Consider the following 56,259-nt stretch of genomic DNA (forward strand, 5'->3'; position numbering starts at 1 on the left):
GCCGATCCACAGCAGATAAACCAGGATGAACGCGGCGCCGTACTTTAAGGTGGCGAGGATCGCAACCGTCAGGCCCAACAGCGATGTCCACATCGATACACGCTGGTCGAACAGCACCACTGAAGTGAACAGGCCGAGGCGTTTCATCCCCAGGCCCAGGGCGCGGGAGTTCTGGCGCAGGTTGTTGCCGTACCAGCGGAACATCAGTTTGCGACTGGCCTTGATGAAGCTTTTTTCCGGCGGGTGTTCCACGGTGTGAATCGCAGCGTCCGGCACGTAAAACGTGTCGTAGCCCAGGCGCATCAAGCTGAACCAGCTCGACTTGTCATCACCGGTGAGGAACTTGAAGCGGCCCAGGCGCCAGTGTTGCAGCGAGTCGCTTTCCACGTCGGCGATGAAGTCCGGGTCGGTCACCACGGTGGCGCGGAATACCGACATCCGCCCGGTCATGGTCAGCACGCGTTTGGACAGGGCCATCGAGCACATGTTGATGTGGCGCTGGGCGAATCGCAGTTTGTGCCATTCACTCATGATGTAGCCGCCGCGCACTTCACAGAACTCGTTGGTGGTCAGGCCGCCGACATTACCGAACAGCTGGAACCACGGCACGGTCTTGAGCACGACGCCTTCGGCGAGCACGGTGTCGCCATCGATCACTGCAACCACTGCGCGGTCGTCCGGCAGGTGGCGGGAGATGGCGCGGAAACCGTAGGCCAGGCCATCGCGCTTGCCGGTGCCGGGAATGCGCACGAAGTCGAGCTTGACGCGAGCCGGTGGGTTCATCCGGGTCCACAGGCTTTTCACCAGCTTCTCATCGGACATTTCCACGATGGAGCAGACCATGGTGGTCGGCAGACCGCAGTCGATCGCTTCGCGAATCACCGAGGCGTAGACCTGGGCGGTGGTCAGCGCGTCGATACGAAAGCTGGTGACCATCAGGAACACATGGGACGGGTCTGCCGCTTTACCCAGCTTGCGCACTTTGCGCCGCAGGTGCGGGTAGACCACGTACAGAAACAGCATGCCGCGCAGAAAGTGCGTGGCACCCATCGAGTAGCGCCAGATACCGACGATACCGATCAGGAAGATGAAGTCCTTCGACTCGGCGTCGAACGTGGACGCAGGCAACGCCATGGCGATGCCCATCAATAAACTTAGGTAAAACAGCCAACCGGCGACCTGAAGTAGGCCGTGCTTTAGCCTGTGCATAATCTGCATCCGTCTCTATCTCGGGCGAGCCTGTGGGGTGGCCCGATGGGGTTAAGGCAGGCGAAAAAGCCGGGAGGATTTGCTGGCGATATGATCGCCGCAAACCCTCCCGATGCCGCTTGTTACCAGCAGATGCCTTCAGTCCGACCACTTGCGCTAGTGGCTTGGGACATGAAACCGACCAGGTCGATTACTTGCTTGCCGTGTGGAGCTTCCTGCGCCAGCGCGCGGAACTTCTCGTCACGGTTGCCGAGGATGATCACGTCGGAGTTGTTGATCACGTCGTCGAAATCGGCGTTGAGCAAGGACGAGACGTGAGGGATCTTCGACTCGATGTAATCCTTGTTCGCGCCGTGAACGCGGGCATATTCGACGTTGGTGTCGTAGATGCTCAGGTCGTAGCCCTTGCCGATCAGCATTTCCGCCAGATCAACCAGCGGGCTTTCGCGCAGGTCGTCAGTACCGGCCTTGAAGCTCAGACCCAGCAGGGCGACTTTGCGTTTTCCGTGGCTGGTGACGATGTCGAAGGCGTTCTGCACCTGGGACTCGTTACTGCGCATCAGCGAGTTGAGCAGCGGTGCTTCCACGTCCAGCGAACCGGCACGGTAGGTCAGGGCGCGAACGTCTTTCGGCAGGCAGGAGCCGCCGAACGCGAAGCCAGGGCGCATGTAGTACTGGGACAGGTTCAACGTCTTGTCCTGGCAAACCACTTCCATCACTTCGCGACCATCGACGCCGACAGCCTTGGCGATGTTGCCGATCTCGTTGGCGAAGGTCACCTTGGTGGCGTGCCACACGTTGCAGGTGTACTTGATCATCTCGGCCACTGCGATGTCCTTGCGGATGATCGGAGCATCGAGCTCTTCGTACAGCGATTGCAGAACGTCGCCCGAAGCCTTGTCGAACTCGCCGATGACGGTCATTGGCGGCAGGTCGTAATCGGCGATCGCGGTGCTTTCACGCAGGAACTCTGGGTTCACTGCTACGCCGAAATCGACGCCGGCTTTTTTGCCGGAGCAGTCTTCGAGGATCGGGATGACAACGTTTGCGACAGTGCCCGGCAGAACGGTGCTGCGAACCACGATAGTGTGGCGGGTGGTCTTGTCACGCAGGACAAAACCGATCTCGCGGCACACGGCTTCGATGTAGTTCAGTTCCAGATCGCCGTTCTTCTTGCTCGGCGTGCCAACGCAGATCATCGACAGATCGGTGGCGCGAATCGCCTCGGCGAAGTCGGTCGTACCGCGCAGGTGGCCCGTCTCGATGCCCTTCTGTAGAAGTTCGCCCAGACCCGGTTCAACAATCGGCGATTTGCCGGCGTTGATCATATCGATCTTGTCTTTGGCGACATCGACGCCAACGACGTCATGGCCCCGTGCAGACAGGCAACCGGCACATACTGCACCGACGTAACCCAAACCAAATATGCTGATGCGCATCGCATTTACCTCTGTATTTATCAAGCCATCACATGGCCGGAGTTAATGGTGTTCAGCGGTCATAGTGCACTCGGAAGTGCGCCTTAAAGGCGCCACAATGCCGCGTGCAGGCATATAAGTTCCGAGTGTCTAAATAAGGTCACTCAAAATGTGCGCAACTAGGCTTTTATTGTTATGGCGTGCCCTGTTATGCAGCTGATCTTCTAATCAGAAGACATTCGTGCAAAGGTCTTGCGCGCTCAATGCCAGGCCAGAAGCCCGTAAATCAAGCGGTTTGGTGCTCAGGTGAGCACGTTTATAGGGGGCGCAGCCTTGGTCTTATAGGGGATATTTATGATGCTTATCACCTGTCCTTCATGTGTTGCCCAAATCAGGGACCCGTAAGCAGAAGTTAATGTGACAACTTTGCTATGTGAATCTCTACTCTGCGTAAGTTATCTCGTACAAGCGCCGAGAGAATGGTTACCGATGGTATGAGCGACGCGTTTGGACATAGTTCCTGTCCGCCCATCGCGAATTCTGAAATTTCTTGAAATATCGAAAAAGATGGCACTGCTCTCATATTGATAGCAACGCCTGTTTAACCCTTGATACATAGGGCTATTGCTGCATTAGATAGTTATGTGCCACTACCGATAAAAAAATTCAGTGCCACTACTGAAAAAAAACATCAAAGTCGAGTGAAACTAAAGTTAGAAAACCAGGTGATTGTTTTTTTGGCGCCAGTGTAATGGCGAATTGAGCGGGGAATTGTCGGACGATCGGATGTCGGCGCACGAATCGTTAATGAGGCGTGCACCGATCGGGGTGCCTTACTCTGGGGCGTGATCGCGCAGGAACACCAGATGGTTCGGTTTAGACTGCTCGGCGCTGTAGCGATAGCCTTGCAGGTCGAACTGCTTGAGGGCTGCCGGGTCGTTGATGCGTTCTTCTATAACGAAGCGACTCATTATGCCGCGGGCCTTTTTCGCGTAGAAGCTGATGATTTTGTACTGGCCGTTCTTCAGGTCCTTGAATTCGGTATTGATGATGCGCGCGTTCAGGGCGTTGCGTTTGACCGCCGAGAAGTACTCGTTGGAGGCCAGGTTCAGCAGCACGTCATCGCCTTGATCGGCCAGGGCTTCGTTCAGCCATTCGCTGATCCGTGTGCCCCAGAAGGCGTACAAATCCTTGCCACGGGCATTCGTCAGTTTGGTCCCCATCTCCAGTCGATACGGCTGCATCAGGTCTAGCGGGCGCAGCAGGCCGTAAAGGCCGGACAACATGCGCAAGTGCTGCTGGGCGTAATCGAAATCGGCCTCGCTGAAGGTTTGAGCATTCAACCCGGTGTAGACGTCGCCCTTGAATGCGAGCAATGCCTGTTTGGCGTTGGCGGGGGAGAAAGCCGGCGTCCAGCTGCCGAAACGCGCGGCGTTGAGCCCGCCGATCTTGTCGGAGACGTGCATCAACTCGCTGATCTGCGCCGGGGTCAGTTCGCGCAATTGCAGGATCAGCTCCTGGGAATGGTCGAGGTATTGCGGCTGGGTGAAGCGCTGGGTCGCCGGCGGTGTTTCGTAATCGAGGGTCTTGGCGGGGGAAATCACCATCAGCATGAAGTCGTCTCCTTTAATCGTGGGGGCGATTCTAGGGGGTTGTTCATGCTGACTCCAGCTATCACGGTCATAGGTGATCGGCGGTTTTGCACAAACCCTGTAGGAGCGAGGCTTGCCCGCGAAGGCGGTGCCAACTGACACACCGCCTTCGCGGGCAAGCCTCGCTCCTACAGGGTTCAGTGTTGCTGCGGGAATGTGAGTGGGATCGGCTATAGTGCCGCGCGGGTTTTGTTATGGAGACATCCCATTGCGTATCGTTTTTCTAATCACGGCCTGGCTCTTGAGCTTCGGTGCCCTGGCCGGTCCGGGTGATGTGGCGACGCTTGATCGCAGCACCTGGCCCGAAAAGCTCAGCAGCCCGACCCTGTTTGACGTTGCGTCACGGGCCGAGATCCTGATGTTCGCCCGTGTTCTGCTGGCCAGCGAATCCCTCGATGAAGTGAGCCTGGCCCAGCGCCTGGGGTTGCGAACGGTCAATCTGGAGTCGATCAACAACCTGCGCCAGCGCCTGTGGCTGCGCCTGCTGGCCAACTACAACTTCGCCCAGCAGAGCTGCGATCAGGATGCCTCCTTCTGTTTCCTGGTCGAAGACATGGACACCCTGCGCCAGCAGGCCGCCAAGTTTCAGGTCAGCGATGAGAGCTACTACATAAAGTGGGCCGAGCCGAGCCGACTGTTCCATGCCCAGTACCTGGACGAGCAATTGCGCAAGGCGGCGCTGCTTCCGCAAGCCAGCAGTGAAGTTGATCGTTTTGGCGACTATGAGCGTAATGGCGACGCGATGCATGACCGGCTGTTTTTGCTGACTTTCGACAGCGCCGCCAATGCCACGCCGGACAACACGGCCTGGGCCACTGAATACCTGCGCAAGTCGAACATGAGCGGCACGTTCTTCGTCCTCGGCAAGGACATCCAGGCCCGTCTGGCTGATCGCTCGGTGGCCAGCCTGCAAGCGACTTACTCAAAGCAGTGCATTGGCGTGCAAGGCTGGGAGTTCCGCTCTCACAGCCACTGGCAGGACTGGCAGGATTCGGTGCGACGCAGTGTCGAACTGGTCAAAAGCAAACTGCCCGAGAACTACGTGCCATTGTTTCGGCCGCCCGATGGTCAGCGTCGTTCTGATGCTGAAGGCTTCTTCAGGTCCCAGGGCTTGCAGGTGGCGCTGTGGGATATCGATGCCCAGGACGGTGCCGGCAAGCTAAAGGCCAATCAGAGCGCGCAACGAGTGTTGAGTCTGATGCTGTTGTGGCGACACGGGGTGATCAACTTCAACGTGAAGCAGGATGCGCTGAAAACGGCGATGCCCTGGCTCATCACGCAAACGGCGCAAAGCGGAATCGGCTGGGAAGACTGTCAGGACGCGTTTCGCTGAAAACGGCGAAAGGCCGTAAACATTGGGCGAAGGGCGATTTTTGGTGAGGGTTCGATGCAGGCGGACTTCCGACTTTAACGGGGTGATGGCAATCCGCCTAGTGCTATTGGTCACTCTGAAAAATAAACTTCGAAAAAACGTCAAAGTACTTTTTTCTGTCACAGGTTTTGGAGTATTACGAAGACAGACCGCCGAAACCTGCAGACAGGTGGCGTCTTCCAAGACCCCATGTGTGCAGTTCACTTGCATTTCGCTTTTTGTAGGTCGTGCGGGGTGAATTCGGTGGCCACTTCGAGGCGCAGCACTGTCACGGTATTGCGTCGACTGGCTCCCACAAAGGTGACCGAGTATGGATGATCACGGACGTAGTTCTTCCTCCAACCAGCCAATCCTTTATGTACTCGATACCAACGTATTGATTCACGATCCAAACGCCCTGCTTAACTTCGAAGAACACCACGTCGCCATCCCGATGACCGTGCTTGAAGAGCTCGACAAGCTCAAGAGCGGGCATCACAGCGTGGCTGCAGAATGCCGTCAGGCCATACGCCTGATCGACAAGACCCTGGGCGACGCCAGCCCTCAAGATGTCGAGCTCGGGGTTCCGATCCAGCGTGGCAAAAGTGGACCCAAGGGCTTGCTGTCAATTCTGATGAGCAAGCGTGCCGAACCGAACATCATTCTGCCCGAGCACCTGAACGACAACATCATCATCAACCAGTTGATCGACTTGCACGCGCGCGAACCCAATCTGCCCGTGGTGCTGGTCACCAAAGACATCAACATGCGCCTCAAGGCCCGGGCTTGCGGGATCGCGGCCGAGGACTACAGCACCGACCAACTGGTCGACGACGTGTCATTGCTGCCCAACGGTTATCACAACATGACCGGCTCCTTCTGGGATCGCGTGAGGAATGTCGAAACCCGCCAGGATCACGGTCGCACCTGGCACCAGGTGCAGCTGATCGACAACCTGCCGGCGGTGCACATCAACGAGTTCATCATCGATGAACAGGGATTTGTCGGCTGGATCAAGGAAATCCAGAGCGACAAATTGCTGATTCTCGACCTGCATCAGGAACCCCTGTTGCACCAGGAAGCCTGGGGCCTGAAACCGCGTGACATTTATCAGAGCCTGGCGCTGTACGCCTTGCTTGATCCGGATATTCACCTGGTCAATCTGACCGGTGCGGCCGGTTCGGGTAAAACCATCCTCGCATTGGCGGCGGCGATCGAGCAGACCATGGTCAGCAAACGCTACCGGCGCATCATCGCGACGCGTAGCGTGCAGGGCCTGGACCAGGAGATCGGCTTCCTGCCCGGGACCGAAGCGGAAAAAATGGAGCCTTGGCTGGGCGCCATCACCGACAACCTCGAAGCCTTGCACATGGATGACGAAAACACCCATGGCAGCGTCGATTACATCCTCAGCAAAGTGCCGTTGCAGTTCAAATCCCTCAACTACATTCGAGGCCGCAGCTTCCAGCAGAGCCTGATCCTGATCGATGAATGCCAGAACCTCACGCCACACCAGATGAAAACCATCATCACCCGTGCTGGCGCCGGTTCCAAAGTGGTGTGCCTGGGCAACCTGGCACAGATCGACACGCCTTACCTGTCCGCGACCAGCTCCGGGCTGACGTACCTGACAGAGCGCTTCAAGGATTTCCCCAACGGGGTGCACATCACCCTGCAAGGGGTGCCACGTTCGATACTGGCCGAATACGCCGAAACGCATTTGTAACCTTCACCAAAAAACCGGGCGGCCTAAAAGCCGCCCGGTTTTTATCTACCGCATTTATCTAGTATTAAACTTGATTGTGCGCCTAACGTCCTTCAAGCATTCCTTGTCTATCTTTTCTGAGATGAAATTTACACATCTCCATATTTCCTTGGCCAAGGCAGTAGGATTTAGAGCGAGTTATTTCGGGTGCTATTCTATTCGTTGGAGATGCGAATTGACTCTGAAGAAAAAATATCGCGGTACTTTATGTGTAATAGCGCACCAAAAAATACTGCGCTAGCCCCAGAGACAACAAGTACGCCTCCGATTGAAACGAATGTTGATAGCCATGCTCCAAAAATTGGCCCGCTAATCATAAATATCAACATTAAACTACGGGTGGTTGCTGATACTGTTCCTAAACTAGATAAAGGACAGTATTTCTGAAGGGTTACGCCAAACCCTAAAGATGTCAGACCATATGCGTAACCTGCAATGGAAAACAGTAGTATGAGTATTGCTAGTGTTGCCAGATTACCTGGTTCAGTTAATAACCCTGCCGTCGCTACCATTATACCGAATGCAAATAGGGAGAGCGTCGAGCAGAAGAAGATTCTTTGGGGGTAAACTAATTTGAAACTCAGACCCGCAATGATTCCACCTAATGCGGTAGAGCTAACGATGACTCCAAATGCGTATGCATCGAGCCCTATGTTTTTTATATGTAGACTGAGTAGCGAATCATAGCATCCCAGTACGGCAGTTTGGATCAAAGCACAGATAAAAAATAGTTGTGTGGATGGGCCGGTGCTTAATAATACTTGCAGGGCTTTTAAACTCCCAAAGGATCGTTTCTCAGGTTCGTGTATCTTCTTCTGCCGGTTACTCATGGAAAGCAAAATCACACAAAATATCCCTAGCAGTGAAAAAAGTGCAGAAATAAAAAAGCCGTAAGCCTTGTCTGACATGCTTGCAATAACACCCGCTATTAAAGGTGAACAGACCTTAATAAATTGATCCATTACCGTGAACAGTGAAATATTACTGACCAGATCTTTATTTGTAAGCAGTTTTCTCGTCAAGATTATTTCTGCCGCACCAGAGCCAAGGTTCGACATTCCCTTAAGGCAGACTAATGTTAAGAAAATAGATTCAGAGTTCGCTCCAAATAAAAGGCAGGCAATGATAAATCTAAAGGTGAAGCTTATTAATAAAAATTTTACTGGGCTACTGTGGTCTGCTAAAGCACCGATTAATGGTCCCAAGAAAAGTGTTGGTAATCCATACAGTGCCGCTGCATATCCCAAAGTTTGTGGCGAAGCGTCATATGCAAATGTAAGTACAGTAAAAATTAAAATGAAGTCTACCCAAAGTGTTACAGAGCTACTAAATCGTACTCCACATAAATAGCCGTACCCGTTTACCTGGGGGAAACTCACTGTTCTATCCCCTTGGTGTTATACATTACGTTATCTACAACAAATGTGGATATATTATTGGTTGAGCAAAATAACTCAAGATCTGAAAGTGTGTTTATAAATCCTTTTCCTTTAAAGTTTAATGAGGTGTTACAAAGAACGCTGACCCCTGCCTGCTTTTTGAATTCCAACAATAGCTCATACATTTTAATGTTGTCTTGACGGCTGATGGTTTGAACTCTTGCTGTTCCATCAATGTGAGTAATTGCTTTGAGTCGTTTGTCAATTACATGATAAAACGACAGCATGAATTTACTTTGAGTACAGTTCTCAAAGTAAAGCTTAGCATCCTCCTCTATGCAGATAGGAGCTACTGGACGATAGTGCTCTCTTTTTTTTATGGAGTTTAGTTTTTCAGTGGTGTTCACAGAAAATGGTGCCGCTATTATTGATCTATTACCCAGGGCCCTAGGTCCTATTTCGCAATTTCCCTGAACCCAACAAATAATCTCTCCGGCAAGAAGCGCTTTGCACACGCGTTCAAGTACCAATGGACTTGACGAAAATAAGAATTTCTTTGCGTGATTGAAAATAAAAGGTTGTCCTGAATAAACGGACCATTCAAGTTTGGATTTGCCAGTTAATAAATTTTGCGCAATGGCAGACGCCCCGATACCGACACCGGTATCATTTGTGCAGGGTGGAATCTTCACATTCTCCGCGAAAGTTGTGCCGAGAGAGTGTGGTGGCTCCCTCGGCATTGGCCGAAATTAATTGACCAGTTTTGATTTCAGTTTCGCAGGCGTAATTAGAATGTTGTAAGCGTTGTTGGAAAGAGCAGTTAGTCGAGTTTGCAGATTTGCTTTGCGCATAATAAGAACCTCTTAGTTTTTTTGGGTTGAAGTCATTTGACTTCATTTGCGAAGCTATTCGCCTTGTAATTGGTAGTCAATAACGCGACTTGTAGGAGGGTTCGTGTTTGGTGGGTTTAAACGTCCTACGCCAAACTCCTACTTAAAGCAATTTTTTTAAGGTAATCAGCTTATTGCGGATATACACTTCAACCGCACTTGCTCCGATGTATTCTGAGAAGGTCTTAATTGGTAGCATTTAGTTACGTAATGGCCTCGTTGGGAGTTCAACCAATACCAGAAAAATATTGGCCAAGAAGAGGAGAAGAATCCCGATCGACGAATGCCAGAAGCTCACGCCGCACCAGACGAAAACCATCATCACCCGTGCTGGTGCCGGCTCCAAAGTGGTGTGTCTGGGCAACCTGGCACAGATCGACACGCCTTACCTGTCCGCGACCAGCTCCGGGCTGACGTACCTGACAGAGCGCTTCAAGGATTTCCCCAACGGGGTGCACATCACCCTGCAAGGGGTGCCACGTTCGATACTGGCCGAATACGCCGAAACGCATTTGTAACTTCCTCAACAGAGCCGGGCGGCCTGCGCAGGCCGCCCGGTTTTTTTATGGCCGAAATTTGACCCACAGGTTTACAATCGGGGCTCCTGATCAGGAGTATCCCTGTGCTGACTCATCTCGATTCCCAAGGTCGCGCCAATATGGTCGACGTCACTGAAAAAGCCGTAACGTTCCGTGAAGCGACGGCCCAAGCGCTGGTGCGCATGCTGCCCGAAACCCTGCAGATGATCGTCAGCGGCGGTCACCCCAAGGGTGATGTGTTCGCCGTGGCGCGTATCGCCGGTATTCAGGCGGCGAAGAAAACCAGCGATCTGATCCCTCTGTGCCATCCGCTGCTGCTCACCGGCGTCAAGGTCGAGCTCAGTGCCGAAGGCGACGACACCGTGCGCATCGTCGCGCGCTGCAAGTTGTCCGGGCAGACCGGCGTAGAGATGGAAGCCCTGACCGCCGCCAGCGTCGCGGCGCTGACTATCTATGACATGTGCAAGGCCGTGGATCGCGGCATGACCATCGAAAGCGTGCGGTTGCTGGAGAAACTCGGTGGCAAGAGCGGCCATTACCAGGCGGATCAGCCATGAACGTCACCGTGAAGTTTTTTGCCCGTTACCGTGAAGCACTCGGCGTGGACTCGGTCAAGGTTGAAGGTGATTTCGCCACGGTCGACGATGTGCGTGCACTGCTGGCCCAGCGTGACGGTGCCGAGGTGCTGAGCGAGCAGAACCTGATGTGTGCCCGCAACGAAGACTTGTGCCAGCTCGATGAGCCGGTGGGCGATGGCGATGAAGTGGCATTTTTTCCGACCGTGACCGGAGGCTGAACCATGGCGATTCGCGTGCAGTCCACGGCGTTCGATCCGGGTGCTGAAGTCAACGCCATGCACGCCGCCAATGTCGGCGTCGGTGCGGTGGTGAGTTTTGTCGGCTATGTTCGCGACTTCAATGACGGGCTCGACGTCGCCGGGATGTTCCTGGAGCACTACCCGGGCGTGACCGAAAAGGCCCTCGGCAAGATCGCCGCAGAGGCTGAGCAGCGCTGGCCACTGCTCAAACTTGAAGTGTTGCATCGCATCGGCGCGCTGGAACCGGGTGAACCGATCGTCTTCGTCGGCGCTGCCAGCGCCCATCGCCAGGCCGCGTTCGATGCCTGCGCCTTTGTCATGGATTACCTGAAAACCCGCGCACCGTTCTGGAAAAAAGAAAACACCCGTGATGGGGCACGTTGGGTTGAAGGGCGTGACAGCGATCATGCTGCGGCGGATCGCTGGAAGCAGTAAGTTCTTTTGACGCCTGCAAATACGCCTTCGCAACACCCGATCTCCTCCCGACCACCGGCCAGCACATCTCCAGTTCCCCCGATTGACGATCTGTACATAAAAGTCCAGTATGGAATTATATGTACAAAAAAGCCTTCCCCCCTTTTTAGTTTTTTCTTTTGTCTTGCCAAACCAACAACAACCCGCGAGAGAACGAACATGAAGAAACTCCCCCTCATTACCGGTCTGGCTCTGAGCCTGTTGGCGTGCAGCTCCTTGTTCGCCGCCGATAAAACCCTGCGCATCGGCATCGAAGCAGCTTATCCACCGTTCGCGTCCAAAACCGACAAAGGCGAGATTGTCGGTTTCGACTACGACATCGGCAATGCCCTGTGCGCGCAGATGAAGGTCAAGTGCGTATGGGTCGAAGGTGAGTTCGACGGTCTGATTCCTTCCCTTAAAGTGAAGAAAATCGACATGGCGCTGTCGTCCATGACCATCAACGAAGACCGTAAGAAGTCGGTAGATTTCACCCACAAGTACTACTTCACCTCATCGCGTCTGGTGATGAAGGACGGCGCGGTCGTGGATGACCAGTACGCGAGCCTCAAGGGCAAGACTGTCGGCGTGCAGCGAGCAACCACCACGGACCGTTACGCCACCGAGGTTTTTGAACCGAAGGGTATCAACGTCAAGCGTTACGGCAACAACGAAGAGATTTACATGGATCTGGCCGCCGGCCGCCTCAATGCCATTTTTGCCGACACCATTCCACTGAATGACTTCCTGACGCTGCCCCGTGGCAAAGGTTATGCGTTTGTCGGGCCGGAGCTCAAAGATCCGAAATACGTGGGCGAGGGCGCCGGGATTGCGGTGCGCAAGGGCAACATTGAATTGGTCTCCGAACTGAACACTGCCATCGATGGCATTCGTGCCAGTGGCGAATACCAGCAGATTTCAGAAAAGTACTTCAAGTCTGATATCTACGGCGACTGATCAATCGCTAGCGGGGGCTTTTTCACGAAAGTCCCCGCGCGGTTCCGATTATTGAAAAATGCTTCAAAGTTAATCCCTTCTTAACCGGCTCGTCGTCTATTCCCCTACCCAGCTGTGCGCGCCGGACTCTCAAAGGTCAGGGCCAGCGTGTAGACTTGGGGCAATCGATATTCAGAAGGGAAACGCAATGAGCGAGGAAACAATGCGGTTGGGCCGTGAACGGCGCTATCTGGTGTTGCTGGGCATCATCTGCCTGGCGCTGATCGGCGGCGCGCTGTACATGCAAATTGTTCTGGGCGAGGCGCCGTGCCCGCTGTGCATCCTGCAACGTTATGCGTTGCTGCTGATCGCGCTCTTCGCGTTCATCGGCGCGGCCACGCGCACCCGTCGCAGCATCACGGTATTTGAAACCCTGGTGGTGATCTGCGCCCTGGCAGGCGTCGGGGTGGCCGGGCATCACGTCTATACCCAGTTCTACCCGGCGGTCAGCTGCGGCATCGATGTGCTGCAACCGATTGTCGACGGCCTGCCACTGGCGAAGATCTTCCCGCTGGGCTTCCAGGTCGACGGCTTCTGCTCCACGCCGTACCCGCCGATCCTCGGTCTGTCCCTCGCTCAATGGGCGCTGCTGGCCTTTGTGCTGGTCGTGGTGCTGGTGCCGCTGCTCACTTCGCGTAACCGCAAAGCGCTGCGCTGAGGCCATCCGCCGCGTCGCTGCGTCACATAAAAAAACGCTCCGGTCCTCATTGAGAGGGCCGGGGCGTTTTGCATTTTAGGGCTCAGGCAAAATGACCTTGATGCGCGACAAGTCTGGGTGCGACATATGTGCGACATGTTGTCACAGCAGGAGTATCGCAAGGCATTTCGGTCCGCCGAATTGGTAGCGTGTCACGCAACAAAATTGGCCTTTTTCAGCGTCGGGCGACTTCTACCTGAAAAATCCACAACAGACAGTTTTACCAGGCCTTGGCGAATAGCCAGAGCCCTTGTCACATAGGGGCTTGGGCGGGGTCGAGGAAGGAAGCAGAGCCTTCGATACTGTCTGAACTGCCTGAGGTAGACCTACAAATTTTGGTGTTTTTGTTGAGAATCAATTTCGATACCATGGCGCACTTTTGCAAATACCGTTATTGATTGTTGCTGGAATGGATAAAAATTATTTCGGGATGAGACATGGTTTATAAAACGTTACATATCTACAATCGCCCGCACTGAATTCCCGGCACTGCTCATCCCTGAGCAGGAATAGGGCGTCGAGAGGCCAATGGGCTTCATGCGACTCCCAGGTGTCGGTGCCTTCCAATTATCCGCACCAAATGGAATTGGTCTGTAACAAGGCCTTTGACCACGTATTCGAATAAGAACTCAACGCTGGCCCAGGATTTGTCGAACAGCGTCTGACGCGCGACGGGCAGCCACTTATTCAATCCAAGAAAAATGCCAACCCTTGGCAGGGTGAAGTGTTGGCGATCAAAACCCAACTGCATTGCGCAAGCTGCTTTAGAGGTCGTGAGATGAGTAAAAACAGGTACCCCAGGCTACTAGGCTTATTGCCGCTGATTGGCACGTTGCTGCTGTCAGGCTGCAACATGACCTTGCTCAATCCAACGGGCCAGGTTGGCCTTGAGCAGCGAAACCTGATCATCACCGCAACGCTGCTGATGCTGTTGGTCGTGGTCCCGGTCATCGTCATGACCTTCCTGTTCGCCTGGAAATACCGCGCGACCAACACTAACGCCGTGTACACGCCGAAGTGGTCGCACTCCACCAAGATCGAAATCGCGGTGTGGGCTGTTCCAGTGCTGATCATCATTGCTCTGGGTTACGTCACCTACGTGTCGACCCACGCTCTGGACCCTTACAAGCCGCTGGAATCCGACGTCAAGCCGATCACCATCGAAGTGGTCTCGCTGGACTGGAAGTGGGTGTTCATCTATCCGGAGCAGGGCATCGCCACGGTCAACAAGATCGTGTTCCCGACGAATACCCCGGTCAACTTCAAGGTGACGTCGGACTCGGTAATGAACTCGTTCTTCATTCCGGGCCTGGGCGGCCAGATCTACGCGATGGCCGGCATGCAGACCAAGTTGCACCTGATTGCCAACCGTGACGCTGAAATGGAAGGCATCTCTGCCAACTACAGCGGCGCAGGTTTCACCGGCATGAAATTCAAAGCGATCTCAACTTCTCAGGAGAATTTCGACGCCTGGGTAAGCGAAGTCAAAAAGGCACCTAAACAGCTGGAAAAAGCTGAATACGAAGCCCTTACCAAGCCAAGCCAGAACAACCCAATCGAGCTCTACTCCTCGGTTACGCCGAACCTGTTCCAGATCATCGTCGACAAGTACGAAGGGATGAAACCGGGCAAGCCGATGCACCACGAGAAGAAAGAGAAAGAAGTGGCCCATATGGAAGGGATGGACATGAGTTCGCATTCAGCCGCCGGGGCAGAGGAGTAAACGATGTTTGGTAAATTAAGTTGGGAAGCGGTCCCGTTCCACGAACCGATCGTGATGATAACCATCGCCATGATCGCGCTCGGCGGTCTGGCACTGTTCGCGGGTATCACTTATTTCAAGAAGTGGACCTATTTGTGGACCGAGTGGCTGACGTCGGTCGACCACAAGAAAATCGGCGTGATGTACATCATCGTGGCCATGGTCATGCTGCTGCGTGGTTTTGCCGACGCCATCATGATGCGTACCCAGTTGGCCATGGCCACCGAGGGTTCGCCTGGCTACCTGCCGCCTGAACACTATGACCAGATCTTCACCGCTCACGGTGTGATCATGATCATCTTCATGGCGATGCCTTTCTTCACCGGCCTGATGAACCTTGCGGTGCCGTTGCAGATCGGTGCGCGTGACGTTGCCTACCCGTTCCTGAACTCCCTGAGTTTCTGGCTGCTGGTTTCCGGCGTGGTGCTGATCAACCTGTCCCTGGGCGTTGGCGAATTCGCCAAGACCGGCTGGGTTGCCTATCCGCCGCTGTCGGGCCTGCAATACAGTCCGGGCGTGGGGATGGATTACTACATCTGGGCGCTACAGCTATCCGGGCTAGGTACGACGCTGACGGGGGTCAACTTCCTGGCCACCGTGCTGAAGATGCGTACCCCTGGCATGAAGCTGATGGACATGCCGATCTTCACCTGGACCTGCACCTGGGCCAACGTTTTGATCGTCGCTTCGTTCCCGATCCTGACCGCTACCCTGGCTTTGCTGACGCTTGACCGTTACATGGATTTCCACATTTTCACCAATGAACTTGGTGGCAATCCGATGATGTACGTCAACCTGTTCTGGGCCTGGGGTCACCCCGAGGTGTACATCCTGATTCTGCCGGCGTTCGGGATCTTCTCCGAAGTCATCTCGACCTTCTCCGGCAAGAAACTGTTCGGCCACCACTCGATGATCTACGCCAGTGGCGCGATCTCGATCCTGGGCTTCATGGTCTGGCTGCACCACTTCTTTACCATGGGTTCGGGGGCCAGCGTCAACGCCTTCTTCGGTCTGGCGACGATGCTGATTTCTATTCCGACGGGGGTGAAGCTATTCAACTGGTTGTTCACCATTTACCAGGGGCGTCTGCGTTTCACCAGCCAGGTTCTCTGGACCCTGGGCTTCATGGTGACCTTCGCCATCGGCGGCATGACCGGCGTACTGCTGGCCATTCCGGGTGCTGACTTCGTTCTGCACAACAGCCTGTTCGTGATCGCGCACTTCCACAACGTGATCATCGGCGGCGCGGTATTCGGTTACATCGCAGGCTTCAGCTTCTACTTCCCGAAAGCGTTCGGCTTCAAGCTGCACGAAGGTTGGGGCAAGGCCGCGTTCTGGTTCTGGATCACCGGCTTTTTCGTCGCCTTCATGCCGCTCTATGTACTGGGCTTCATGGGCATGACCCGTCGTCTGAACAGCTCCACCAACCCTGAGTGGGTGCCTTATCTGTACGTTGCGTTGTTCGGGGCGGTACTGATCGCCATCGGTATTGCCTGCCAGCTGATCCAGCTCTATGTCAGCGTGCGTGATCGCAAGCTGCCAGAGAACATGTGCGAACACGGCGACCCGTGGAATGCCCACACGCTGGAATGGTCGACTTCGTCGCCACCACCGTTCTACAACTTCGCCGTGCTGCCGAAAGCCGAAGTCATCGACCCGTTCACCGAAGCCAAGGAAGACGGTACCGCGTACCAGGCTCCGGCCCGTTATGAGCCGATCCACATGCCAAACAACACCGCGACCGGTGTGGTCATGGGCGCTCTGCTGACCGTGTTCGGTTTCGCGATGATCTGGCACATCTGGTGGTTGGCCATCGTCGGTCTGGTCGGCACCGTGGTGTATTTCACCCTCCATGCTGCCCGTGACGATCAGGGCTACATGGTGCCGGTGGATGTCATCGAGCGCATCGAAGCCGAGCAGCACAAACGTCTGGTAGCGGCCGGGAAAGTACCAGCCACCGCCACCCGTGTTGAAACCTCGTTGGAACAGGCTTAAACCATGTCGAACTTAGTGACCAATGCTGGACACACCCATGTCGATGGACATGGGCACGATGACCATCACCACGACTCGGGCGAGATGACCGTATTCGGTTTCTGGCTCTACCTGATGACCGACTGCATTTTGTTTGCGTCGATCTTCGCGGTGTACGCGGTACTGGTTAACAACGTAGCGGGCGGCCCATCGGGCGCCGACATCTTCGAGCTGCCATACGTACTGGGCGAAACCGCTCTGCTGCTGTTCAGTTCGATCACCTACGGCTTCGCCATGCTGGCGTTGTTCAAGGGCAAGAAGAACCAGGTACTGGGCTGGCTGGGCATGACCTTCCTGCTCGGCGCCGGCTTCATCGCCATGGAGATCAATGAGTTCCACGTCCTGATCGCCGAAGGCTTCGGCCCTAGCCGCAGCGGCTTCCTGTCCGGGTTCTTCACCCTGGTCGGCACCCACGGTCTGCACGTGACCAGCGGTCTGATCTGGATGGCGATCATGATGTATCAGGTGCAGAAAAACGGCCTGACGGCGACCAACAAGACCCGTCTGAGCTGCCTGAGCCTGTTCTGGCACTTCCTGGACGTAGTGTGGATCTGCGTATTCACCGTTGTTTATCTGATGGGGACTCTGTAAATGGCTAACGCAGCTCACTCACACGATGGCCACGACGCCGGCCACGGCAGCGTCAAGTCCTACGCCATCGGCTTCATCCTGTCGGTGATCCTGACGGTCATTCCTTTCGGCCTGGTGATGTACCCATCGCTGCCAAAAGCCATGACCCTGTGGATCGTACTGGCCTTCGCAGTGAGCCAGGTGCTGGTGCACCTGGTGTACTTCCTCCACCTGGACCGCTCGGCTGCTCAGCGTAACAACGTGATCGCGTTTGTCTTCGCAGCCCTGGTAATCGTTCTGTTGGTAGGCCTGTCGCTGTGGATCATGTTCAGCATCCACTCCAACATGATGGCGCACTGAGGAAACCCCGGATGTCCTTTAAGCACTTTATCCAAATCACCAAACCGGGGATCATTTTCGGTAACGTGCTTTCAGTGGCAGGCGGATTTTTCCTGGCTTCGAAAGGGCATGTCGATCTGGCCATTTTCCTGGCCGCCATGATTGGCACGTCGCTGGTGGTGGCTTCCGGTTGCGTGTTCAACAACTGCATCGACCGCGACATCGACCTGAAGATGGAACGCACCAAGAACCGGGCGCTGGTTCAGGGCTTGATCTCCCTGAAACTGGCCCTGGCTTTTGCGACCGTCCTGGGTGTTCTCGGCGTTGTACTGTTGTACAAAGTGGCCAACCCGTTGGCCGCTTTGTTCGCGGTGATCGGCTTTGTCATCTACGTCGGCTTCTACAGCCTGTACCTCAAGCGCAAGTCGGTTCACGGCACGCTGGTGGGCAGTCTGTCGGGCGCCATGCCGCCGGTGATTGGCTACGTGGCTGTGACGAACAGCTTCGACATGGCCGCGCTGACGTTACTGGTGATGTTCAGCCTGTGGCAGATGCCGCATTCCTACGCCATCGCGATCTTCCGCTTCAACGATTACCGGGCCGCATCGATTCCGGTGTTGCCAGTGAAGCGCGGCATTCAAGTGGCCAAGAAGCACATCCTGCTCTACATCCTGGCGTTCCTCGTGGCGACCTTGATGCTGACCTTCAGCGGCTACGCCGGCATGAGCTACCTCGCCGTCGCCGCGGCCATGGGCATGTACTGGTTGTACATGGCCTGGACCGGTTACAAGGCAGTGGATGACACGGTCTGGGCACGCAAGCTGTTCGTGTTCTCGATCTTCACCATTACCGCGTTGAGCGTGATGATGTCGCTGGACTTTAAAGTGCCGAGTGAGCTGTTGCTGACGTACGCGCCTTAAGATTCAGATGCTGTAAAAAAGCCCCGCCTTCGAGAGAAGAGCGGGGTTTTTTATGGTTCTTCACGGATCGTGGGGAAGAGAGGATTGACAGTCAGGGTTTAGCAGAATGATCACCCCGAGAATTTTCAACAGGGTGAGCGACCAGCTGAAGGCCAGTTTTAACAGGTGCTCCAGCGCGCCTGGAGGTATCAGCTTGATTGCCTCTGCTGCCGGCGCCGCAGTGGCGTTCAACGTTGTAGGCCTGTCAGGCTCGAGCGGCAAATCACCGGGAATCACACTTACCGCCTTGTAGCCTTTCGGCCCAGGCATTCCGTCGAACTCTACCTGCTGGCCATCCACAAGCTCACCTCCGGCGACACTTTTTTTGTGCACGAAGTAGTTGCGACCATCGTTGCCGCGGATAAAACCAAATCCCTTTCAGGCATGAAGCGTCACTCGCTCCATACGCATTAATTTCCTCGAAGACTGCTCACTCCCGCCACTGTTGGTAATGGCGCGAAAAACTGTGGCCAGCCATCCGACGCAAGCGTGCACCTGTCCAGTTGTTTCCCCAACATCCGGATTTCCAGATCAGTAAAAGCAATCCCGCAAAAGTTCCGTCACTCCAAAAATACCCGACTAACGGTAATCTCGCGGGCACAAAGCCTGCAATTACTTCATCGACGAACATTTGACGTCAATCTACCGACATACGGATTTCCCAATCAGCAAGCCCAATTGACACAGTTCAATAGCGCGGGTTCGAGCGCAACTGTGGCCGCTACATTTCCCGCCTATAGGATCCTAGACATGATCGACCTCACCACCTGGAATTTAAGCATCCCTGAAGGCAGTCCACCGGCCACCATAGAAACGCCTCGACTGGCGCAAGGGTTCAAGGACCAGCATTTCAGTTCTGACGCCGCTACCCTTTCCTTCTGGGCACCCGTGACCGGTTCCAGGACGGCCAACGCTGTTTACCCGCGTAGCGAGTTGCGGGAAACCTATAGCGATGGAAGGCTGCGCAACTGGCAGTATTCAGCGGCGGATAACACCCTGCGGGCGAGCCTGGCCGTCAATCAAGTGCCCAGTACCGGCAAGATCGTGATTGGCCAGATCCACAACAAGGACAGCAACAGCCCCATGGTCAAGCTGGAATACCAATACAAAACGTCGGCTTCGACGGGAAACATTGTCGCCAAGGTGCGCATGCGTCCCGACGATGAAGAGGGCCAGGTCATTACCATTGCGACGGGTGTGCCGCTCAACAGCAACTTTTCCTACCAGATCCACCTCAGCCCGAAGGGTGCGCTGGGCATCAGCGCAGCAGGATACAACTGGAGAACCACCATCGACCCGAGTTGGAAGACCAAACCCCTGTATTTCAAAGCGGGTGCGTATGTGCAGGACAACACCGGCTATCCCACCGAGGGCGCAAAAGTGACGTTCAGGATGCTGGAGATCCATCACAAGATTTAGTCGCTTCTTAGGTCACTACCGTTGGCACGCCGATCCGAAGGGTAAAGACTTTGGTGGATTTCCTCATCGATCGGCGACCAAGTGGCTAGCTGCCAGTGAACTCAACCGCGCGGGTGGCAGATGCTCTCTAAGCCTTTCATCGCTGCATACTCCGACCCAGAAATGAACATTACTCGGCAATCAGGCTTTCTCTCGGTGTTTGAATTAACACTGATCGAGCAAGTCACGAAGTCCTTGCTTAGGGATCAGGAAGAGGAAAAGCAACGGGCCGAAGTCGCTGACCAGTAATGCCTGCGCAGGAAGTGGCTGTCGATGGCCTGCACGGTGTTGGCCGTGGTGATGATCTTGTCCACCGGCACTTCGATGCCCAAGGCCGACAGCTTGACTCGCAACGCCTCGCGCAGCGGCAGGTAACCGCCAGCGACGCCGTATTCGCCCATGCGCAGGGAGGTTGCGCGCAACGTGCCGCGCACGGCTTTAAGCAACTCTTCAGCCGGCAGCCACGAGGACGGCAGAAAACCGGCGCCAGGGCGCAACGCGCCATTGTCCAGCAGCACCGCGCGGCGGACCACGCTGAGCGTGCCTTGAAGTTGCAGGTCCAGGCCGGCATCGGTCTTGATCGTGGTGCTGGAACGGTGCACGTAATGCCCCGACCCTTGGCGTGAAACCACCAAACCCTTGGCCCGCAAGCGGTCCAGAGCATCCACCACCGTTGATTTGCCCGCGTTCATCAACTCGGAGAGTTCGCGAATCGGCGGCAGCCGGGAGCCGTGAGGCAGGCCTCCGTGGCTGATCGCCTCCGATAACTGATCGACGATCTGCTGAACCAGAGTCCGGTCGCAAAATCGCTACTAAAAGGAGTTCTCAAAATGTACGCAATCGATACGTTCGAAACTTGCACCTCTGTTCCACAGGTAACAACCCACCTCCGTCCAACCACCGGAGTTGCCCAATGACCAACCCCCAAGACCTAAAAACCGGCATTCAGGTGTTCGCTCGTCAGTTCAATCGTTTTCGAATCTAAGGGACATCAATTTGATCCAAGTTGATTTTCATAGGCGAGCCCCCGAGTCGAGATCTTTGGGCTAATCTGTCAAAAAAACGGATCCAATTTGATCGGGGAGGAGAGATGACTGAACACATGACCTGCGATGAACGATTCATCGCGCTGGCAAAAGAGTTCGGCTACGATATCTACGGCGAGAATACGGCCGGCGGGCATTACGCGCCGTTGGTGCGGCATCACGATGAACTTTACATCAGCGGTCTCGTGCCGCGGATGAATGGTGAAGTTCAGTATCAGGGCAGGGTAGGCCTGGATCTGACGCTGGCGGACGCACAAAGCGCTGCCCGCATCAGTGCGCTGCGCGGTCTGGCATTGATTGTTGATTCCATCGGTTCGCTGGACAAGATCAAGTTGCTATTGCGCGTCACGGTTTACGTAAAGTCCACCGCGGATTTTGTCGATTTGAGCGAAGTGGCCAACGGTGCGTCGGACGTTTTCAGTCATGTACTGGGCGATGCCGGTAAACATACACGAACCACGATCGGCGTTTATCAACTGCCGAAAGACGCAGCCATTGAAGTTGACATGATCGTGGCGATACGGCCATCAACGCTCTAACGATGAACCTGCAGGTAATAGAAAGCCCCACGCTGAATCTCAGTGCGGGGCTTTTCAGTCATCGATGGCGTGTGTTACTGCGCGGCGATGCTGTAGCCATCGAACGCGGTTTGCTGCTGAAGCGCGGTGATGATGTTCTTGCGGTTAACCGCTTGTTCGGCCCCGGCATTGTCCAGGAACGTCTCGCTTTCCAACTCCGCTTCTTCGCCTTCGCCGACGAAGGTGAAGCCCAGGAACTCCAACGCTTCACGGTCAACGTTCAGTCGCGAGCGCGGGGTGCGCAGCGGTAGCGTGACGCTGATGCCATCTTTGCTGATGGTGAACACTTCGACATCTTTCTTGGCGCGAGCAGCCTTGCTCTTGCTACTGGTCGGGTTGCTGATGGCTTGGTGGGTCTGGTTCAGCACCTTCAGTGCGAGGCCGTAGACCAATTCCTGAAACGCCGGATCGTCCTTGAAACTGGAGAGAATCCGGCTGATCGGGAATTTGCTGCTCAAGTCTTCCAGGGCCGCAATGTCGGCAGTCTCAGCGTCCTTGAGTTGCTTGAGTTCGCCCATCAATTCGTAGGCTTTATCGTCGTCGAAGCGGTCGTGAGCCTGGCGAATCGCGGCGCGCAGCTCGCGGATCTGATCGCTTTCCCGGGTGGACTGGAAAGCGTCCAGGACCATCTCGCTGATGGTCTTGGCCTGGGGCACGTGCTGTGAAAGATTGATGGAGTTTTCGTATTCCGCTTTGGACGACAAGGTGACTACGGATTCAGCGGTATTGGAATCGGACATTGAAATTTCACTACTTCTTTTAACTTGGGTTGAGGCGAGAAAGCACAGGGCCTTTTCAGGCCGTCTAATCTATTGGACCGAGGCGGCGTTGTCACGGATTCCCCATCGAATTCAGATTCATCGACCGAACCGCCCATTGCTCGGCCGTTTGCTGATCCACCGCCAACGAAAAGCGGAAGGTCGCGCCGCGTCCGGGAACATCAATCAGCTGGATCTCGCGGCCGTGTAATTGCAGGATCCGGTGCACGATCCGCAACCCCAGTCCGCCATCACGCCGTGCGCCGCCTATGTTGAATGGGCGCAGGAACAGACCTTCGCGCAGTTCGGCGGCAATGCCGGGGCCGGTGTCGCTGACAGTGACTTCGATAAAAGGCCCTTGAGGGCGCAGGCTGAGCTCGATTTCTCCACCTCGGGGGGTATGACGCAGGGCGTTGTCGAACAGGTTGGTCAACACCCGCTCGATCAATCCAAGGTCGGCGCAGGCGGCCGAAACATTGGGTGCGAAGGTGGCCTTGAGTTCGACTTGTCGCGCCTCGGCCGTCAGTTCGAATTTCTGGAAAATGTCCTGCACCAGATCGGTCAGCGAGAAGCGCTCCAGCACCGGTTGCACAAAGCCATGTTCCAGTCGCACCAGTTCCAGCAGCGATTGCGCCAGACCACCCACCTTGCGGCTTTGATCGAGCGCGATGCCCAGATAACGGCGGCGGTCGGTGGGGGACAACGTGGCGTCCTTGAGCGACAAGGTTTCCAGGTAACCGTGCAGCGAGGCCAGAGGCGTGCGCAGGTCGTGGGAGATGTTTGCCACCAGTTCGCGGCGTTCCTGATCCTGGCGGGTCAACGAACGCCATTGCTCACCGAGGCGCGCTTGCATCTGCCGGAAGGCCGCGTCGAGTATGGCAATTTCATCGTGGCTGGCGGCTTTCTCCACCGGGACGGATGTAGGCGGTGTTGCCGGAGCGCCATCAATGTCGAACTGGCTGACGGTTTCGGTCAAACGGCGCAAAGGGCGGGTGATGAGGGCGAATGCCGTGAGACCGGCAATCAGGCACAGCAATGCCACCAGCCCGATGGACAACAGCGCGGTATTCAGGGCGGCGCTGGTGGCGCCGCGTTCGGCGAAGCGGTCGTGCTCTTCGCTGAGCAGCACCACATAGAGATAGCCCGCCGGTTTGCCGCTGACCTGTAAAGGCGCGGCGCTGAACACTTTGCGGCCATCGACGCTGCGCGGATCGTCGCCGAGAATCGGCAGGGCATCGCCCTTGAGCAGGCGCTGGATCGGCGCCAGGCCGACCCGCTCCCGGCGTATCCGACCCTCGGGCGCAGCACTGCCGACAATCTTGCCCTCGGTGTCGAGCAGATACACCTCGACACTGGGGTTGACCAGCATCAGCTGGCTGAACAGGTCGCGCACGGCGTCGGGCATCAGGCCTTTTGTGTCCATCAGCACGGTGTCATGGGCGATGTGTCGGGCCAGATCCCGCGACAGCCCTTGCACCACTTCCAGCTCATGCATCTGGTTGGCGCGCACCTGCATCCATGCCGACGTGCCGCAGCACACCAGCAGCAATACGGCGAAAACCAGAGACAGGCGCTGAGTCAGGGTCAGTCTCACGGCTGCTCCTCCTTGGCCACGAATTTGTAGCCTCGTCCCCACACCGTGAGGATGCGCACCGGTTGTGCCGGATCCGCTTCAATCTTTGCCCGCAGGCGGTTGATGTGTGTGTTGACCGTGTGCTCGTAGCCTTCATGGCGGTAGCCCCAGACCGTGTTGAGCAGGTCCATGCGCGAGAACACTTTGCCGGGCTGACGGGCGAAGAAATACAACAGGTCGAACTCCCGTGGCGTGAGGTCGAGACGGCGCCCGTCAAGGGACACATCGCGCGTGATCGGGTCGATGGAGAGGCCGTCCATGATCAGGCTGCCGGCGTCCATTTTCAGGTTGCGGGCCATGGCGTCGACCCGTCGCAACAGCGCTTTGACCCGGGCCACCAGTTCGAGCATGGAAAAGGGCTTGGCCAGGTAATCATCGGCGCCGAGTTCGAGCCCGAGAATCCGATGCACTTCGCTGGAGCGCGCACTGGTAATGATGATCGGTGTGTAGCGGGCCATGGCGCGGGCGCGGCGGCAGATTTCCAGGCCGTCGACGCCGGGCAGCATCAGGTCGAGGATCAGTGCGTCCCAGCTTCCTTGCTGCAGCAGTCGCATGCCTTCATCGCCATCGGCGCAGTGCACCACCTCGAACTGCTCATCGCGTAGATGCAGGCAGATCAGGTCGGCGATGTGCAGGTCGTCCTCGACCACGAGGACGCGTTTGGTCTGTTCCATCAAGCTCAATCCTTCGGCGCAATGAGCGCATTGTGCGGGTTTTCCGGGGCCGGAGTTATCACGAATTGTTTAACTTCTCGTGAGGATTTGGCGATCAACCCAAGCCTAGGCTGTGTTCCATGTCAGGCACCTGGATTTTTCGGAGACGACCATGTTTTCACGGCGACAGTTTCTCGTAGCAGGCGGCGGGCTAGGCGCTGCAGCCCTGGTCATCGGTGTATTGCCAAAATTTTCCGCAAGTTCTGCGCTGGTCAGTGACGCCAGTGCGACGGAGGTGTTCGAGGTGACTCACAGCGACAGAGAATGGCGCGCCATGCTCAGCGCCGAGCAGTACGACATCCTGCGCGAAGAGGGCACCGAGCGGGCCTACAGCAGCCCGCTGAACAACGAGCACCGTGAAGGGACTTTTGCCTGTGCCGGTTGCGAACTGCCGTTGTTTTCTTCCGCGACCAAGTTCGACAGCCGCACCGGCTGGCCAAGTTTCTGGGCACCGCTGGACAAGGCCGTGGCCACTCGACAGGACCGCTCCTTCGGGGTGCTGCGCGAAGAAGTCCACTGTCGGCGTTGTGGCGGTCATTTGGGCCATGTCTTTGATGACGGGCCCAAACCCACCGGTTTGCGTTACTGCATGAACGGCCTGGCGATGACGTTCGAGCCGCAGTCGGCTTGATCCATGGGCACACCTTTTCGCGTTTACGTTCGGTTGATCGTCATTCCATTTGTTCAGGAGTCAGCCTCATGAAAACCCTATTCACCTGGCGCCGTGCCCTGTTGGGCCTGGCCGTTGCCGGCGTCATCGGCCACGGCTCAGCGGTCTCTTTCGGTGCCGAAGACGCGGTCATCATTCCTCCACCCAGCCTCGACGGAACCACTCAGGCCCACAGCGAAACCGCAGTCTTCGCCGGCGGTTGCTTCTGGGGTGTCCAAGGCGTGTTCCAGCATGTCAAAGGGGTGACGAAAGCTGTCTCCGGTTACGCCGGCGGTGCAGCCAACACCGCTCAGTACGAACGGGTCAGCGAGGGCGATACGGGTCATGCGGAATCCGTCGAAGTCACCTTCGACCCCCGTCAGGTCAGCTATGGCACCTTGCTGCAAATCTACTTCTCGGTGGCTCACAACCCTACCGAACTCAACCGTCAGGGACCTGACAGCGGCACTCAGTATCGCTCGGCACTTTTCCCGGGAAACAGCGAACAACAACGTATCGCTCAGGCCTACATTGCCCAGCTCGACGCCGCCCATTCGTTCAACAAACCCATTGTCACCAAGCTGGAAACCTACAACGGTTTCTACCCGGCGGAGGAGGAACATCAGGACTTTCTGACCGAGCATCCGACTTATCCCTATATCGTGATCAACGATCTACCGAAGGTCGCGCAGTTGAAGCAGCTGTATCCGAATCGGTATCAGGAGAAACCGGTGTTGGTGAAGGCGGGGATGTGAATGGTGAGTATGCTATTTACGACGTGGGCGCTCCATCGCGATGGTCGACGTTTCAAAACCCAAGCTTGAAAAGAAGTCCGAAGCGCCTTCCCGGCCTGCTCGCAGAACCCAGGTAATGTCGGTGTTCTCGGCCATGACATGCTCAACCAGTGCACGCCCGATACCTTCACGTCGATACTGTCCACAGACGACGACCATCGACAGATAACCGTTTGATAGGCCGTCCGTGATGCCTCGGGCAAAACCGACAATGCGGGAGTTCTTCACGGCAAGGGCGGTGCGTTGGGAGTTAGTGATCAACTGGGCAAAATGTTCAGCGGAACCTGTGCGGTGAGCCCATCCGTTCTGCCCCAGAAAAAGCCGTACGGACTCTACTTCCGAGGGCAGTACATCGCGGACATGCAAGACATTGTTCATCCGGAAATCACATTCTTGCCCGCGATCTTCGGGTACAGCGCTTGATCGGCCCTGGCCAGTACAGCGTGTTCGCGACAATGTGAGTGTTTGACTGTATGCATCGTGTTCTCCGCATTTGACAGACGCTCAGTATCCATCGACTTACCAAAGACGTTTCCGTGATCGATGTAATCCCGATCCGAATAACAAGCCATCTCTTGGCTCAGTGGCTGACGGGCGAATACGGCCGCTCGCCCAAACTTTCCACCAATCGAACCAGATAACCGTCCGGGTCCTGCACCAGAAATTCGCGTTGGCCGACGTCCACCGCCTCCGCGCGATACCAGGCTTCGGCGCAGGAACGAAACAACGGCCATTCAACGTCGGCCAGGCGCTGGAGTATGGGATCGACGACATCAACCGTGATTTGAAAGTTTATGCCTCGACCAAACGGCGCTTGCAGTGCGCCGGTTACCCACTGGCCTTCGGCCGGGTCGTATTGCTCCAGCATGATTTGAACGCCGTTTTTATCGAGGTAGGCAAAACCGACCTCGGGGCGTTCATAGGCGATTTGAAAACCGATCAGGGATGTCCAGAAATGAAGGCTTTTCTTGATGTCCGTGACCATTAATTCGGGGACTGACTTGCTCCGTGCAAACATATGCATCCTTGGGAAACAGTGTGATTAGTCGGCGTGTAGCAGGGTGTTCGCAAATGCCGTGATTTCGGTTCGATTCCTGAGTTTGATTTTTGAACCGCTGAACCCTTCGAACAGACGTTGGTGCGCGGAAAATCCACTGGAGTCTTTGCGGGTACGGTAACTGCCGGCCCATTCCAGCAACGCTATCAGCAACGTGTCGTCGTCCTGTTTGTTTTCTCGCTGACGAACATTGGCCACGCAGCTTTCGTCTTCAACACACAACCAAATCAATGTCGTAGCGCGGTGGATAAGTTCGCTGACGATCCAGCCGTAAACACCCTCGATCACCCAGCGCTCTTCACCTGCTGCTACCCGCGCCATTCCCAGTGCCTCGGCACGGGGGCGGGGGATGCTGTGTTCGTCGGACAACCAGTGAATCAGGTCGAGATCGATCCTCGAAGCCTGAAGTTGTTCTGCCAATCGTTTAGCCAGCCAACTCTTGCCGGAGCCGGAATTGCCGATGATCAGGGTTCGGGTTAGGTTCATGATGACTCGCCATTTCAGTCTTCGTTGTCAGGCGCAACCATCCGCGTCTTCGGCAAACCGTTTGAGTTGTGCTGATAAATTTCCTGCGGCTGTCCTTTTTCATTAAAGAACACCTGCCCGATCCCCGCCGAATTCCACAGCCGTTCACCCGCTTCAGCATGTTCCGGGACATGCGGAACAATGCGCATGCGTCGACGTTTAGTCAGCCAGTTGAGTGGCGAGCGCGGCGAGTAGAGCCAGCGATTGAGGCGGTCGAACCATTCGAGCAGGGCCGGCGGGAATTCGTTTTTGATGCCGCTGCTGGTGATCTGCCAGATTCGCGGGCCGGCCTTGCGGTGTCGGATCAATACTTCGTAGACGAAGGAATAATGCACATCGCCCGACAGCACCACGTAGTTACCGGGGGTGCGCGAGTGTCGGAAAATGTTCAGGATGACCTGCGCCGCGCCGCGATGGGCCATCCAGTTTTCGGCGTCCACCAGCAGGGGATAACCACACCAGCTGAAGACCCGCTGTATCGTTTCGATCAGTTTGACGCCGAAGATCGGTGCCGGTGAAACGATGATCGCCGAGGGGTGATCGAGCAGTTCCTGTTGCAGTTCGCTGAGCGCTTCCCAATCCAGCAAACCCGAAGGTTGCTTGAGGGTCATCTCACTGCGCCAGCGCCGGGTGCGGGTGTCGAGCACGACAATGGCCGGGCTAGTGGGCAGCACGTAATGCCAGTTCTGAAACCTCAGCAGCTCATCGATCAAACCGTCCTGAACGTCGCTGTCGAGATAATGGTCTTGCCCTGTGGCACTCAATAAACGGGTTTTTTCCAGCACGTCGTCGAATGCATCCGGATTGTTGCCCCAGCCCTGACACACCATATATGCAATCAGTGCGTTGCCGATGATGCGCTTGGAGAACGGATGACCGTAGGCCGTTTCCTCCCATTGCGCGGAAAGATTCCAGTCATCGGTAATATCGTGATCGTCGAAAATCATCAGGCACGGCAGATGGGCGAACACTCGGGCGACACCCCCCAGGCCCGCTTTGAAATCATCGATGCACGTTTGCTCCAGCGCATAACGCTCGCGTCTTTCGGGAATCAATTTTGGCGGTTTTGGAGCGATCAACGTCCAGGGCGTCGGTGACCACACCAGCAGGTACATGGCCATGACCTCGGCGAACGTCACCAGATGATTGTCAGCACTGCTGCTGGTGAAAATCGGCTTACGCACCCCGCCGAAGAATCGCTCGCGCAGGGTTTCGTTGCTCTTCAGCGCCGGTAACAAATCCGCACGATGGTAGTAGCTGGCGGGATCCTCGTAGAGCTTGGCGCTGTCGCTGACCACCGCACCTTCGAGGTATTCGCCGAACAATCCCAGCCGCGCGATCAAGGCATGGATGGCTCGCAACATGGGGCCTGCGACATCGTCGGCGTACACCTGATCGCCGCTCATCATCAACAGCGCCGGACGTTTGTGTGCATCCGGCTCGGCCTCCAGCAAACGATCGACACACAGCAAACCGTCCGGGGCCGGATGGTGAGGTTTGCGGCAAGAACCATGCAGCAGCTGATCGACCCGTTTACGCAGGACGAAGTTCGGACAACGGGCGTCGCCGTACAGCAGGTGCGGGGCCCAATCGGCGATGCCTGTGCCAGCGTCGTCAATCAGCAGGTCGTATTCGATTAACGTGTCGCAGGGCAGGGTGGCGTCCAGCGATACATCGATCAAATGAACAAAGGCCTGGGTGCCCACCGCAATGATCGTGCACTGACTCGCGTCGAGGTGGATATCGTCGCGATCTTGCAGACGCAACGTCAGCGACAGCGCCCGCGACCCCACCAGCCACATCACCAGACGCGTAGGCTCCAGCCGCCGCAACAACGGCCCGACCAGGACAGGGGGAAGGGATTGATGATCGTCTGGCAGTGGCAAAGACATGGACATCCGGGTGCTTGTAACAGAGAAGCGCAGGATGATAACGCAGCTGATGTCAATGAACTGCAACTGGCTTGAATCCGACAGTCAAACAACAACAGGCTGCCCACCCGCCAAGCATTGCACAAGTGAAAGCCCCGAAAAGCTCGGGGCTAATCCCAAAGGGATCGCGTGTGAACCTAAGCCTCCCAGCCCGCCCCACTGACCGCCGCCTGCGCCAAAGGGTGCAACTCTGCCCCCTGATGCTCTGTCTGCCAGGCCAGTAACTCCTTGCGCATGCCGGGCGTCCAGTACATCTGCAGATGATTACGCACGCCGAGCACGGCCAGTTGCTGGTCCGGTTCACTGGCGAAGTACTGGGCGATCTGGTTGACCATTTTGATCAGGTTGGCAGTGCTCATCGGCGTACCTCCGCTTTAGCGCCACGCGCCTGACGGCGTTCGTCGAGCAGGCGTTGTTGGTTGTCGCTGAATTCCTGGTAGCGTTTTTGCCACTCGGAAGGGTGGTAGACGCGGCTGACTTCCACGGCGGTGACTTTGTACTCCGGACAGTTGGTGGCCCAGTCGGAGTTGTCGGTGGTGATGACGTTGGCCCCCGACTCAGGGAAGTGGAAGGTGGTGTACACCACACCTGGGGCGACCCGTTCGGTGACCCGCGCACGCAGTACGGTCTGTCCGGCGCGGCTGCCGATGCCAACCCAGTCACCTTCGTTGATGCCACGGCTCTCGGCGTCGGTCGGGTGGATTTCCAGGCGGTCTTCGTCGTGCCAGGCGACGTTGTCGGTACGCCGGGTCTGGGCGCCGACGTTGTACTGGCTGAGGATGCGCCCGGTGGTCAGCAGAAGAGGGTAGCGATTGTTGACCTTTTCCTCGGTGGGCACGTAGCCGGTGAGCATGAAGCGCCCCTTGCCGCGCACGAACTCCTCGATGTGCATGGTCGGCGTGCCGTCCGGGGCCGCGGCGTTGCACGGCCATTGCAGGCTGCCGTGGCGCTCCAGTTCGGCGTAGCTGACGTTGGTAAAGGTTGGCGTCAGGCTGGCGATTTCATCCATGATTTCCGACGGGTGCTTGTAGTCCATCGGGTAGCCCAGGGCGTTGGCCAGGGCCACGGTGCCTTCCCAGTCGGCCTTGCCGCCCAGCGGCTCCATGACCTTGCGCACCCGGGAGATGCGCCGCTCGGCGTTGGTGAAGGTGCCGTCTTTTTCCAGGAATGAGCAGCCCGGCAGGAACACGTGGGCGAACTTGGCGGTTTCGTTGAGGAAAATATCCTGCACCACCACGCATTCCATGGCCGACAGCGCCGCGGTGACGTGTTGGGTATTGGGGTCGCTTTGGGCGATGTCTTCGCCCTGGCAATACAAGCCCTTGAAGCTGCCGCCCAGGGCGGCCTCGAACATGTTGGGGATGCGCAGGCCCGGGTCGGGTTGCAGGGTGACGTTCCAGGCTTGTTCGAACTGTGCTCGTACCACCTCGTTGGAGATGTGCCGGTAACCGGGCAGCTCGTGGGGGAAGGAACCCATGTCGCAGGAACCCTGAACGTTGTTCTGTCCCCGCAGCGGGTTCACGCCCACGCCTTCGCGGCCGATGTTGCCAGTGGCCATGGCCAGGTTGGCGATGCCCATGACCGCGGTGCTGCCCTGGCTGTGCTCGGTGACGCCCAGGCCGTAATAAATCGCCGCGTTGCCGCCGGTGGCATACAAACGGGCGGCGGCACGGATGTCGGCAGGTTCTACGCCGCAGATCGGGCCAAGGACTTCCGGCGAGTTTTCCGCGCGGCTGACGAGTTCGCTCCAGCGGGCGAAATCGCTGCCCTCGCAACGGGCGTCGATAAAGGGCTGGTCGAGCAGGCCTTCAGTAACGATGACGTGGGCCAGGGCATTGAGCATGGCGACGTTGGTGCCCGGGCGCAGGGCCAGGTGCAGTTCGGCGCGGGCATGCACCGAGTCCACCAGATCAATGCGTCGTGGGTCGATGACGATCAGCCGCGCGCCTTCACGCAGGCGGCGCTTGAGCTGGGAGGCGAACACCGGGTGGGCGTCGCTGGGGTTGGCGCCCATCACCAGGATCACGTCGGCCTGCATCACCGAGTCGAAACTCTGGGTGCCAGCGGACTCGCCAAGGGTTTGTTTCAGGCCATAGCCGGTCGGCGAGTGACAGACCCGCGCACAGGTGTCGACGTTGTTGTTGCCGAACGCGGCGCGCACCAGTTTTTGCACCAGGTAAGTTTCTTCGTTGGTGCAGCGGCTGGAGGTGATGCCACCAATGGAGTCGCGACCGTATGTTTGCTGTAGCCGGCGGAATTCGCTGGCGGCGTAGGTCACCGCTTCATCCCAGCTGACTTCCTGCCAAGGGTCGTTGATGTGCTGGCGGATCATCGGCTTGGTGATGCGATCCGGGTGAGTCGCGTAACCCCAGGCAAAGCGGCCCTTGACGCAGGAGTGGCCGTGGTTGGCGTGACCGTTTTTGTCGGGAACCATGCGCACCAGCTTGTCGCCTTTCATCTCGGCGCGGAACGAGCAGCCCACGCCGCAATAGGCGCAGGTGGTGATCACGCTACGTTCGGGCTGACCCAGTTCGACCACGCTTTTTTCCATCAAGGTCGCGGTGGGGCAGGCTTGCACACAGGCGCCGCAGGACACGCATTCCGAGTCGAGGAAGTTCTCGCCACCGGCGGCCGCCACCCGGGATTCGAAACCGCGCCCGGTAATGGTCAGGGCAAAGGTGCCCTGGGTTTCTTCGCAGGCGCGCACGCAGCGGTTGCAGACGATGCACTTGCTCGGGTCAAAGTCGAAGTAGGGGTTGGACGTGTCCTTCACGTCGGCCAGATGGTTGTCGCCTTCATAACCGTAACGCACCTCCCGCAGGCCGACCTGGCCGGCGACGGTTTGCAGCTCGCAGTTGCCGTTGGCCGAGCAGGTCAGGCAGTCCAGCGGGTGATCGGAAATGTACAGCTCCATGACATTGCGGCGCAGGGTCGCGAGCTTCGGCGTCTGGGTGTGCACGCTCATGCCTTCGCTGACCGGCGTGGTGCAGGACGCCGGGTAGCCGCGCATGCCGTCGATCTCCACCAGGCACATGCGGCAGGAACCGAAGGCTTCCAGGCTGTCGGTGGCACAGAGTTTGGGAATGGTGGTGCCCAGCAGCGCGGCGGCGCGCATCACTGAGGTCCCTTCGGGCACGCTGATGCTGCGGCCGTCGACGTTCAGGGTGACTTGCACCTGGCTGTCGCGGGCCGGGGTGCCGAGATCGATGTCGGTTTTCGGGTCGAAGAGAGTGATCATTGGTCGGCCTCCGAGGCTTGCAGGCCGAAGTCGGCGGGGAAGTACTTGAGGGCGCTGGCGACCGGAAAGGAGACCATGCCGCCCAATGCGCAGAGCGAACCGTATTGCAGGGTGTCGCACAGGTCCTTAAGGATGATCACCTGCTCATCACGGCCGCTCTGGTCCGGCGCGGCCAGCAGACGGTCGATCACCTCCACGCCCCGGGTCGAGCCGATGCGGCAGGGGGTGCATTTGCCACAGGATTCCTCGGCGCAGAACTGCATGGCGAAGCGCGCCATGCGGGCCATGTCCAGGCTGTCGTCAGCCACCACCACACCACCGTGACCGAGCATGGCGCCGATGGCGGCGAACGCCTCGTAATCCAGCGGCGTGTCGAACTGCGACGGTGGCACCCAGGCGCCGAGCGGACCGCCAACCTGAGCGGCCTTCAGTGGCCGGCCACTGGCGGTACCGCCGCCGTAGTCTTCCACCAGCTCCCGCAGGGTCAGGCCAAAGGCCCGTTCCACCAGACCGCCGTGACGAATATTGCCCGCCAGTTGGAAGGGCATGGTGCCCAGGGAGCGGCCCATGCCGTAATCGCGATAAAACTGCGCGCCCTTGGCCAGAATCAGCGGCACCGAGGCCAGCGTCAGCACGTTGTGCACCAGCGTCGGCAGACCGAACAGCCCTTGCAGCGCGGGGATCGGCGGCTTGGCGCGGACGATCCCGCGCTTGCCTTCGAGAGAGTCCAGCAGCGCGGTTTCCTCACCGCAGATGTAAGCGCCGGCACCGACGCGCACTTCCATATCGAAGGCCTGGCCGCTGCCGCCGACATTGGCGCCGAGGTAACCGTTGGACCGGGCGACGTCCAGCGCCTCGCGCAAGGTGGCCACGGCTTGTGGATATTCCGAGCGCACATAGATGTAGCCGTAGTTGGCGCCGACGGTGATGCCGGCAATCGCCATGCCTTCGATCAACAGGAACGGGTCGCCTTCCATCAACATGCGGTCGGCGAAGGTGCCGGAATCGCCTTCGTCGGCGTTGCACACAATGTATTTCTGCGCCGCCTGGGTGGCGCGCACCGTGCGCCATTTGATTCCGGCCGGGAAAGCCGCGCCGCCACGGCCACGCAGGCCGGAATCGAACACCGTTGTAGCAGTCTGCTCGCCGCCCAGTGCGACGGCCCGGTTCAAGCCCTCGAAACCGCCGTGGGCTCGGTAATCGTCCAGGGACAGCGGCCGGGTAATACCGGCGCGGGCGAACAGCAGGCGTTGTTGAGTCTTCAGATAAGGCAACTCTTCCACCAGACCCAAGGCCAGTGGATGAGCGGACGGATCGCCTTGCAGCGCTTCCAGCAACGACGGCACATCGGCAGCGGTCAGCGGGCCGAAGCCGATCCGGCCTTGCGGGGTGTCCACTTCCAGCAGAGGTTCCAGCCAGTACAGGCCGCGGGAGCTGGTGCGTTGCAGATCCACATTTTGGAGGGCCAAGGCCACTTCATCAGCGCCCACGGCACGGGCCAGCGAATCAGCGGGCAGATAGAAGCGCGGCATCATGCGTCCTCCCGACAAGCATCGAGCAGCGCATCCAGACGCTCGGCACTAAGCCGCGCATGCACCTGGCCATCTAATTCCAGAGCGGGGGAACAGGCACAAGCGCCGAGGCAATACACCGGACGCAAACTGATGCTGCCATCGGCGCTGCTGCCGTGATCGTCCAGTTGCAGACGTTCGCGCAACTGCGCGGCAAGCTGCTCGGCGCCACGGCTCTTGCAGGACTCAGCCCGGCACAGACGCAGGATATGCCGGGCCGGAGGCGCGGTGCGGAAGTCATGGTAAAAACTGATCACCCCGCGAATCTCCGCCTGACTCTGGTTGAGGGCGTGGGCAATCTCGGGGACGGCAGCATCGGGGATATAACCGATGCCCGCCTGAATCTCATGAAGGATGAGCAACAGTGCGCCGGGGGAGCCTTTGTGGCGCTCCAGCAGGCTGTTGACCATCGGCAGGTGCAACATCTCATCAGGCATACAGCAATCCTCACGGTCACGGACAAACCAGAAGGTTGTCGGTCGTCCGAAAGTGTCGGCTGCGGCACTCACACCACGTCACGGTATCGTGGCATTTTCAGGCCGGTGGCCAGGGCACCCTGAGCGGGCATCTTGTTGTGCCCGGTGCGGTCTTCGCCGCACCTCTTAAAGGGCATAAAAGGCAGATTGCCACGCCGCCTTTGATTTAACTGCACCAAAGCGACGTGTTCGGTTCTGCCTACGACTATCCATTAAGTCTAGATGAGTGGGGCGCGAGGCGTTCACTCACTGGCTTAATGCCCTGAGGGCGTGTCGATGGGTGATGTATAGCAAGCATTACCGGTAAGAAACAGCATCAGATCCGTGGGTAATTTTAGGGAGCAGAGCTGTTCTATCGCGTTGATTTGTTCCGCTGTAAGCCGATAGTCATAGACGCAGTCATCGTCCTTCGCCCACCCCAGGATCGGCTTGAGATCCTCGACAGAAACCGGGATTTCCTTTTCATAGGACGCGAAATCCTCGCCTTCCGGAACGCCCATAAGCACGTGTTTCATTGCTCGAACTTCCTTGTAGGGTCTGCTGGTTTGTTTCGAATTCCAGTTTCGTGGCTCAACTCTCAGCTTCGCCCTGAACTGAGCATCGCCAGCCCGAAATCCTCAGGACCAATCCCAAATTCCAATCAACACCCAAAACCCCTGTGGGAGCGAGCCTGCTCGCGAAAGCCGTCAGGCCGGTTCTCCGATGCACCACCACTGTACTGCGACCTCATCGTCAGGTTGAGTTACGTCATGCCCGTGCTCGACGAAATTCGCTGGTGTGTGCAACGCAAGAGCATGACTGATCCGCTCTGGCATGAGAGCGTTAGTCTCACCGAGAAAACCCAGATAATAGTCCCGGTCATAGAAGAGGGTGACCTCGCTCTGATGAACCCATGGCCACACCAGCAGGCAAGCGACCCGGTAGTAACCCTGTGAGTGGTCAGCAGCGTTGGACAGGTGGCAAGCGGCTTCGAGCAGTTGCTGAATGCAGAAGGCCTGAACTTCGATTCTTGCTTGAGGGCCTTGAACCAAGGCCGCGTGCACCGGGATCTTCCAATGTGTGTAGCGCTCCATGCGCCCGGATCGCGGGTAAAACTCGTCGCGAAAGCTGGAGGCCCATTGTTCCAGAGCACGAAGGCGGCGGGGAACGCCTCTGATCGGCTTGTTGCTGAGAGCGATTTGCCGCATTGATACGTCCTTGTGATGCCGAAAAGTCTTTCATTGTGTCTGCTGGCGCAATGGAAAAGTGGACAGATTTGTTTCCATATCTGCCAAAGCCGTACCCAGTACCAGCGGGTGTAAAGGCGTGACAAGCTTGCCTAACACGATCATTCACTGAATATCTTTCAAGTATCCCTTTAGTGCAGTGAGCGGCGTATCAAGCTGCTCCATTGTCTGCGCATTGCTGACATTAGCTGACAACCGTTGCAGTTCACGCCCAAGCGGCGTATCAGCCCCGCCTATAGCGTCTAGCGCCAAACCTGCGCAGTGCGCCACTCTAAGCTGAATACTCTCGACATCACCCCGGCGCACCAGCAAGCCAAATACCTCCCGCTCGTAATCGCTCATGATCGGATCATCCCGCAGAATCGGACTCGACCCCTCCGTCTCATAAGCCAGCTTCAGACAGAACAAAGCAACAGTTTCCAGCAGCAGTTCCATGAGATGAATCCTTGAGAAATGTCGTACCGGCCGCGGGCGGGGAGATCAAAAGAATCTCCAGCAAGCCGGCTCCTGCGGGTCGGCGGCGTATCGCCCACTTTATCGCAGACGAAAAAAAAGGCCTTGCAAAGCAAGACCTTTCTTAATTTTGGTGCCCCGAGGGAGACTCGAACTCCCACTTCTTGCGAAAACGGATTTTGAATCCGCCGCGTCTACCAATTCCGCCATCAGGGCTCAATGGCGGCGAAGTATAGAGATGAGATTACCGTCGGTCAATCAGGTACATAGAGAATTTTCACTATTTCGGCTAGACTTCCGGCCCCTGCTAGACGAACCCCATCATGCGCGTTGCTGACTTTACTTTCGAACTCCCTGATTCGCTGATCGCTCGCCACCCTTTGGCTGAGCGTCGCAATAGTCGCCTGTTGACCCTGGATGGGGTCAGCGGCGCCCTGGCGCACCGTCAATTCACTGATTTGCTCGAGCATTTGCGCCCGGGCGATTTGATGGTGTTCAACAATACCCGGGTGATTCCGGCGCGGCTGTTTGGCCAGAAGGCTTCCGGCGGCAAGCTGGAAATCCTGGTGGAGCGGGTGCTCGACAGTCATCGCGTGCTCGCCCATGTGCGTTCCAGCAAGTCGCCCAAGCCCGGTTCGAAGATCCTGATCGACGGTGGTGGCGAGGCTGAGATGCTGGCGCGGCACGATACGTTGTTCGAGTTGGGGTTCGCCGAAGAGGTGTTGCCGCTGCTCGATCGCGTCGGCCACATGCCGTTGCCTCCTTATATAGACCGCCCGGATGAAGGCTCGGACCGCGAGCGTTATCAGACGGTCTACGCCGAGCGTTTGGGCGCGGTGGCGGCGCCGACGGCAGGGCTGCATTTCGATCAGCCGCTGATGGAGGCGATTACCGCCAAGGGCGTCGAGACGGCGTTCGTGACGTTGCACGTCGGTGCGGGCACGTTCCAGCCGGTGCGCGTTGAGAAGATCGAAGACCACCACATGCACAGTGAGTGGCTGGAAGTCGGTCAAGACGTGGTCGATGCAGTCGAAGCCTGCCGCGCTCGCGGTGGTCGGGTGATCGCTGTGGGGACCACCAGCGTGCGTTCGCTGGAAAGTGCCGCGCGCGATGGTGTACTCAAGCCGTTCAGTGGCGACACGGACATCTTTATCTACCCGGGCCGGCCGTTTCATGTGGTCGATGCCCTGGTCACCAACTTTCATTTGCCCGAATCCACGCTGTTGATGCTGGTTTCGGCGTTCGCCGGTTATCCCGAAGCCATGGCCGCTTATAAAGCCGCCGTCGAGCATCAATACCGCTTTTTCAGCTACGGTGATGCGATGTTTATCACCCGTAACCCTGCACCACGTGGCCCTGAGGACAAAGAATGAGTCGCCAAAGTCGTATGTCGTTTGAGTTGCTTGCTACTGACGGCAAGGCTCGTCGCGGTCGTTTGACCTTCCCGCGCGGTACCGTCGAGACCCCGGCCTTCATGCCGGTGGGCACGTACGGCACCGTCAAGGGCATGCTGCCGCGGGACATTACCGCGACCGGCGCGGAAATCATTCTGGGCAACACCTTCCACTTGTGGCTGCGTCCTGGCACTGAAGTGATCAAGAAGCACGGCGACCTGCACGATTTCATGCAGTGGAAAGGCCCGATTCTTACCGACTCCGGCGGTTTTCAGGTGTTCAGCCTGGGCGCGATGCGCAAGATCAAGGAGGAGGGCGTGACCTTCGCCTCGCCGGTTGATGGCGCCAAGGTGTTCATGGGCCCGGAAGAGTCGATGCAGGTCCAGCGTGATCTGGGCTCGGACATCGTGATGATTTTCGACGAATGCACGCCGTACCCGGCTGACGAAGACGTCGCGCGGATTTCGATGGAGCTGTCGTTGCGTTGGGCCAAGCGTTCGAAAGAAGCCCATGGCGACAACACGGCGGCGCTGTTCGGTATTGTTCAAGGCGGTATGCACCAGGATCTGCGCATGCGTTCCCTGGAAGGCCTCGATCAAATCGGCTTCGATGGCCTGGCCATCGGTGGTCTGTCGGTGGGCGAGCCGAAACACGAGATGATCAAGGTGCTCGACTACCTGCCAGGTCAGATGCCGGCTGACAAACCTCGTTACCTTATGGGCGTTGGCAAACCGGAAGATCTGGTTGAGGGTGTGCGCCGCGGTGTGGACATGTTCGATTGCGTGATGCCAACCCGTAATGCCCGCAATGGGCATCTGTTCATTGATACAGGCGTGCTGAAGATCCGTAACGCGTTCCATCGCCATGATGATTCGCCGCTGGATCCGACCTGCGATTGCTACACCTGCCAGAACTTCTCCCGTGCTTATCTGCACCATCTGGACAAGTGCGGCGAAATGCTGGGTAGCATGTTGAATACCATCCACAATTTGCGCCATTACCAGGTGCTTATGGCTGGTTTGCGCGAGGCTATTCAACAGGGTACATTGGCCGCCTTTGTCGATGCCTTCTACGCCAAACGCGGGCTTGCTGTTCCGCCTTTGGACTGAGTTTTCTGACCCCAAGATTCAACATTTGCAACTGGAGTGCTAAATGAGCTTTTTTATCTCTAATGCCATGGCTGACGCTGCTGCACCTGCGGCAGGCCCAATGGGTGGTGGTTTTGAGTGGATTTTCCTGGTCGGTTTCCTGGTCATCTTCTACCTGATGATCTGGCGTCCACAGGCCAAGCGCGCCAAAGAGCAGAAGAACCTGCTCGGCAGCCTGCAGAAAGGCGACGAAGTTGTGACCACCGGTGGTATCGCCGGCAAGATCACTAAAGTGGCAGACGATTTCGTTGTTCTGGAAGTTTCCGACACCATCGAAATGAAGTTTCAGAAAGGCGCCATCGCCGCCACGCTGCCAAAAGGCACGCTGAAAGCGATCTAAGTTTCAACTTCTACTCAATCGACGGGGCGCGCAAGGCGCCCCGCGTCATAAGCGGGCGGCGTGATGCTGAACAAATACCCTCTGTGGAAATACATTCTGATCCTGGCGGTGCTGGCGGTCGGTCTGATTTATTCCGCTCCCAATCTATATCCTGATGACCCGGCTATTCAGGTCAGTGGTGCAAGCACTGCGCTGCAAGTGACTCAGGCTGATCTGGATCGTGTGGGCGCAGCGCTCAAGGAATCCGGGATCAATGTCAAGGCTGCCACCCTGGCAGCGAACGGCAAGGGCGGTCTGATTCGTCTGACCAAGGCTGAAGACCAGCTGCCTGCCAAAGACGTCGTGCGCAAGGCATTGGGTGATGACTACGTCGTTGCACTGAACCTTGCACAAACCACCCCGCAATGGCTGCGCAGCTTTGGCGCGCACCCGATGAAGCTGGGTCTGGACTTGTCCGGTGGTGTGCACTTCCTGCTCGAAGTGGACATGGACAAAGCCCTCGACGCGCGCTTGAAAGTCTACGAAGGCGACGTCAAGAGCCTGTTGCGTAAAGAGAAACTGCGCTATCGCAGCCTGCCACAACTCGATGGTGCCATTCAGCTGGGTTTCAGTGATGAAGCGTCCCGCGAACAGGCCCGTGCACTGATCCGTAAGAACTTCAGCGATTTCGACATTGTTCCGGCCGACCTCAATGGTCAGGCGGTGCTGCGTCTGGCGATGACCCCGGCCAAGCTGGCGGAAATCCGCGAATACTCCATCAAGCAGAACTTGACCACGGTACGTAACCGCGTCAACGAGCTGGGTGTTGCCGAACCCATCGTTCAGCGTCAGGGCGCCAACCGCATCGTGGTTGAGCTGCCGGGCGTGCAAGACACCGCCGAAGCCAAGCGTATCCTCGGCAAGACGGCCAACCTTGAGTTCCGTCTGGCCGCTGAGCCTGGTGCATCGAAAGCCACTTCTGAAAGCTTCGAATTCCGTGAAGGCAATCGTCCGCCAGCGCAAATCGAGCGCGGCTTGATCATCACGGGTGACCAGGTCACCGATGCCAAGGCTGGCTTCGGCGAGCAAGGCACGCCTGAAGTGAACATCCGTCTGGATGGCCACGGTGGCGAGCTGATGAGTCGTGCGACCCGCAGCAACGTCGGTCGCAGCATGGCGGTGATCTTCATCGAGCAACGCCCGGTCACCACTTACGTCAAGAAAATGGTTAACGGCGTCGAGAAAGACGTGCCGGTTCAAACCTTCAAGGAAGAGAAGAAGATCATCAGCCTGGCGACCATCCAGTCGCCGCTGGGTGCTCAATTCCGTATCACTGGCCTGAACGGGCAGGGCGAGTCGTCCGAACTGGCGCTGCTGTTGCGTGCAGGTGGTCTGGCTGCACCGATGTACTTCGCTGAAGAGCGCACCATTGGCCCAAGCCTGGGTGCCGACAACATCGTCAAGGGTGTCGATGCATCGCTGTGGGGCATGCTGTTTGTCTCGCTGTTCATCATCGCCATCTACCGCTTCTTCGGCATCATTGCCACCGTCGCGCTGACCGTGAACATGGTGATGCTGCTGGCCCTGATGTCGCTGCTGGGTGCAACGCTGACCCTGCCGGGTATCGCCGGTATCGTGTTGACCATGGGTATGGCGGTCGACGCCAACGTTCTGATCTTCTCGCGGATACGCGAAGAGATCGCGGCGGGCATGACCGTACAGCGGGCAATCAACGAAGGCTTCGGCCGGGCATTTACTGCGATTCTCGACGCCAACCTGACAACACTGTTGGTCGGCGGGATTCTCTTTGCGATGGGCACCGGCCCGGTCAAAGGCTTCGCAGTGACCATGTCCCTCGGGATCTTTACCTCGATGTTCACGGCCATCATGGTGACCCGCGCGATGGTCAACCTGATCTTCGGCGGTCGAGACTTCAAGAAGTTGTGGATTTAAGGGGCTGCCATGTTACGTACAATCAACTTCATGGGCGTTCGCAACGTTGCGTTCGGCGTCACATTGTTTCTTACCTTACTGGCATTGTTCAGCGTCGCCACCAAGGGCATGAACTGGGGCCTGGACTTCACCGGCGGTACGCTCATCGAGCTGACCTACGAACGTCCGGCCGATGTCACCAAGGTGCGTGAGCAGCTGGCCACTTCGGGTTATCACGAGGCGATCGTACAGAGCTTCGGTGCTACGACCGATTTGCTGGTGCGCATGCCGGGTGAAGATCCGCAGTTGGGCCACCAAGTGGCAGAGGCGCTGCAGAAAGTCGGCGGCGACAACCCAGCGGTGGTCAAGCGCGTCGAGTTCGTCGGCCCGCAGGTGGGTGAAGAGCTGCGCGATCAGGGCGGCCTCGGCATGCTGATGGCGCTGGGCGGTATTCTGATCTACCTGGCTTTCCGCTTTCAGTGGAAGTTTGCGGTCGGCGCCATTGTCTCGTTGATTCACGACGTGATCGTGACCATCGGTATCCTGTCGTTCTTCCAGATCACCTTCGACCTGACGGTGCTGGCGGCGGTACTGGCGATCATCGGTTACTCGCTCAACGACACCATCGTGGTATTCGACCGGGTTCGTGAGAATTTCCGTGTCCTGCGCAAGGCCAGCCTGATCGAGAACATCAACATCTCGACCACGCAAACCTTGCTGCGGACCATGGCGACTTCGATCTCCACCTTGCTGGCGATCGCGGCCCTGTTGTTCTTCGGTGGCGACAATTTGTTCGGCTTCTCCATCTCCCTGTTTATCGGTGTTCTGGCGGGTACTTACTCGTCGATCTACATCGCCAACGTCGTGCTGATCTGGCTGAACCTGAGCACCGAGGATCTGATTCCTGCTGTGGCGACCGATAAGGAAGTCGACGACCGCCCGTAACGGCCATCGCCTTCCTGTTGTCTGCCAAAAAAGGCGCGAATTGAACTCGCGCCTTTTTTTATGCTCCAAGGTTGGGAGAAGCGCGGGTATGTCCCGCATGTGATGGTCAGGAGGTTCATGTGAACAAGTCGTTGCTGGTTGGTGCGGTATTGGGTGCTGTCGGTGTGACTGCCGGGGGTGCTGTTGCCACCTACAGCCTGGTTAAAAGCGGCCCTGAGTATGCGCAAGTTCTAGCCGTCGAACCGGTCAAGACACAAATCAAGACGCCACGTGAAGTGTGCAAGGACGTTGCAGTAACCCGACAGGCGCCGGTGAAAGATCAACATCAGATCGCCGGTACGGTGGTGGGTGCGCTGGCGGGTGGCCTATTGGGCAACCAGATCGGCGGCGGTACGGGCAAGAAGATCGCCACAGTGGCCGGTGCGGTCGGCGGCGGTTATGCGGGCAACAAGGTGCAGGAGGGCATGCAGGAGCGTGACACCTACACCACGACTCAAACTCGCTGCAACACGGTCAATGACATCAGCGACAAAGTTGTAGGTTATGACGTTCGTTATTCGCTCGACGGCAAGGAAGGCAAGGTGCGGATGGACCGCGATCCGGGCAACCAGATTCCGGTCGACAAGGAAGGTAAGTTGGTTCTGTCGCAGAACGAACCGGCTCAATAAATAGTTGAAAGTCAGATTCAAAAAAAAGCACCCCGAAGGGTGCTTTTTTGTGGCCGGGCGCTTAGCGCTTAAGCGAAGCCGGCAGGTGCGGCTGGATGGCCGTCAATACTGCTTTGAAGCACTTGGTGTTGCCGGCAACGACGTGGCCTTTCTCAAGGAAATCGTGACCGCCGGTGAAGTCGCTCACCAGGCCGCCTGCTTCCTGGATCAGCAGGGCGCCTGCCGCCATGTCCCACTCGGACAGGCCCGATTCCCAGAAGGCGTCGAAACGACCAGCAGCCACATAGGCCAGGTCCAGGCTCGCCGAGCCAGCGCGGCGGATGCCGGCAGTCTGGCCAACCAGGGCGCGGAACATGCCCAGGTAGTTCTCGAGGTTGTCCATCTGGTCATCGCGGAACGGGAAGCCGGTACCCAGCAGGGCGCCGTCCAGGCTGGTGCGGCCGCTGACGCGCAGACGACGACCGTTCAGTTGAGCGCCACGACCACGGCTGGCAGTGAATTCTTCCTGGCGAACCGGGTCCAGAACAACAGCGTGTTCCAGGCGACCGCGGTATTTGCAGGCGATGCTGACAGCGAAGTGAGGAATGCCGCGCAGGAAGTTGGTGGTGCCGTCCAGTGGATCGATGATCCACAGGTATTCTTCGCCTTCGCCGCTACCCGGGTGCATGCCGGTTTCTTCGCCGAGAATGCCGTGGGTAGGGTAGGCCTTGCGCAGCGCGTCGATGATTTTCTGTTCGGCGGCGCGATCCACCTCGGATACGTAATCCTTGGCGTCTTTTTCGTCGACCTTGATGGTATCCAGGCGCTCGATGGAGCGGAAGATCAATTCACTGGCGCTGCGGGCGGCGCGCAGCGCGATATTCAGCATGGGCTGCATGGATGTGTCACCTAAGGTTGTTAAAGAAAGCCGGGCATTCTATCAGAAAGTTTCTACAGGTGAAGGTCAGTGTTCGCTTTCATAGCTTAACGGTAGGTTGAGCTGTAAGATTCTGCTCCCCATTAACGTGTTCGAGAGCGCCTCCCTTGCTGCATAACATTCGTGTCGTCCTGGTCAATACCAGCCATCCCGGCAACATCGGCGGGGCTGCGCGTGCTATGAAGAACATGGGCCTGTCGCGGCTGGTGCTGGTCGAACCGCGGTTGTTCCCGCACCACGAGGCTGATGCTCGTGCCTCCGGCGCCGGGGATATCCTTGAAAACGCGCAAGTCGTCGCCACCTTGGAAGATGCCTTGGTCGGCTGCAATCTGGTGCTCGGCACCAGCGCTCGCGACCGGCGCATTCCCTGGCCGTTGCTCGATCCCCGCGAGTGCGGCGTGAAAGTGGTCGAGGAGGCCGGGCAGGGTGCCGAGATTGCCTTGGTGTTTGGTCGTGAAGATTCCGGCCTGACCAATGAAGAGCTGCAGCGATGTCATTATCACGTGCACATCCCATCAGACCCTGAGTTCAGTTCGCTGAACCTTGGGGCAGCGGTGCAGGTGTTGAGCTATGAAGTACGGATGTCCTGGCTCGCGGCCCAAGGTCAGCCGAGCAAGGTCGAAAAGGATGAAGTGGCGTCCATTAAAAGTGGTGAGCTGGCGACCATGGATGAACTGGAGCGATTCTATGAGCACCTGGAGCAAACCCTGGTGGCCATCGAGTTCCTCGATCCGGAAAAACCACGGCACTTGATGGCGCGCCTGCGCCGGTTGTACGGACGCAGCTCGGTCAGCCGGGCGGAAATGAATATATTGCGTGGCATCCTCACGGAAACCCAGAAAGCGGCCCGTGGCGAGCTTCTTAAGCGGAAGGATTAAAAATGTTCGAGCGTTTGCGTGAAGATATCCAGAGTGTTTTCCATCGTGATCCGGCAGCGCGCAACGCCTTTGAAGTTCTGACGTGCTACCCGGGCATGCACGCCATCTGGATCCACCGCCTGTCGTCGGCCCTGTGGGGGATGGGCTGGAAGTGGCTGGCGCGATTGGTGTCGAATTTCGGTCGCTGGTTGACCGGGATTGAGATCCATCCGGGCGCCAAGGTTGGTCGTCGTTTCTTTATCGACCATGGCATGGGCATCGTCATCGGTGAAACCGCTGAGATCGGCAATGACGTCACCCTTTATCAGGGCGTGACCCTGGGTGGCACCAGCTGGAACAAGGGCAAGCGTCACCCGACGCTTGAAGATGGCGTGGTAGTGGGGGCGGGCGCCAAGGTGCTGGGTCCGTTTACTGTCGGTGCGGGTGCCAAGATCGGCTCCAATGCCGTGGTGACCAAGGCGGTTCCGGCCGGCGCGACGGTGGTCGGCATTCCGGGGCGGATCATCGTCAAATCCGATGACGAGCAGGACGCCAAGCGCAAGGCCATGGCCGAGAAGATCGGCTTTGATGCCTACGGCGTCGGCGAAGACATGCCCGACCCGGTGGCTCGCGCCATTGGTCAGCTGCTCGATCACCTGCAGGCGGTCGATGGTCGCCTGGAGGGTATGTGCGGTGCGTTGAAGGATCTGGGTAGCAACTATTGCGCCAAGGATCTGCCTGAGTTGCGCGAAGAAGACTTCGCCTGCGTCAAGGACAAAGACGAAAGCAAGGCCGGCTAAATCCGGACGGGTTCTTCGCGAGCAATTGCTGGCTGTTCCCGGCCAGCCTTTGTTATGATGCGCGCGCTCTTTTGCGGGTAATCCTGAGTAAAGCACTAGGTCTTATAGTTGACTTAAATACTCGGGAATTGCATACTCGCCCCATTCTGAACTCCGTGGTAATTGTCCATGCGACTGACTACAAAAGGCCGATACGCCGTGACCGCCATGCTTGACCTGGCGTTGCATGCGCAGCACGGGCCGGTGTCCCTGGCCGATATCTCCGAGCGCCAAGGCATCTCCCTGTCCTACCTCGAACAGCTCTTCGCCAAATTGCGCCGCAGCAATCTGGTGTCCAGTGTTCGTGGCCCAGGCGGTGGCTACCAGCTATCGCGCGACATGCAGGGCATCCAGGTTGCCCAGGTGATCGATGCGGTGAACGAATCGGTCGATGCAACCAAATGCCAGGGCCAGGGCGATTGCCATCAAGGCGACACCTGTCTGACCCACCACTTGTGGTGCGATCTGAGCCTGCAGATTCACGAATTTCTGAGCGGTATCAGCTTGGCTGACCTTGTCACTCGCCGTGAGGTACAAGAAGTAGCCCAGCGTCAGGATCAGCGTCGTTGCAACAGCAAGACGCCACGCCTGGACAAGATTGAAGCGTCCGCCGTCGAATGACAGCCAAAGAGCTAGCGGCACGCCAGCCAGCCTGATTTAGGAGATAGTCCATGAAATTGCCGATTTACCTTGATTACTCTGCGACGACCCCAGTTGATCCACGTGTCGCGCAAAAGATGAGTGAATGCTTGCTGGTTGACGGAAACTTCGGTAACCCGGCGTCCCGTTCCCACGTGTTCGGCTGGAAAGCTGAAGAATCCGTCGAAAACGCTCGTCGTCAGGTCGCTGACCTGGTCAACGCCGACCCGCGTGAAATCGTCTGGACCTCCGGTGCCACCGAATCCGACAACCTGGCAATCAAGGGTGCGGCGCATTTCTATGCCACCAAAGGCAAACACCTGATCACCACCAAGATTGAGCACAAGGCTGTCCTCGACACCATGCGCCAACTGGAGCGTGAAGGCTTCGAAGTGACCTACCTCGAGCCGCGCACCGATGGTCTGGTCACGCCAGAGATGATCGAAGCTGCCCTGCGCGACGACACCATCCTGGTCTCGGTCATGCACGTGAACAACGAAATCGGCACCATCAATGACATCGAGGCCATCGGCGAACTGACCCGCTCGAAGGGTATCCTGTTCCACGTCGACGCTGCTCAGTCCACCGGCAAGGTCGATATCGACCTGTCGAAGCTGAAAGTCGACATGATGTCGTTCTCTGCCCACAAAACCTACGGCCCTAAAGGCATCGGCGCACTGTACGTGAGCCGCAAGCCGCGTGTTCGCATTGAAGCGACCATGCACGGTGGCGGTCACGAACGTGGCATGCGTTCCGGCACCCTGGCGACCCACCAGATCGTCGGCATGGGTGAGGCTTTCCGCGTAGCCAAGGAAGACATGGCTGCCGAGAACGTGCGTATCAAAGCCCTGAGCGACCGTTTCTTCAAACAGGTCGAAGGCCTGGAAGAGCTGTACATCAACGGCAGCATGACCGCCCGCGTTCCGCACAACCTGAACCTGAGCTTCAACTACGTTGAAGGCGAGTCGCTGATCATGGCGCTCAAGGATCTGGCAGTTTCGTCCGGTTCGGCCTGCACCTCGGCATCGCTTGAGCCTTCGTATGTACTGCGCGCCCTGGGCCGCAACGACGAACTGGCCCATAGCTCGATTCGCTTCACCTTCGGCCGTTTCACCACCGAAGAAGAAATCGACTACGCCGCGCAGAAAGTCTGCGAGGCCGTTACCAAGCTGCGCACTCTGTCGCCGCTGTGGGACATGTACAAAGACGGTGTCGACATTTCGAAAATCGAGTGGGCGGCACACTGATTTCAAGTCGCCGCAAACCGGCCCTGCAGGATTTCGGATCGCAGGGCTTAAGAGCGACTCTCTGATGAGTGAGGATTAAGAATCATGGCTTACAGCGAAAAGGTCATCGACCACTACGAGAACCCGCGCAACGTCGGCAAGATGGACGCGGAAGACCCTGATGTCGGCACCGGCATGGTTGGTGCTCCAGCGTGTGGCGACGTGATGCGTCTGCAGATCAAGGTTAACGAGCAAGGCATCATCGAAGACGCCAAGTTCAAGACCTACGGTTGCGGTTCGGCTATCGCCTCCAGCTCCCTGGCGACCGAGTGGATGAAAGGCAAGACTCTGGATGAAGCAGAGACCATCAAGAACACTCAGCTGGCCGAAGAACTGGCTTTGCCGCCAGTAAAAATTCACTGCTCCGTACTTGCTGAAGACGCTATCAAAGCGGCCGTTCGCGACTACAAGCAGAAGAAAGGCTTGATCTGACTTTCAAGATTTGGCGACGAGTAAGGAGTCCCCGATGGCTATCAGCATGACAGAAGCGGCTGCTCAACACGTGCGACGCTCGCTCAACGGGCGCGGCAAAGGTGAAGGGATTCGTCTGGGTGTTCGCACCACAGGCTGTTCCGGCCTTGCCTACGTGCTGGAGTTTGTCGACGAGGTAGTTGCAGAGGATCAGGTGTTCGAAAGTCACGGCGAGAAAGTGATCATCGACCCGAAAAGCCTGGCCTACCTGGACGGCACCGAACTCGATTTCGTCAAGGAAGGGTTGAACGAAGGCTTCAAGTTCAACAACCCCAACGTACGCGGTGAATGTGGCTGCGGCGAAAGCTTCAATATCTGAGGCTACTCGTGGGTACTCCTTGTCATTTCGCTTTATTTGAGCTGCAACCGAGCTTCGATCTGGATCTCGACCAGCTGGCTACGCGCTACCGTGAGTTGGCGCGCAGCGTTCATCCTGACCGTTTTGCAGACGCTTCCGAGCGAGAGCAACGGCTGGCGCTAGAGCAATCCGCGAGCCTCAATGAGGCCTACCAGACGCTCAAAAATCCTCCCAGGCGCGCGCGATATCTGCTCGCTCTGGGTGGTCACGAGCTGCCGCTGGAGGTCACGGTGCATGATCCGGAATTTCTTCTGCAGCAGATGGAGCTGCGTGAAGAGCTCGAAGACCTGCAAGACAGCGCCGACCTGGCGGGTATTGCCGTGTTCAAGCGCCGCCTGAAGACGGCACAGGATGAACTGAACCAAAGCTTCGCAGCCTGTTGGAATAATGCAGCGCAACGCGAACAGGCCGAACGCCTGATGCGACGCATGCAGTTCCTCGACAAGCTCACCTACGAAGTGCGCCAGTTAGAAGAGCGCCTCGACGATTAACCCAGTGCCGCTCCGGTCGCACGCCTGATATACAGATAAGTCCTGATAACGATGGCCCTACTGCAGATCGCCGAACCCGGCCAAAGTCCTCAACCGCACCAGCGTCGTCTGGCTGTCGGTATCGACTTGGGCACTACCAATTCGCTGGTCGCTGCATTGCGCAGTGGTCTTTCCGAGCCTTTGCCCGACGCTGACGGGCAGGTCATCCTGCCGTCTGCCGTGCGCTACCACGCCGATCGTGTCGAGGTCGGCGAGTCGGCCAAACTGGCTGCCGCCTCCGATCCTTTGAACACCGTGCTGTCGGTCAAACGCTTGATGGGTCGTGGTCTGTCCGACGTCAAGCAATTGGGCGATCAACTGCCGTACCGCTTTGTCGGCGGCGAGTCGCACATGCCGTTCATCGACACCATTCAGGGTCCGAAAAGCCCCGTCGAAGTCTCTGCCGATATCCTCAAGGTGTTGCGTCAGCGCGCCGAGGCCACGTTGGGCGGCGAACTGGTTGGCGCGGTGATCACGGTTCCGGCCTATTTCGATGACGCTCAGCGTCAAGCCACCAAGGATGCGGCCAAGCTGGCCGGTCTGAACGTGCTGCGTTTGCTTAATGAGCCGACTGCTGCCGCTGTGGCTTACGGTCTGGACCAGCATGCCGAAGGCCTGGTTGCTATTTATGACCTGGGTGGCGGCACCTTTGATATTTCGATTCTGCGCCTGACCGGCGGTGTGTTTGAGGTGTTGGCTACCGGCGGCGACAGCGCTCTGGGCGGCGATGACTTCGATCACGCAATCGCTGGCTGGATCATCGAAAGCGCCGGTTTGTCGGCCGACCTCGATCCGGGTGTACAACGCAATCTGCTGCAAACGGCCTGTGCAGCCAAAGAATCCCTGACCAATGCTGCGGCTGTTGAAGTCGCTTATGGCGACTGGAAGGCCGAGCTGACTCGTGAGGTCTTCAATGCGCTGATCGAGCCGATGGTTGCTCGCAGCCTGAAAGCCTGCCGCCGCGCTGTGCGTGATTCCGGTATCGAGCTGGACGACGTTCACGCGGTGGTCATGGTTGGCGGTTCGACTCGTGTGCCTCGCGTTCGCGAAGCCGTGGCTGAAGCCTTCGGTCGCGAGCCACTGACCGAAATCGATCCGGATCAAGTGGTGGCCATTGGTGCTGCGATCCAGGCCGATACGCTGGCTGGCAACAAGCGTGACGGCGGCGAGCTGCTGTTGCTTGACGTGATTCCGTTGTCCCTGGGGTTGGAAACCATGGGCGGCCTGATGGAGAAGGTGATTCCACGCAACACCACCATCCCCGTCGCCCGCGGTCAGGACTTCACGACTTACAAAGATGGCCAGTCGGCCATGGCGATCCATGTGTTGCAGGGCGAGCGCGAGCTGATCAGTGACTGCCGCTCCCTGGCACGCTTCGAATTGCGCGGTATTCCGGCGATGGTGGCGGGCGCGGCGAAGATTCGCGTGACCTTTCAGGTCGATGCCGACGGTCTGCTCAGTGTTTCTGCCCGCGAGCTGGGTTCGGGCGTTGAGGCCAGTATCCAGGTCAAGCCGTCCTACGGCCTGACCGACGGCGAAATCGCCAAAATGCTCAAGGATTCGTTCCAGCACGCCAGCGACGACAAAGTTGCCCGTGTTCTGCGTGAGCAGCAAGTCGATGCCCAGCGCCTGATCGAGGCGGTGCAAGGCGCCCTCGATGTCGACGGCGAACGCCTGCTCGACGCTGAAGAGCGCAGGGTTATCGAGTTGCAGATGCAGGAACTGACCGAACTGATGAAAGGTACCGATGGTTACGCCATCGAGCAGCAGACCAAGCGTCTGTCGCAAGTGACCGATGCCTTTGCTGCCCGCCGCCTGGACTCGACGGTGAAAGCCGCGCTGGCGGGGCGCAACCTGAATGAGATTGAGGAATAACGATGCCGCAGGTCATTTTTCTGCCACACGATAAGTTTTGCCCGGACGGCATGGTTGTGGAAGCTGAGCCCGGTACCTCCATTCTCGAACTGGCCCATGAACACCATATCGAGATGGAGAGTGCCTGCGGCGGCGTCTGCGCCTGCACCACCTGCCACTGCATCATCCGCGAAGGTTTTGACTCGCTGGAAGAGGCCGATGAGCTGGAAGAAGACTTTCTTGATCGGGCCTGGGGTCTGGAGGCGCAATCGCGTCTAGGCTGTCAGGCGGTCGTCGGGACTGAAGACCTGACCGTCGAAATTCCGAAATACTCGCTCAACCATGCGGCCGAAGCGGCGCACTGATTCAAGGAACTGACATGAGTCTGAAATGGGTTGATGTGCTGGAAATCGCGATCCAGCTGGCTGAATCCAAGCCGGATACGGACCCGCGTTACGTGAACTTCGTCGATTTGCACAAATGGGTGCTGGCATTGCCGGAGTTCAGCGATGATCCGACCCGCGGTGGCGAGAAGGTGCTTGAAGCCATTCAGGCCGCCTGGATCGAAGAAGCAGACTGAGTCTACGCCGTACGCAGTTAGGCAATACCAAAGAACCCGCGTATAATTCGCGGGTTTAATTTTTCACAAATTACCGTTTCTGGAGTTACACCATGGCTGTTCAACGTACTTTCTCCATCATCAAGCCTGACGCTGTTGCAAAAAACGTTATCGGCGAGATCACCACTCGTTTTGAAAAAGCTGGCCTGCGCGTTGTAGCTTCGAAACTGAAGCAACTGTCCAAAGCCGAAGCTGAAGGCTTCTACGCTGAGCACAGCGCTCGTGGTTTCTTCGGCGACCTGGTTGCTTTCATGATCTCCGGCCCGGTTGTTGTTCAGGTTCTGGAAGGCGAAAACGCTATCGCTCTGAACCGTGAGCTGATGGGCGCTACTAACCCTAAAGAAGCTGCTGCCGGCACCATCCGCGCTGACTTCGCTGATTCCATCGACGCCAACGCTGTGCACGGTTCGGACTCCGAAGCTGCTGCTGCTCGCGAAATCTCGTACTTCTTCGCCGCTACTGAAGTAACCACTCGCTAAGCATTGGCTTAAGAGTGAAGGTGAATCCATGACTACATCGACTGTAAAAACCAACCTGCTGGGTCTGACTCAGCTGGAAATGGAAAAATTCTTCGACTCAATCGGGGAGAAGCGTTTCCGTGCCGGTCAGGTAATGAAATGGATTCACCACCTTGGCGTCGATGATTTCGACGCCATGACGAACGTCAGCAAAGCCTTGCGCGACAAGCTCAAGGCCATTGCTGAAGTCCGCGGCCCCGAAGTGGTCAGCGAGGACATCTCCACCGACGGCACCCGTAAGTGGGTGGTGCGCGTGGCGTCCGGTAGCTGCGTCGAGACCGTGTACATTCCCCAGGGCAAGCGCGGCACTTTGTGCGTTTCGTCCCAGGCAGGCTGTGCCCTGGATTGCAGTTTCTGCTCCACCGGCAAGCAAGGTTTCAACAGCAACCTCACCGCCGCCGAAGTCATCGGTCAGGTGTGGATTGCCAATAAATCGTTCGGCAGCATCCCGGCGACCGCCGACCGTGCCATCACCAACGTGGTGATGATGGGCATGGGTGAGCCGCTGCTGAACTTCGACAACGTCGTGGCCGCCATGCATCTGATGATGGATGACCTGGGCTACGGGATCTCCAAGCGCCGCGTAACCCTGTCTACATCGGGTGTGGTGCCGATGATCGATGAGCTGTCCAAGCACATCGACGTCTCCCTGGCGTTGTCCCTGCACGCACCGAACGACGCATTGCGTAACCAATTGGTACCGATCAACAAGAAGTATCCGCTTAAGATGCTGCTCGAGTCGTGCCAGCGCTACATGTCGTCCTTGGGCGAGAAGCGCGTGCTGACCATTGAGTACACGTTGCTCAAGGACATCAACGACAAGACTGAGCACGCGGTCGAAATGATCGAGTTGCTCAAGAACATCCCGTGCAAGATCAACCTGATTCCGTTCAACCCGTTCCCGCATTCCGGTTACGAGCGCCCGAGCAACAACGCGATTCGCCGTTTCCAGGATCAGCTTCACCATGCCGGCTTCAATGTCACCGTACGCACCACCCGCGGTGAAGACATCGATGCCGCGTGTGGCCAATTGGTAGGGCAGGTGCTGGATCGCACCCGTCGCAGCGAACGTTATATCGCCGTGCGCGAGTTAAGCGCCGAAAACGATATCGCGCAGAACGCTGCGAACAATAATTAAGAGAGGATCTCTATGTCCCTGCGCTTCGCGCTGCTGTTGCTGTTGGCCAGCCTGTGTGCTGGCTGTGTCCTGTCGGGCGATTTCAACCCGATGAAGACCAGCAAGGGTCGCGATGAAGCGCGTGCCGCCTATGTACAGCTGGGCCTGGGCTACTTGCAACAAGGCATGACCGAACGGGCGAAAGTACCGTTGAAGAAAGCGTTGGATCTGAATGACTCGGATCCAGACGCCAACGCTGCGCTGGGTCTGGTGTTTCAAGCCGAGATGGAGCCGGAGCTGGCGGACGAGCATTTTCGCAAGGCGCTGGCTTCGCGCCCCAACGATGCGCGAATCCTGAACAACTACGGAAGTTTCCTTTTCGAAGAGAAACGGTACAAAGAGGCGTACGAGCGCTTTGAACAGGCTGCCGCCGATACCATGTATCCCGAGCGTTCGCGGGTGTTCGAGAACCTCGGCATGACCGCTTCGAAGCTGGGCCAGCGGGATCTGGCGCAGCAGCAGCTGGAAAAAGCCCTGCGTTTGAATCGCCAACAGCCACGTGCATTGCTGGAAATGGCTGAGTTGTCTTACGAAGACAGGCATTATGTGCCCGCGCGTGACTATTACGATCGTTTTAGCCTGCTCACCGAGCAAAATGCACGTAGTCTATTGCTCGGCGTTCGGCTGGCAAAAGTGTTTGAAGATCGCGACAAGGCCGCCAGTTTTGGCCTGCAACTAAAACGACTCTATCCCGGTACGCCGGAATATCAGCAATACCTGTCGGAGCAATGATGAAAGCGGCGCATCCCGAAGTTGTAGCAGCGAATCGCGTTAACCCCGGTGAGACCTTGCGCCAGGCCCGCGAAAGCAATGGCTGGTCGCTGGCTGAAGTGGCCCTCAAGCTCAACCTCACCGTCAATTCCCTGAGCAATCTGGAAACCGGCGCTTTCGACAAGCTGCCTGGGCATACTTTTGCTCGCGGTTATATTCGCGCCTACGCGAAATTGCTGGGCATGGATCAAACCGTACTGGTCCAGCAGTTCGACCAATCCACCGGCACCGACTCCCAGGGCAGCAACGTTCATAGCCTGGGACGTATCGAAGAGCCGGTTCGGGTTTCCCACACCATTTTGCGAATTGTCAGTCTGCTGTTGCTGCTGGCTGTGATCGGCGGTGGATTTGTCTGGTGGCAGGATCAAACCTCGTTGCGCACCAAGGAAGTGACGAGCCTGAGCCCGGAGCACGTTGAAGTCGAAGGTGCTGACGGCACCACCCAGATCCATCCGCTGGACGAGCCGGAAGACCAGGCTGTCGCGGAAGGTCAGGCGGACGGCACAACCGATCTCGCACTGCCGCAAGCCGAAACGTCCGATGAGGCTCCGGCTGTTGCTGAAGCAGTAGTTCCGGCTGCACCGGCGACTCCCGCGCCCGCAGCACCGACGCACAGCGCTGCGTCGGTTGTCGCGACGCCGGTAGCGCCTGCTCCGACTGCTCCTGTTGTATCGGCCCCGCCTGCGTCCGCTTCGGTCACGCCAACCATCCCCGCTCCAGCAGCGGCTGCACCGGTTTCCGGCCAGGGGCAGGTTCAACTGCAATTCACCGCCGATTGCTGGACGCAAGTGACCGACGGCAGCGGCAAAGTATTGTTGAGCGGTCTCAAGCGTAAAGGCGAAAATGTTTCTGTCAGCGGCAAACCACCCTTTTCTGTGCGTCTGGGCTTCGCCCGTGGCGCGCAGGTCAACTACAACGGGCAGGTGGTTGATATCGCTCCGTTCACCAGTGGCGAGACTGCTCGCCTGAAGTTGGGTCAATAAGTCATGCACGGCGAATCTCCAATCAAACGTCGCGAATCGCGCAAGATTTGGGTCGGTAACGTGCCTGTTGGCGGCGATGCGCCTATCGCTGTGCAGAGCATGACCAACAGCGACACCAATGACGTAGCCGCCACCGTTGCCCAGATCAATCGTCTGGAAGCCGCTGGCGTCGATATCGTGCGCATTTCCGTGCCGGACATGGACGCCGCCGAAGCCTTCGGCAAGATCAAGCAACTGGTCAAGGTTCCACTGGTTGCCGACATTCACTTCGACTACAAAATCGCGCTGCGCGTCGCCGAACTGGGCGTTGACTGCCTGCGGATCAACCCGGGCAATATCGGTCGCGAAGACCGCGTGCGTGCAGTAGTCGATGCCGCCCGTGATCGCGGGATTCCGATTCGCATTGGTGTGAACGCCGGTTCCCTGGAAAAAGACCTGCAAAAGAAATACGGCGAGCCGACCCCGGCGGCGCTGGTTGAATCCGCCCTGCGTCACGTCGAGCACCTTGAACGCCTGAATTTTCAGGACTTCAAGGTCAGCGTCAAAGCCTCCGATGTGTTCATGGCCGTCGCCGCTTATCGTTTGCTGGCCAAGGAAATCGTCCAGCCGCTGCACCTGGGCATCACCGAAGCCGGTGGTTTGCGTTCAGGCACGGTGAAATCCGCCGTGGGCCTCGGTATGCTGCTCGCCGAAGGGATTGGCGATACTATTCGCATCTCGTTGGCGGCCGACCCGGTCGAGGAAGTGAAAGTCGGCTACGACATTCTCAAATCCCTGCACCTGCGTTCCCGTGGCATCAACTTCATCGCCTGCCCGAGCTGCTCGCGGCAGAACTTCGATGTGGTCAAAACCATGAACGAGCTGGAAGGGCGCCTTGAAGACCTGCTGGTGCCGCTGGATGTCGCGGTGATCGGTTGCGTGGTCAACGGGCCAGGCGAAGCCAAGGAAGCCCATATTGGCTTGACCGGCGGCACGCCAAACTTGATTTATATCGACGGCAAGCCGTCGCAGAAACTGACGAATGACAATCTGGTGGATGAGCTTGAACGCTTGATCCGTCAGAAAGCGGCCGAAAAGGTCGAAGCCGACGCAGCTGTAA

The 56,259-nt window shown here is 57.6% G+C and carries 57 protein-coding genes, 1 tRNA gene and 3 pseudogenes (2 of these 61 only partly in view); 38 read left to right on the top strand and 23 right to left on the bottom strand.

The features are described 5' to 3' along the window. From alg8 to yaaA, 3 genes are all read right to left on the bottom strand, one after another. Positions 1 to 1,212 carry the 5' portion of a mannuronan synthase gene (gene alg8 / locus QK293_RS01530; protein ID WP_282375331.1) on the bottom strand. The gene continues 273 nt to the left of window position 1, outside the view, so only the first 1,212 of its 1,485 coding nucleotides appear in the window; the start codon lies at positions 1,210 to 1,212; its stop codon lies beyond the left edge, outside the window. Between the two features lie 119 nt (positions 1,213 to 1,331). Beyond that, positions 1,332 to 2,648 (bottom strand): nucleotide sugar dehydrogenase, encoded by a 1,317-nt coding sequence (locus QK293_RS01535; protein WP_282375212.1) that lies wholly within the window; start codon positions 2,646 to 2,648, stop codon positions 1,332 to 1,334. An 812-nt stretch (positions 2,649 to 3,460) separates the two neighbouring features. After that, a complete protein-coding gene (gene yaaA / locus QK293_RS01540) occupies positions 3,461 to 4,240 on the bottom strand; it encodes a peroxide stress protein YaaA (RefSeq protein ID WP_282375213.1) in 780 nt (259 codons plus the stop codon). 247 nt (positions 4,241 to 4,487) lie between these two features. Here yaaA and QK293_RS01545 point away from each other — a divergent pair, with 247 nt between their 5' ends. Both QK293_RS01545 and QK293_RS01550 read left to right on the top strand, forming a co-directional pair. Beyond that, on the top strand, positions 4,488 to 5,612 hold the full coding sequence (locus QK293_RS01545; protein ID WP_282375214.1) for a polysaccharide deacetylase family protein: 1,125 nt from the start codon (positions 4,488 to 4,490) through the stop codon (positions 5,610 to 5,612). A 349-nt stretch (positions 5,613 to 5,961) separates the two neighbouring features. Continuing rightward, on the top strand, positions 5,962 to 7,356 hold the full coding sequence (locus QK293_RS01550) for a PhoH family protein (RefSeq protein ID WP_282375216.1): 1,395 nt from the start codon (positions 5,962 to 5,964) through the stop codon (positions 7,354 to 7,356). 194 nt (positions 7,357 to 7,550) lie between these two features. Here the strand turns inward: QK293_RS01550 and QK293_RS01555 are convergent, their stop codons facing one another. Together QK293_RS01555 and QK293_RS01560 are read right to left on the bottom strand one after the other, a co-directional pair. Continuing rightward, positions 7,551 to 8,774: an MFS transporter gene (locus tag QK293_RS01555; protein ID WP_282375217.1), complete on the bottom strand. Its 1,224-nt coding sequence runs from the start codon at positions 8,772 to 8,774 to the stop codon at positions 7,551 to 7,553. Beyond that, positions 8,771 to 9,466 carry a carbamoyltransferase C-terminal domain-containing protein gene (locus QK293_RS01560; RefSeq protein WP_282375218.1) on the bottom strand — a complete coding sequence of 232 codons (696 nt, stop codon included), beginning with the start codon at positions 9,464 to 9,466 and terminating at the stop codon, positions 8,771 to 8,773. The genes QK293_RS01555 and QK293_RS01560 overlap by 4 nt, the downstream gene beginning before the upstream one ends. A gap of 473 nt (positions 9,467 to 9,939) precedes the next feature. Between QK293_RS01560 and QK293_RS01565 the strand changes: the two are divergent. The 11 genes and pseudogenes from QK293_RS01565 to cyoE all read left to right on the top strand — a co-directional run. Further along, positions 9,940 to 10,182, top strand: a pseudogene (locus QK293_RS01565) (PhoH family protein); the annotation flags it as partial. Between the two features lie 104 nt (positions 10,183 to 10,286). Continuing rightward, positions 10,287 to 10,760, top strand: coding sequence for a cyclic pyranopterin monophosphate synthase MoaC (gene moaC / locus QK293_RS01570; protein WP_282375219.1), 474 nt, complete (start codon positions 10,287 to 10,289; stop codon positions 10,758 to 10,760). Continuing rightward, positions 10,757 to 10,999: a molybdopterin converting factor subunit 1 gene (gene moaD, locus QK293_RS01575; protein WP_282375220.1), complete on the top strand. Its 243-nt coding sequence runs from the start codon at positions 10,757 to 10,759 to the stop codon at positions 10,997 to 10,999. The genes moaC and moaD overlap by 4 nt, the downstream gene beginning before the upstream one ends. Positions 11,000 to 11,002: 3 nt before the next feature. Then, the gene (moaE, locus tag QK293_RS01580) at positions 11,003 to 11,455 is read left to right on the top strand and encodes a molybdopterin synthase catalytic subunit MoaE (protein ID WP_282375221.1); all 453 of its coding nucleotides are present in this window, start codon (positions 11,003 to 11,005) and stop codon (positions 11,453 to 11,455) included. A gap of 198 nt (positions 11,456 to 11,653) precedes the next feature. Beyond that, a complete protein-coding gene (locus tag QK293_RS01585; protein WP_282375222.1) occupies positions 11,654 to 12,430 on the top strand; it encodes an ABC transporter substrate-binding protein in 777 nt (258 codons plus the stop codon). A 187-nt stretch (positions 12,431 to 12,617) separates the two neighbouring features. Continuing rightward, the gene (locus tag QK293_RS01590; RefSeq protein WP_282375223.1) at positions 12,618 to 13,127 is read left to right on the top strand and encodes a disulfide bond formation protein B; all 510 of its coding nucleotides are present in this window, start codon (positions 12,618 to 12,620) and stop codon (positions 13,125 to 13,127) included. Positions 13,128 to 13,944: 817 nt separating this feature from the next. After that, a complete protein-coding gene (gene cyoA / locus QK293_RS01595) occupies positions 13,945 to 14,889 on the top strand; it encodes a ubiquinol oxidase subunit II (protein WP_282375225.1) in 945 nt (314 codons plus the stop codon). A 3-nt stretch (positions 14,890 to 14,892) separates the two neighbouring features. Next, the gene (cyoB, locus tag QK293_RS01600; protein ID WP_282375226.1) at positions 14,893 to 16,923 is read left to right on the top strand and encodes a cytochrome o ubiquinol oxidase subunit I; all 2,031 of its coding nucleotides are present in this window, start codon (positions 14,893 to 14,895) and stop codon (positions 16,921 to 16,923) included. Positions 16,924 to 16,926: 3 nt separating this feature from the next. Continuing rightward, on the top strand, positions 16,927 to 17,553 hold the full coding sequence (locus QK293_RS01605; RefSeq protein WP_282375227.1) for a cytochrome o ubiquinol oxidase subunit III: 627 nt from the start codon (positions 16,927 to 16,929) through the stop codon (positions 17,551 to 17,553). Continuing rightward, the gene (gene cyoD, locus QK293_RS01610) at positions 17,554 to 17,892 is read left to right on the top strand and encodes a cytochrome o ubiquinol oxidase subunit IV (protein WP_282375228.1); all 339 of its coding nucleotides are present in this window, start codon (positions 17,554 to 17,556) and stop codon (positions 17,890 to 17,892) included. Positions 17,893 to 17,903: 11 nt separating this feature from the next. Then, complete coding sequence (gene cyoE, locus QK293_RS01615) at positions 17,904 to 18,791, top strand: heme o synthase (RefSeq protein ID WP_282375229.1); 888 nt, start codon at positions 17,904 to 17,906, stop codon at positions 18,789 to 18,791. A 60-nt stretch (positions 18,792 to 18,851) separates the two neighbouring features. Here cyoE and QK293_RS01620 read toward each other — a convergent pair. Beyond that, positions 18,852 to 19,196 (bottom strand): annotated as a pseudogene (locus QK293_RS01620) (hypothetical protein); the annotation flags it as partial. A 384-nt stretch (positions 19,197 to 19,580) separates the two neighbouring features. Between QK293_RS01620 and QK293_RS01625 the strand changes: the two are divergent. After that, on the top strand, positions 19,581 to 20,249 hold the full coding sequence (locus QK293_RS01625; protein WP_282375230.1) for a polysaccharide lyase family 7 protein: 669 nt from the start codon (positions 19,581 to 19,583) through the stop codon (positions 20,247 to 20,249). Between the two features lie 308 nt (positions 20,250 to 20,557). Here the strand turns inward: QK293_RS01625 and QK293_RS01630 are convergent. After that, a pseudogene (locus tag QK293_RS01630) lies at positions 20,558 to 21,079 on the bottom strand (GntR family transcriptional regulator); the annotation flags it as partial. Positions 21,080 to 21,378: 299 nt separating this feature from the next. On the opposite strand from QK293_RS01630, the gene QK293_RS01635 reads away from it, so the two are divergent. Then, a complete protein-coding gene (locus tag QK293_RS01635) occupies positions 21,379 to 21,873 on the top strand; it encodes a RidA family protein (protein ID WP_282375231.1) in 495 nt (164 codons plus the stop codon). 74 nt (positions 21,874 to 21,947) lie between these two features. On the opposite strand, the gene QK293_RS01640 is transcribed toward QK293_RS01635, so the two are convergent. The 3 genes from QK293_RS01640 to QK293_RS01650 all read right to left on the bottom strand — a co-directional run bounded on the left by QK293_RS01640 (position 21,948) and on the right by QK293_RS01650 (position 24,977). Continuing rightward, on the bottom strand, positions 21,948 to 22,652 hold the full coding sequence (locus QK293_RS01640) for a hypothetical protein (RefSeq protein ID WP_282375232.1): 705 nt from the start codon (positions 22,650 to 22,652) through the stop codon (positions 21,948 to 21,950). A gap of 91 nt (positions 22,653 to 22,743) precedes the next feature. After that, on the bottom strand, positions 22,744 to 24,264 hold the full coding sequence (locus tag QK293_RS01645) for a HAMP domain-containing sensor histidine kinase (RefSeq protein ID WP_282375233.1): 1,521 nt from the start codon (positions 24,262 to 24,264) through the stop codon (positions 22,744 to 22,746). Further along, complete coding sequence (locus tag QK293_RS01650) at positions 24,261 to 24,977, bottom strand: response regulator transcription factor (protein WP_282375234.1); 717 nt, start codon at positions 24,975 to 24,977, stop codon at positions 24,261 to 24,263. Before QK293_RS01650 ends, QK293_RS01645 begins: the two co-directional genes overlap by 4 nt. Before the next feature lie 151 nt (positions 24,978 to 25,128). Here QK293_RS01650 and msrB point away from each other — a divergent pair, with 151 nt between their 5' ends. Together msrB and msrA are read left to right on the top strand one after the other, a co-directional pair. After that, complete coding sequence (gene msrB, locus QK293_RS01655) at positions 25,129 to 25,647, top strand: peptide-methionine (R)-S-oxide reductase MsrB (RefSeq protein WP_282375235.1); 519 nt, start codon at positions 25,129 to 25,131, stop codon at positions 25,645 to 25,647. 68 nt (positions 25,648 to 25,715) lie between these two features. Next, positions 25,716 to 26,420 carry a peptide-methionine (S)-S-oxide reductase MsrA gene (gene msrA, locus QK293_RS01660; RefSeq protein WP_282375236.1) on the top strand — a complete coding sequence of 235 codons (705 nt, stop codon included), beginning with the start codon at positions 25,716 to 25,718 and terminating at the stop codon, positions 26,418 to 26,420. Positions 26,421 to 26,432: 12 nt separating this feature from the next. Here the strand turns inward: msrA and QK293_RS01665 are convergent, their stop codons facing one another. From QK293_RS01665 to QK293_RS01720, 12 genes are all read right to left on the bottom strand, one after another. Beyond that, positions 26,433 to 26,837 carry a GNAT family N-acetyltransferase gene (locus QK293_RS01665; protein ID WP_282375237.1) on the bottom strand — a complete coding sequence of 135 codons (405 nt, stop codon included), beginning with the start codon at positions 26,835 to 26,837 and terminating at the stop codon, positions 26,433 to 26,435. Between the two features lie 202 nt (positions 26,838 to 27,039). Next, complete coding sequence (locus QK293_RS01670) at positions 27,040 to 27,477, bottom strand: VOC family protein (RefSeq protein ID WP_282375238.1); 438 nt, start codon at positions 27,475 to 27,477, stop codon at positions 27,040 to 27,042. A gap of 24 nt (positions 27,478 to 27,501) precedes the next feature. After that, the gene (locus QK293_RS01675) at positions 27,502 to 28,002 is read right to left on the bottom strand and encodes an adenylate kinase (protein WP_282375239.1); all 501 of its coding nucleotides are present in this window, start codon (positions 28,000 to 28,002) and stop codon (positions 27,502 to 27,504) included. A 14-nt stretch (positions 28,003 to 28,016) separates the two neighbouring features. Continuing rightward, complete coding sequence (locus QK293_RS01680) at positions 28,017 to 29,939, bottom strand: alkaline phosphatase D family protein (protein WP_282375240.1); 1,923 nt, start codon at positions 29,937 to 29,939, stop codon at positions 28,017 to 28,019. Between the two features lie 170 nt (positions 29,940 to 30,109). Next, positions 30,110 to 30,331: a formate dehydrogenase subunit delta gene (locus QK293_RS01685; RefSeq protein ID WP_282375241.1), complete on the bottom strand. Its 222-nt coding sequence runs from the start codon at positions 30,329 to 30,331 to the stop codon at positions 30,110 to 30,112. After that, positions 30,328 to 33,210 (bottom strand): formate dehydrogenase subunit alpha, encoded by a 2,883-nt coding sequence (fdhF, locus tag QK293_RS01690; RefSeq protein WP_282375242.1) that lies wholly within the window; start codon positions 33,208 to 33,210, stop codon positions 30,328 to 30,330. Before fdhF ends, QK293_RS01685 begins: the two co-directional genes overlap by 4 nt. After that, positions 33,207 to 34,745, bottom strand: a complete 1,539-nt coding sequence (locus QK293_RS01695) for a formate dehydrogenase beta subunit (RefSeq protein ID WP_282375243.1) — start codon at positions 34,743 to 34,745, stop codon at positions 33,207 to 33,209. The genes fdhF and QK293_RS01695 overlap by 4 nt, the downstream gene beginning before the upstream one ends. Beyond that, positions 34,742 to 35,218: a formate dehydrogenase subunit gamma gene (locus QK293_RS01700; RefSeq protein ID WP_282375244.1), complete on the bottom strand. Its 477-nt coding sequence runs from the start codon at positions 35,216 to 35,218 to the stop codon at positions 34,742 to 34,744. Before QK293_RS01700 ends, QK293_RS01695 begins: the two co-directional genes overlap by 4 nt. Positions 35,219 to 35,511: 293 nt before the next feature. Beyond that, positions 35,512 to 35,772: a hypothetical protein gene (locus QK293_RS01705; RefSeq protein WP_282375245.1), complete on the bottom strand. Its 261-nt coding sequence runs from the start codon at positions 35,770 to 35,772 to the stop codon at positions 35,512 to 35,514. Positions 35,773 to 35,943: 171 nt separating this feature from the next. Further along, positions 35,944 to 36,444 (bottom strand): DUF3916 domain-containing protein, encoded by a 501-nt coding sequence (locus QK293_RS01710; RefSeq protein WP_282375246.1) that lies wholly within the window; start codon positions 36,442 to 36,444, stop codon positions 35,944 to 35,946. 144 nt (positions 36,445 to 36,588) lie between these two features. Next, positions 36,589 to 36,918, bottom strand: a complete 330-nt coding sequence (locus QK293_RS01715) for a hypothetical protein (protein WP_282375247.1) — start codon at positions 36,916 to 36,918, stop codon at positions 36,589 to 36,591. 149 nt (positions 36,919 to 37,067) lie between these two features. Next, positions 37,068 to 37,152, bottom strand: a tRNA-Leu gene (locus QK293_RS01720). 107 nt (positions 37,153 to 37,259) lie between these two features. Here QK293_RS01720 and queA point away from each other — a divergent pair. The 6 genes from queA to QK293_RS01750 all read left to right on the top strand — a co-directional run bounded on the left by queA (position 37,260) and on the right by QK293_RS01750 (position 43,342). After that, positions 37,260 to 38,309, top strand: coding sequence for a tRNA preQ1(34) S-adenosylmethionine ribosyltransferase-isomerase QueA (queA, locus tag QK293_RS01725; RefSeq protein WP_282375248.1), 1,050 nt, complete (start codon positions 37,260 to 37,262; stop codon positions 38,307 to 38,309). Positions 38,310 to 38,323: 14 nt separating this feature from the next. Further along, positions 38,324 to 39,439, top strand: coding sequence for a tRNA guanosine(34) transglycosylase Tgt (gene tgt / locus QK293_RS01730; protein WP_282375333.1), 1,116 nt, complete (start codon positions 38,324 to 38,326; stop codon positions 39,437 to 39,439). A 43-nt stretch (positions 39,440 to 39,482) separates the two neighbouring features. Continuing rightward, positions 39,483 to 39,818 carry a preprotein translocase subunit YajC gene (gene yajC / locus QK293_RS01735; protein WP_046046023.1) on the top strand — a complete coding sequence of 112 codons (336 nt, stop codon included), beginning with the start codon at positions 39,483 to 39,485 and terminating at the stop codon, positions 39,816 to 39,818. Positions 39,819 to 39,881: 63 nt separating this feature from the next. Further along, positions 39,882 to 41,750, top strand: a complete 1,869-nt coding sequence (gene secD, locus QK293_RS01740; RefSeq protein ID WP_282375249.1) for a protein translocase subunit SecD — start codon at positions 39,882 to 39,884, stop codon at positions 41,748 to 41,750. Positions 41,751 to 41,759: 9 nt separating this feature from the next. Further along, positions 41,760 to 42,674 (top strand): protein translocase subunit SecF, encoded by a 915-nt coding sequence (gene secF / locus QK293_RS01745; protein WP_282375250.1) that lies wholly within the window; start codon positions 41,760 to 41,762, stop codon positions 42,672 to 42,674. A 119-nt stretch (positions 42,675 to 42,793) separates the two neighbouring features. Next, on the top strand, positions 42,794 to 43,342 hold the full coding sequence (locus tag QK293_RS01750) for a glycine zipper 2TM domain-containing protein (protein ID WP_282375251.1): 549 nt from the start codon (positions 42,794 to 42,796) through the stop codon (positions 43,340 to 43,342). Between the two features lie 61 nt (positions 43,343 to 43,403). On the opposite strand, the gene suhB is transcribed toward QK293_RS01750, so the two are convergent. After that, the gene (suhB, locus tag QK293_RS01755; RefSeq protein WP_282375252.1) at positions 43,404 to 44,219 is read right to left on the bottom strand and encodes an inositol-phosphate phosphatase; all 816 of its coding nucleotides are present in this window, start codon (positions 44,217 to 44,219) and stop codon (positions 43,404 to 43,406) included. A 146-nt stretch (positions 44,220 to 44,365) separates the two neighbouring features. Between suhB and trmJ the strand changes: the two genes are divergently transcribed. The 15 genes from trmJ to ispG all read left to right on the top strand — a co-directional run. Beyond that, complete coding sequence (trmJ, locus tag QK293_RS01760) at positions 44,366 to 45,136, top strand: tRNA (cytosine(32)/uridine(32)-2'-O)-methyltransferase TrmJ (RefSeq protein WP_282375253.1); 771 nt, start codon at positions 44,366 to 44,368, stop codon at positions 45,134 to 45,136. Positions 45,137 to 45,138: 2 nt separating this feature from the next. After that, positions 45,139 to 45,915, top strand: coding sequence for a serine O-acetyltransferase (gene cysE / locus QK293_RS01765; RefSeq protein WP_282375254.1), 777 nt, complete (start codon positions 45,139 to 45,141; stop codon positions 45,913 to 45,915). Positions 45,916 to 46,083: 168 nt separating this feature from the next. Continuing rightward, positions 46,084 to 46,575 (top strand): Fe-S cluster assembly transcriptional regulator IscR, encoded by a 492-nt coding sequence (gene iscR, locus QK293_RS01770; protein WP_008042436.1) that lies wholly within the window; start codon positions 46,084 to 46,086, stop codon positions 46,573 to 46,575. Positions 46,576 to 46,625: 50 nt separating this feature from the next. Further along, on the top strand, positions 46,626 to 47,840 hold the full coding sequence (locus QK293_RS01775) for an IscS subfamily cysteine desulfurase (RefSeq protein ID WP_282375255.1): 1,215 nt from the start codon (positions 46,626 to 46,628) through the stop codon (positions 47,838 to 47,840). Positions 47,841 to 47,924: 84 nt separating this feature from the next. Continuing rightward, positions 47,925 to 48,311, top strand: coding sequence for a Fe-S cluster assembly scaffold IscU (gene iscU, locus QK293_RS01780; RefSeq protein WP_003443374.1), 387 nt, complete (start codon positions 47,925 to 47,927; stop codon positions 48,309 to 48,311). Positions 48,312 to 48,345: 34 nt separating this feature from the next. Then, entirely contained in the window at positions 48,346 to 48,669 is a 324-nt protein-coding gene (iscA, locus tag QK293_RS01785) for an iron-sulfur cluster assembly protein IscA (RefSeq protein ID WP_007903589.1), read from the top strand. A gap of 8 nt (positions 48,670 to 48,677) precedes the next feature. Continuing rightward, positions 48,678 to 49,199 carry a co-chaperone HscB gene (hscB, locus tag QK293_RS01790; RefSeq protein ID WP_282375335.1) on the top strand — a complete coding sequence of 174 codons (522 nt, stop codon included), beginning with the start codon at positions 48,678 to 48,680 and terminating at the stop codon, positions 49,197 to 49,199. 51 nt (positions 49,200 to 49,250) lie between these two features. Next, positions 49,251 to 51,113 carry a Fe-S protein assembly chaperone HscA gene (gene hscA / locus QK293_RS01795; RefSeq protein WP_282375256.1) on the top strand — a complete coding sequence of 621 codons (1,863 nt, stop codon included), beginning with the start codon at positions 49,251 to 49,253 and terminating at the stop codon, positions 51,111 to 51,113. 2 nt (positions 51,114 to 51,115) lie between these two features. Next, a complete protein-coding gene (gene fdx / locus QK293_RS01800; RefSeq protein WP_282375257.1) occupies positions 51,116 to 51,457 on the top strand; it encodes an ISC system 2Fe-2S type ferredoxin in 342 nt (113 codons plus the stop codon). A gap of 14 nt (positions 51,458 to 51,471) precedes the next feature. Then, the gene (iscX, locus tag QK293_RS01805; RefSeq protein WP_282375258.1) at positions 51,472 to 51,672 is read left to right on the top strand and encodes a Fe-S cluster assembly protein IscX; all 201 of its coding nucleotides are present in this window, start codon (positions 51,472 to 51,474) and stop codon (positions 51,670 to 51,672) included. 92 nt (positions 51,673 to 51,764) lie between these two features. After that, positions 51,765 to 52,190: a nucleoside-diphosphate kinase gene (gene ndk / locus QK293_RS01810; RefSeq protein ID WP_007916882.1), complete on the top strand. Its 426-nt coding sequence runs from the start codon at positions 51,765 to 51,767 to the stop codon at positions 52,188 to 52,190. 28 nt (positions 52,191 to 52,218) lie between these two features. After that, positions 52,219 to 53,367, top strand: coding sequence for a 23S rRNA (adenine(2503)-C(2))-methyltransferase RlmN (rlmN, locus tag QK293_RS01815; RefSeq protein ID WP_282375259.1), 1,149 nt, complete (start codon positions 52,219 to 52,221; stop codon positions 53,365 to 53,367). Between the two features lie 12 nt (positions 53,368 to 53,379). Continuing rightward, positions 53,380 to 54,138 carry a type IV pilus biogenesis/stability protein PilW gene (pilW, locus tag QK293_RS01820; RefSeq protein ID WP_282375260.1) on the top strand — a complete coding sequence of 253 codons (759 nt, stop codon included), beginning with the start codon at positions 53,380 to 53,382 and terminating at the stop codon, positions 54,136 to 54,138. Further along, positions 54,138 to 55,160, top strand: coding sequence for a RodZ family helix-turn-helix domain-containing protein (locus QK293_RS01825; RefSeq protein ID WP_282375261.1), 1,023 nt, complete (start codon positions 54,138 to 54,140; stop codon positions 55,158 to 55,160). The genes pilW and QK293_RS01825 overlap by 1 nt, the downstream gene beginning before the upstream one ends. Positions 55,161 to 55,163: 3 nt before the next feature. After that, positions 55,164 to 56,259, top strand: partial view of a flavodoxin-dependent (E)-4-hydroxy-3-methylbut-2-enyl-diphosphate synthase gene (ispG, locus tag QK293_RS01830; RefSeq protein WP_010457850.1) — the 5' portion only. The gene runs 14 nt beyond the window's last position; the window shows 1,096 of its 1,110 coding nt (coding positions 1–1,096); it begins with the start codon at positions 55,164 to 55,166; its stop codon lies off the right edge, out of view.

Origin of the sequence: Pseudomonas sp. AL03, from assembly GCF_029960815.1 — a bacterium.
Taxonomy (GTDB): Bacteria; Pseudomonadota; Gammaproteobacteria; order Pseudomonadales; family Pseudomonadaceae; genus Aquipseudomonas.

Bases quoted from the DNA above. Each gene is read 5' to 3' on its own strand.
- QK293_RS01535 (WP_282375212.1), bottom strand. From the start codon at position 2,648: ATGCGCATCAGCATATTTGGTTTGGGTTACGTCGGTGCAGTATGTGCC.
- yaaA (WP_282375213.1), bottom strand. From the start codon at position 4,240: ATGCTGATGGTGATTTCCCCCGCCAAGACCCTCGATTACGAAACACCG.
- QK293_RS01550 (WP_282375216.1), top strand. From the start codon at position 5,962: ATGGATGATCACGGACGTAGTTCTTCCTCCAACCAGCCAATCCTTTAT.
- moaD (WP_282375220.1), top strand. From the start codon at position 10,757: ATGAACGTCACCGTGAAGTTTTTTGCCCGTTACCGTGAAGCACTCGGC.
- moaE (WP_282375221.1), top strand. From the start codon at position 11,003: ATGGCGATTCGCGTGCAGTCCACGGCGTTCGATCCGGGTGCTGAAGTC.
- QK293_RS01585 (WP_282375222.1), top strand. From the start codon at position 11,654: ATGAAGAAACTCCCCCTCATTACCGGTCTGGCTCTGAGCCTGTTGGCG.
- QK293_RS01590 (WP_282375223.1), top strand. From the start codon at position 12,618: ATGAGCGAGGAAACAATGCGGTTGGGCCGTGAACGGCGCTATCTGGTG.
- cyoA (WP_282375225.1), top strand. From the start codon at position 13,945: ATGAGTAAAAACAGGTACCCCAGGCTACTAGGCTTATTGCCGCTGATT.
- cyoB (WP_282375226.1), top strand. From the start codon at position 14,893: ATGTTTGGTAAATTAAGTTGGGAAGCGGTCCCGTTCCACGAACCGATC.
- QK293_RS01605 (WP_282375227.1), top strand. From the start codon at position 16,927: ATGTCGAACTTAGTGACCAATGCTGGACACACCCATGTCGATGGACAT.
- cyoD (WP_282375228.1), top strand. From the start codon at position 17,554: ATGGCTAACGCAGCTCACTCACACGATGGCCACGACGCCGGCCACGGC.
- cyoE (WP_282375229.1), top strand. From the start codon at position 17,904: ATGTCCTTTAAGCACTTTATCCAAATCACCAAACCGGGGATCATTTTC.
- QK293_RS01625 (WP_282375230.1), top strand. From the start codon at position 19,581: ATGATCGACCTCACCACCTGGAATTTAAGCATCCCTGAAGGCAGTCCA.
- QK293_RS01635 (WP_282375231.1), top strand. From the start codon at position 21,379: ATGACTGAACACATGACCTGCGATGAACGATTCATCGCGCTGGCAAAA.
- QK293_RS01640 (WP_282375232.1), bottom strand. From the start codon at position 22,652: ATGTCCGATTCCAATACCGCTGAATCCGTAGTCACCTTGTCGTCCAAA.
- QK293_RS01650 (WP_282375234.1), bottom strand. From the start codon at position 24,977: ATGGAACAGACCAAACGCGTCCTCGTGGTCGAGGACGACCTGCACATC.
- msrB (WP_282375235.1), top strand. From the start codon at position 25,129: ATGTTTTCACGGCGACAGTTTCTCGTAGCAGGCGGCGGGCTAGGCGCT.
- msrA (WP_282375236.1), top strand. From the start codon at position 25,716: ATGAAAACCCTATTCACCTGGCGCCGTGCCCTGTTGGGCCTGGCCGTT.
- QK293_RS01665 (WP_282375237.1), bottom strand. From the start codon at position 26,837: ATGAACAATGTCTTGCATGTCCGCGATGTACTGCCCTCGGAAGTAGAG.
- QK293_RS01670 (WP_282375238.1), bottom strand. From the start codon at position 27,477: ATGTTTGCACGGAGCAAGTCAGTCCCCGAATTAATGGTCACGGACATC.
- QK293_RS01675 (WP_282375239.1), bottom strand. From the start codon at position 28,002: ATGAACCTAACCCGAACCCTGATCATCGGCAATTCCGGCTCCGGCAAG.
- QK293_RS01680 (WP_282375240.1), bottom strand. From the start codon at position 29,939: ATGTCCATGTCTTTGCCACTGCCAGACGATCATCAATCCCTTCCCCCT.
- QK293_RS01685 (WP_282375241.1), bottom strand. From the start codon at position 30,331: ATGAGCACTGCCAACCTGATCAAAATGGTCAACCAGATCGCCCAGTAC.
- fdhF (WP_282375242.1), bottom strand. From the start codon at position 33,210: ATGATCACTCTCTTCGACCCGAAAACCGACATCGATCTCGGCACCCCG.
- QK293_RS01695 (WP_282375243.1), bottom strand. From the start codon at position 34,745: ATGATGCCGCGCTTCTATCTGCCCGCTGATTCGCTGGCCCGTGCCGTG.
- QK293_RS01700 (WP_282375244.1), bottom strand. From the start codon at position 35,218: ATGCCTGATGAGATGTTGCACCTGCCGATGGTCAACAGCCTGCTGGAG.
- QK293_RS01705 (WP_282375245.1), bottom strand. From the start codon at position 35,772: ATGAAACACGTGCTTATGGGCGTTCCGGAAGGCGAGGATTTCGCGTCC.
- QK293_RS01710 (WP_282375246.1), bottom strand. From the start codon at position 36,444: ATGCGGCAAATCGCTCTCAGCAACAAGCCGATCAGAGGCGTTCCCCGC.
- QK293_RS01715 (WP_282375247.1), bottom strand. From the start codon at position 36,918: ATGGAACTGCTGCTGGAAACTGTTGCTTTGTTCTGTCTGAAGCTGGCT.
- queA (WP_282375248.1), top strand. From the start codon at position 37,260: ATGCGCGTTGCTGACTTTACTTTCGAACTCCCTGATTCGCTGATCGCT.
- tgt (WP_282375333.1), top strand. From the start codon at position 38,324: ATGTCGTTTGAGTTGCTTGCTACTGACGGCAAGGCTCGTCGCGGTCGT.
- yajC (WP_046046023.1), top strand. From the start codon at position 39,483: ATGAGCTTTTTTATCTCTAATGCCATGGCTGACGCTGCTGCACCTGCG.
- secD (WP_282375249.1), top strand. From the start codon at position 39,882: ATGCTGAACAAATACCCTCTGTGGAAATACATTCTGATCCTGGCGGTG.
- secF (WP_282375250.1), top strand. From the start codon at position 41,760: ATGTTACGTACAATCAACTTCATGGGCGTTCGCAACGTTGCGTTCGGC.
- suhB (WP_282375252.1), bottom strand. From the start codon at position 44,219: ATGCAGCCCATGCTGAATATCGCGCTGCGCGCCGCCCGCAGCGCCAGT.
- cysE (WP_282375254.1), top strand. From the start codon at position 45,139: ATGTTCGAGCGTTTGCGTGAAGATATCCAGAGTGTTTTCCATCGTGAT.
- iscR (WP_008042436.1), top strand. From the start codon at position 46,084: ATGCGACTGACTACAAAAGGCCGATACGCCGTGACCGCCATGCTTGAC.
- QK293_RS01775 (WP_282375255.1), top strand. From the start codon at position 46,626: ATGAAATTGCCGATTTACCTTGATTACTCTGCGACGACCCCAGTTGAT.
- iscU (WP_003443374.1), top strand. From the start codon at position 47,925: ATGGCTTACAGCGAAAAGGTCATCGACCACTACGAGAACCCGCGCAAC.
- iscA (WP_007903589.1), top strand. From the start codon at position 48,346: ATGGCTATCAGCATGACAGAAGCGGCTGCTCAACACGTGCGACGCTCG.
- hscA (WP_282375256.1), top strand. From the start codon at position 49,251: ATGGCCCTACTGCAGATCGCCGAACCCGGCCAAAGTCCTCAACCGCAC.
- fdx (WP_282375257.1), top strand. From the start codon at position 51,116: ATGCCGCAGGTCATTTTTCTGCCACACGATAAGTTTTGCCCGGACGGC.
- iscX (WP_282375258.1), top strand. From the start codon at position 51,472: ATGAGTCTGAAATGGGTTGATGTGCTGGAAATCGCGATCCAGCTGGCT.
- ndk (WP_007916882.1), top strand. From the start codon at position 51,765: ATGGCTGTTCAACGTACTTTCTCCATCATCAAGCCTGACGCTGTTGCA.
- rlmN (WP_282375259.1), top strand. From the start codon at position 52,219: ATGACTACATCGACTGTAAAAACCAACCTGCTGGGTCTGACTCAGCTG.
- pilW (WP_282375260.1), top strand. From the start codon at position 53,380: ATGTCCCTGCGCTTCGCGCTGCTGTTGCTGTTGGCCAGCCTGTGTGCT.
- QK293_RS01825 (WP_282375261.1), top strand. From the start codon at position 54,138: ATGAAAGCGGCGCATCCCGAAGTTGTAGCAGCGAATCGCGTTAACCCC.